Below are 57,671 nucleotides of genomic sequence, written 5' to 3'. Positions count from 1 at the left end.
TTATGCCGAGATCGTAGGTCTTATAGATCTCCACAATCTTTTGCTCTGAAAAAGGACGGTGTGTCGAGCGTAATATCTCAAGGATTTGCTTGAGGACAAAACTAGGGTAGTGAGGACTGATGTCGGTCCTGAGCTTAGAAACCTTGTCAATAAAGGCCTGCCTAGCTTGATCGAAAGTTCGCGTTTTAGCCATCTGAGCGGCCGCCAACTTTGCGTTGTGGGAGTATATGTCGTTAACAAGTTTTTTTTTGCTCTTTGCTCAAAACTCCTTACAATTTCTATTTGTTGATTGTCCATTAAATCAATGAGTTGCTTGGATACGGCTTGATTGATCACAAAGGTGCATAGCTCAATGGTTTCGACGATGCTTGTGACAGCGCACCTTTTGATACGTTTGTTGAAGGGAGCAAGGGTTGCAGCTAATGAGACAGAGCTTCCTTTTTCCCATGCCTGCCTGAGGGCGATTTCGCCTTGTTGGCGGTGTCGCTCAGCACCAGATTTTGCGATGAGGGCACGTCGAGTCGCGATTTTGGGACGAGTCTTGTCGTCAAATAGTTTGTCTTTTCTTCCCTCATAGACGCAATTCCATTCGGCGAGGGTGATTCTGGGGATTCTTGGCATGGTGTCTTCTAAAGGCTAATGCATTCTATTTCAAGATGTTGGTATCATCATCCGTTGTCATTTCGCAATAAGCCTTTGTTGTTTAAATCAATTGATCTTTGCTCGAAATGAGAGTTTTGCGGTCACAAAGTGATTTGTTTCGGGGTGTACGAAACCCATAGAGCGATATAATGACGTCTCCTTTGATATCAAGCTAAAACAAGGAGATGAGCATGAGTCACATGGAGAATGCCCTCAGGATCGTGGAGGCGCAGGCTGGGGTCAGGCCGATGACCGTCGACGAGCTGTGCGAGACCATCGAGAGGCTGGCGGAAAGGCTGAAAAGGATCGCTGATGGCGATGCTGAGCCGCCCAGGCAGGAACCGCCTTGCGATCCAAAACGGGCGATCAGGAACAAGTCCATCGTCTGCCTGGAGTGCGGACGGACCTTCAAGACCCTTTCGAAGAAGCACCTGGAGTCGCACGGGCTGACAGCTGACCAGTACCGGGAGAAGTGGGGCTACAAGAAACGGGCTCCGCTTTCCTGTCGGGAGACGGCCAAGGCACGGTCCGAGCGCATGAAGGAGATGAAGCTCTGGACGCGGACGGGAAAGAAGCCCGACGACAAGGAGAAGCCAGCCAAGGGGAAAGCCAAGGATGCTCCCAAAGATGCCTAAGCAGGAAGGCCCGGCGCGATCGCGCCGGGCCTTTTCGTTTCCTAAGGGCCGGGCAGGGACGCGGACGCTCCTCGCTCGACATGATCCAACAACTTGCGAAGCAGCCGCGCCCTGGCGGCGCGGCAGGAGCACTGCATGACGACTAAGAGCAAAGGCTTGGTGCCAAGGATGCCCAGGCTGTACGAGACCGAGGACACGCCAGCCGACGAGAAGCTGATCTGGGCGCACTTTTTTTTCGGCGACTCCCACTGGTACGCCGCCGAGTTCGACGGCAAGGACACGTTCTTCGGCTACGCGGTCCTGAACGGCGACATGATGAACTCGGAGTGGGGATACTTCTCGCTGGCCGAGCTGACCGAATTGAAGGTAGGCCCGTTCGTGGTCTGCGTCGAGGACGGCTGGAGGGTGCGGGAGTTCAAGGAGGTCATGTCGGAACGGCACGGAGGGGGATGGAATGGCTGAGGGATGGAGGAAGCACGAAGCAAAGATACCCAGGCTAGGCGAGACGGATGGCGTCCCCCTCAAGGACAAGGAGATATGGCTGCACTTCTTCCGTCTCGAATCTGACTCTCACTGGATGGCGGCAGAGTCCAATGGCAGGGGCCTGTACTCCGGCTGCGTCGTTCTGGGCGGCGACTTTGAGAACTCCGAGTGGGGATACTTCACCATTGCCGAGATGGGTATAGCTCCAGGGCTGATGGTTCTGTGCCGAAAGGCGGTGAAGCGGTTCGAGGACGTTTTCGCGGAGGTGAGGGATAGTTTAACTTTGTAACTATCCGATATGTTATTATATTTTTACCGACGATAAGCACGACGAGGATAATATAGTATTCTTCAGAATTGTGTGTTGTCGTGTTGGACAGGCTCCGGTAACGTCTTGTGAAGTTTGAATTTGGACTGATCATGGGAGTTAGCATGTTGAAAAAGATATTTCGTCAATTTGGTCAAAAGCAGAAAGAAGTTTTGGAGGATGCCGTTCGGTTAAAGGACTACATGTATGAAGGGTACACCGCGTATAATCAGGGTGACTATGAAAGAGCTGTTTCATCACTGACCGCTGCATACGAACTTGGTGATACTAACGCGGCCTACTGCCTGGGACGATTGCATGCTCATGGGAGGGGGACAAAGAAAGATGCTAAGCGGGCATTCGAGTATTATTCCATCTCAGCCGCAAATGGCGAAATGCGAGCGATATGTGAGCTGGGAGGCCTTTATTATGATGGGAGGGGCGTCGATCGAGATTTTAAAAAGGCTTACGAATGTTTTCTTAGTGCTGCTGAGATGGGGGATAGCAAGGCTCAATTTTGGGTTGCAATGATGTTTGCTAGAGGTGATGGCACTCCGAAAAATTATGCAATGGCTTTCAATTGGTATCAGCGTGCTGCAAATCAAAAAAGATCAGTCGCTTATTTCGAGTTAGGCAAAGCGTTTGAAAATGGTAGAGGGACAGAAGCTGATAATGTCCAAGCATACATGTGGTACAACTTGGGAGCTTACAAGGACGTTGATGGATCGGCTAGCGCAAGAGATCGCCTAGAGAAATATATGGATACGAACGAAGTTGAAGAAGCACAGCGCCTAACCTCAGAATGGCTCAATGAAGCAGCAAAGTCTAAGACTGACATTAAAGATAAGGACGGTTGCGATATTGAAAGTTAGTGGGCTACAGGGGCTGTAGATGCGACGATCGGAGTTGACTCCGTCCATGATTCGAGACATTTATTGACTACACCCGTGATCGTCAATTGCGTTTCGCGGGAGGAAAAGCCATGAAACAGGACAAAGAAAAAGCACTATTCATAGCAAGGAAAGTCTTCGCTGAGCTCGTGTTCGACGTGCAGAGCTTGGAGGGGATGCCTTTCACCATGCCTGAGGTTCAGACCTACCTCCAGGGTGTGACGGTAGGTGGACACAAGGTGGCAGACGTAGAGAAGCTCAAGCAGCAACAGCTTGGCTGGGAGCTGCTTATCGACATGGTAAAGCAGGATACGTTCAGTCTGACCAAGGAGACTGCCTGTGCGATACAAGGCGTCTTGGGGCTTGGCGAGGCGTTGGACCCGGGGCAATTCCGCTCAGGCCAGGTCGGCATAGCTGGCACCGAGTACAAGCCGCCCAAAGCTGGCGAGCTGGATTCTCTTTTCGCTGGCGTGGTCGAAGACATCCTGAAACTCGATGATGTGCGCGAGCAGGCTTACCGCTTGCACCTAGACTTTGCACGCAACCAGTTCTTCTGGGACGCTAACAAGCGCACCGGTCTGCTCATGCTCAACGGTCACCTGATGAGCAACGGTTACGCGCCGTTGTCGGTGCCAGCCAAACGGCTTACCGAGTACAACGCGGGGATGATCCGTTTCTACGAGTCAGGCGACTACGCCGAGATGATGACGTTCCTGCGAGAGTGTCACGAAGCCATGTACGGGCGGTTTGAGTAGCCCGGCAGTAGCTTGCGAACAACATGTTATCCATCTATCGTATTTTCCGCTTGGATCGCCTTTAAAGTCTTCCCGTTGCCATTCCTCCAGCACGTCCTACCATTCGAACTCCTTCCTAGGACAACCCCAGCAGCAGTGCTTGGTGATGAAAAAATATAATCTTCGGTGAATACGTAGTGTCCATTTTTCCCTTGAAGTACGCCTTTCTTGACAAGATCATTCCGAAGATTGGTGAGATATTGGTGGATAGATGGCACCTCTTTCGTCACCCCCTCTGAGCCTTCAAGGACCACGAAGCCTCTGCTTGTTTCGTATCCTTTAGCCTTAATCCCTTTAGCCTTGATATAGAGCAGATTTCTTTCTCCTCTGGCCTGATTCGGCTTCTCAAAGACAGAGAGCCCGACCAGAGGAAAGACCTTGAGCATGTCCTGTATGAAGCTCTCCATGTCAGCTATGTCTGCTTCGGAGAGGGTCGGCTTGGCTGAATCATTGAAGTTGTCTAGATTGCACTGCTTGGCATCCTTTGCCTGCTGGATCAGGCGACTCTCCAAATACTTCACATGCGCCTTGTTAAGGCTTTGATTGCTGGTAACGAAAAAGACTCCCCAGTTCCAAAAGTCCTTCTTGGCATAATGGCTGTCCAGACGTGGACGTACAGGATCACCTTCGCCAATGTAGACCGTCGGCAGACTGCTTTCTTCGGAGGTTCCGACAAGAACATATACGCCGGTGCGCTGAAACTCTTCACGTTTGAGAGCATCCTTGTAGCCAGAGCGTGAAAAGACCACACCCAGACCCGTCCAATTTGACTTTTCAATCAAACGCAGCCCATCTGGGTCGCCATCAGGGAGAAACATGCGTATAGAATAGGGAGTCGACATTCATTCCTCCGATCAAGGCTAAGGCAAAAGCGGCAGGCCAAGTTCCTTGAGATACTTATTGTGCTTCTTTTTGGCCTTTCCGATACTTTTTTCAAGCGTTGTCAGTTCGTTGTGTACTGCGCTAAGGTCAACCTCTTTTTCCGGTACAGCGAGGCTGACATATCGGGTGATATTTAAATTGTAGTCATGCTTTTTCTTGATATCCTCGTGGGAAACTCTTTTAGCAAAGCGCTTTTCTTCTGTGCGATTTTGATACGTGGAAATTATCTTGTCGATATGCTCCTGAGACAAGTAATTCATCTTTTTACCTTTTTCAAAGTGCTCGGCAGCGTTGATGAACAATACGTCATCAGGCTTCTTGCACTTCTTCAGCACCAGGATACACACGGGAATGCCCGTGGAATAAAACAGATTGGCGGGCAGACCGATCACTGTGTCGATATTGCCATCATTTAGAAGCTTACGGCGGATTTTAGCTTCTGCCCCGCCACGGAAAAGAACTCCGTGAGGCAAAATAACAGCCATCGTTCCTTCAGGCTTCAGATAGTGAAAACCATGTAACACAAAAGCAAAATCGGCAGATGACTTTGGAGCCAAGCCGTAATTCTTAAAACGAACGTCATCGCCCATTGATTCACTGGAATTCCACCGGTAGCTGAAAGGAGGATTGGCTACCACTGCGTCGAAGTAGGGCTTCTTTGCGGGGTTTGTTTCCTTCAGGGTGTCCCAATCATTAGTCAGTGTATCACCATGGAATATCTCAAACTCCGAATCCTTGACACCATGCAGAAGCATATTCATGCGTGCGAGGTTGTAGGTAGTGACATTCTTTTCCTGTCCGTAAATCTTGCCAATACCATGTGGCCCCATCCGTTTGCGGACATTCAGTAATAGTGACCCAGAACCACAGGCAAAATCGAATACACTCTCAAGATGCTTTTTCTGGCCGGTGGTTGGGTCTTGGCAATCCAATGTAACAATCGCAGACAGAATAGTGGAAATGAGCTGGGGCGTGTAGAACTCGCCAGCCTTCTTGCCCGACCCGGCGGCAAACTGGCCGATCAGATACTCGTAGGCATCTCCCAATGTATCGCTATCGGTTGAGAACTTCGATAGCCCTTTCACGATCTCTTTGATGATGTCGCACAGTTTCGCATTTCGGGCCTTGTAGTTCTTGCCAAGCTTTTCTGAACTCAGGTTAATTTCAGAAAACAAGCCATGAAAGGTGCTGGCAAAAGATTCTGTCTCAATGTACTCGAATCCATCATGCAACGTGCTCAACAGCTTGTCATCTTGCACACGCGCCATCTCAGCAATGTTGCCCCATAAGTATTGCGGTTTGATCACATAATGCACCTTGCGGCGCATCTGTTTTTCGAACTCTTCAACATCCTCAAGGTTCTCTTCATACCAAATTTGAAGCGGGGTCGTGCTGGGCTGATCTTGGTTGTCTGGATAATCTCGTCCAAGTTCTTTCTTGGCCGCCGCCTCATAGTTGTCGGACAGGTAACGTAAGAAAAGGAAGGACAGCATATAGTCGCGGAAGTCGTCCGCGTTCATTGCGCCGCGCAATTGGTCGGCGATGGCCCAGAGAGTACTACCAAGTAGTTTTTGATCTTGTTCGGTCATAGCTGTCTCGTTTATCTTTTCGCTTTTGCGGTAAGTTCAGGAAGTGCGAATTTATATTGATCTAAAAATGCATTAAGAATTTCTTTGAATAGGTCTTTCGTGTCTTCGACCATTTCTCTTGGCTCATAGACGGAGTACTTGCCATGACTTAGCAAGTTCAAAGCTCGGGCGTAAAGAACGTCGTCGTCAACACCGTGAACACATTCGGAAAAATCCTTAAGTCCAAAAAAAGTGGCTGTTTTCTCCATTATGCTACGCAGCATATTGAAATGATGCGTATACAGCTCGCCTTTCTCAGACGCTAATTGAAGTTCACTTAACATTGCCACATGATGAAAAAAGGGAGTCTCATCCGTTGATTGCAGGGTGTACGTTTCTGAATTGCTTGGTCGATGAAGGAAGTGCGTTTTGTATTTCATCTTTGAGCTTCTGAACTCATTCCACATCACATTAAAAAACAGACTATGGTGTGATGAGATAACAACTTTGACTTTATCTTTTCCCTTTTTCAGAAGCTGTGCCAGATCGCTGGCAACCGCAATAGCGTTGTTGTCATCCAAGGAAGAGATGGGATCATCAACGTAGATGTTTTTGACCCATGAGTATGATTCCTGGCCGTCTATCGTCAGTTCGCAAATCGCCAAAAAAATGCACCAAATAAAGATGTTCTCTTCGCCGCGCGACACCTTGATGTTTTGCTCATCTCCACGAGAGAAGTGAATTCGCCATTTTACGTAGTCTATCTTGAAATCAAAGTCCGCATAGCGATGGAGGTAGGAAAAGATTCTCTCTTCCAGCGCCAATTCTTCGAATCCAGAAAAGAATGAGGAGTCAGAGTTGATGCGCAAAAAACGCTCAACATCATTTTCCAAATCATTTTCCCAGCTAAACAGGTCTTCAGTGTACGCATTGAAATAGAGGGTGTCGGGGACCCCAGTCTTATTCTTAGCAGCACCCTTGAACGCCATGGATAGGCGTGTCTTACCTGTTCCGTTGTAGGCATAAAGCAGAACGACTTCATGATTGTTAAGATCATCACGAATCCGGGTTACCAGCCCTCGGATGGTTTTATAGGAACGGACCTTCGCTTTGTTGCTCATACCTTCACCCCGTCAAGTGACGGAAAAAGCTGCTGCATGAGCCCTTTTTTATGTTCTTTGAGTGCTTCCAACTTTTTGGTGTGGGTGTCGATAAGTTCGTCAATGGAGGAAAGACAGGCAGCTATCTTCTGCTGTTCCGGCAAGGACGGGAAATAGAATTCTTCTTTAAGCCAGGAGTCGAGCTTAAAGAGCATCTTTTCGATCACAATGCCTACACTGCAACGCAAGAATGACTCACTCGCCTTTGGCCGCTGTGAAAAATAATTAAAGAAATTGATGTCACACCCTTTTCTAGGTGTCATCACGGAATACTCGTTCGAGACGATTGCCCCTTCAAGCTCCTTTGGAACAAGCCCACAGGCATTGTGAACAATTTGCCGCTTGGAAATAAGGAAGTCGTTCTCTTTGACCAAAAACTGAGATTTGACTTTGATCGACTTCCCTTTCAGCTGTTCTCTTGGAACAACCCCACCGTATCGGCGCTTGACTGTGACGAGCGAATATTCCTTTTCGTCTTTCATCTTTATTGGGCGTGGAGTTTCGACAAGCAAATCTCCGAGCTTTTTTCCCTTCCATTGTGGACCATTTTGGAATTCTGGGAAACGCACATTTGGCATTTCAGAACCATTCATAGGAAAAAGCTGTTGCAAAAGTCCATTTTTATGGTTTTCAAGGGCAATTACTTTCTCTCTCTGGGAATCTATTTGCGCGTCAAGCAACGAAAGGAACTCAACAATCTTTTTTTGCTCTTGCTGTTTAGGGTATGCAATTGGGTATTGTTTGATTTGAGAAAGATCACCTCTTGGCATCTTTAATCCTCTAGCGCCCTTCATTACATGCCCAATAAATCTTTCATTTTTTAATAGATAGCCAAGAAAGCTATTACTTATGTCTTCGTGGGCCCGAACAACGATAACGTCATTTGAAGCACCTCCATTCATGTTGGATATCCAAACCTTCTTTAAATAAGGACGGATATTAGAAATAAGTATGTCACCCTCTAAAAAGCGAACTGCTGATTCTGCTGGTGGCAATTTTGAAGCTGGTGTAATTCCTTCGAAATTGGGTAATAGGTTGTCCGTACTCACATATTGTTCCATTGTGATTGCTTTTAACGACACCCTGTCAGTCACAAATATTGCAACTCCTTCCAGTGTGCAGGTCTTCCATGGAGCTGACTTGTAAAATGTGGAAAATCGAATTTTGGGAAAGAGACTAAACGAAATCCCTTGTGCCGACTTTTTAGGACTCAATCTATTGCTCATACACACCTAAGCCCGAAATTTCTCGCCCTTGAGCGAGCTTGTGCAGTAACGGAATCAGATCGTCCATCAAGGCCAACTCCTTTTGGGTCCGAGCCTTCCATCCCAACTCCAAAGGGGCCAGCAATTCACTAAGTTGTTCGCCATCGAAGATCATCCGTTGCATGATGCCATCGACAAACTCTTTTAAAGAAGCGGGCTCCACCCCATATTCGTTGGCAATACTGGCTAACTCTCGGGCGCTCGATTCGGACTTGAAGCGTTCGTAACCTTTACGGATGTCTTTTTCATTCATGGCTTCGCCAGCACTCAATGTGTCGATGTAGGCGGCAATATCCTTCCGATCATCCATGAATTTGGCATCAGCCTGGATTAAACCGATTAGCTGTTCACGGGTCATGTTCTGTTTGCCCGGCGTTTGCTGAGTATAGCGGGCAATCAGGGACATTATGTAGTCGTAGTCAATCACTGTGGAGGCGAACAGCACGAACTCGAAATCCAATTGTTGAACTTCCGGCGGAGCTTTATCCCCCTCTTTGTGTTGCTGGACTTTCAAGCGCTGTGCTGTTTCCAGGTAGACGCCACGGAATCCTTGCAATTGTTCTTTGGGAAGAATTTCTTCAATAGTCTCAGCACTCTCAGACGTCAGGTCGGTATACTGATCCAACTTGGTTTTGAGGCGCTGCACGTCCTTGAAGAGGTTTATGAACTGGCTGCGCGCCGCATCCCCATGAAGATTTGGGACCTCTTCGGGGGTACAAGACAACCCTTGTGACTCCATGAATTGATCCAGCTTCTTAACGGCTGCTTGCAGGCTATCGATGACCTTCGGAGCCGGATCGACCAGCCATATTTCCTTGGCTTGCTCACCCCGTTCACCCGAGAATAACGCAATGGCGTCGTTCACGGCTTTCTGCTGTTGGCGAAAATCCAAAACATTGCCATAGGGCTTAGTATCATTCAGGACGCGGTTCGTACGTGAAAGGGCTTGAATTAGGCCATGGTACTTGAGATTCTTATCTACATACAATGTGTTCAAGTACTTGGAATCAAAACCGGTGAGCAACATGTCCACGACAATAATCACGTCTATCTTCTTATTGTGCGGAAGGTCCTGATTGGGGAATTGCTGATCTTTGATACGTTTCTGAACATCCTGATAGTACAGATCAAATTCGTTAATGCTATGGTTGGTTGCGTAGCGTCCGTTGTAATCGGCAATTATAGCTTTAAGGGCTTCCTTTTTTTGTTCCGGAGCCACCGCATTGTCGGCCTTTTCTTGTGGCAGATCTTCCTGAATCTGCTGCACGTCCTTGTTGCCTTCGGCCGGAGGCGAAAACACACAAGCGATGTTCAACGGTTTGAAGCCATCATCCTCGGCCAGTTTCTCCTTCTGAACAGTCATGAACAAGTCGTGATACTCAATTGCGTCGTTGATGGAGCCGGTCGCCAATATGGCATTGAACTTCCGGCCAGCAGTGGCCGAATCATGCTTCTCCAAAATGGCTTCGACGATGGCTCGTTTGGCCAACGTTTCCCCCGGCTTGGGACTGTTGTTTCCTTCCGGCTTGTAATAATCGACATGAAAACGCAGTACGTTGCGGTCTTCAATAGCGTGGGTAATCGTGTAGGAATGAAGCTCCCGCTGGAAGATGTCCTCCGTAGTTTTGTACGAAGCTTGCTGGCCCTCAATCTGCTGGTAAGTGGCATTTTGCTCGAAGATCGGTGTACCCGTGAAGCCAAAGAGCTGGGCATTCGGGAAAAACTCTTTAATTGCCCTATGATTCTCACCAAACTGAGAACGGTGACATTCATCAAAGATGAAAACCATCCGCTTGTCGCGCAAAGACTCCAGCCGCTTCTTGAAATTTTTCTTATTGTTGCCGTCCAACGCAAGGCCAAGCTTCTGGATGGTAGTAACGATCACCTTGTCGGCATAATCATCTGAAAGAAACCTATGAACGAGGGCGGCGGTATTGGTATTCTCCTCGACACAACCTTCTTGAAACCGGTTAAATTCTTCCCTCGTCTGGCGGTCAAGGTCTTTGCGATCAACCACAAACAAGCATTTTTCAATGTCAGGATTGTCTTTAAGCAGCGTGGATGCTTTGAAGGAGGTGAGCGTTTTACCACTTCCGGTGGTGTGCCATATATAACCGTTGCCACAATTTTGATAAATGCAGTCCACAATCGCTTTAACGGCGTAAATTTGATAGGGGCGCATCATCATCAGCTTTTGTTCGCTGGCGACCAGTACCATGTAGCGGCTGATCATTTCCCCTAACGTGTATTTGGCCAGAAACGTCTCAGCAAATGTCTCCAAATGGGTTATCTTCTTATTATCATCGCTGGCGAATTGGTACAGGGGGAGAAAGCGCTCATCTGCGTCGAAGCTAAAATGTCGATTGTTATTATTGGCGAAATACCATGTGTCGCTTCGGTTACTAACTATGAACAGCTGCAGGAAGCACAACAAAGTCTTTCGGTATCCATTTCCTGGATCATTCTTGTAATCAACGATTTGCTGCATAGCCCGGCGAGGGCTGATAGTCAGGGTCTTCAATTCAATCTGCACCACAGGCACGCCGTTGATAAGCAACAAAACATCATATCGGTGATGACTATACTCTGTATTCACACGCAGTTGATTGACTACTTCGAAAGAATTTTTGCACCAATCTTTGGTATTGACCATCGTATAGAAAAGCGGCGTCCCATCTTCCCGTTCAAAGGAGTTTCGCTCACGTAGCATGCAAGCAGCTGCGTAAACGTCGGGAGTAACAATTTGTTCCTTCAGGCGCTTAAATTCATCGTCCGTCAGGTGGACTCGATTAAGCTCTTGAAACTTTTGACGAAAGTTGTCTTCCAGGGCAGCGATATCGCGAATGTCGTCGCGATATTTGTATTTGAGATCAGTCAATTTGCTGATCAAACCTTGTTCAATCTGTTGTTCTGTCATTTGAAATCCATATTGAGACTATAGCAAAAAGATCTTCTCTGGGCAGATTGAAAACTTTAAGCGTGCTTCGTAAATCCCGTCAAGCGTTAGCAAATATCCACCCATATCGAAATCAGATATTTAGGAATAGGTGTCGTCTGATATACCCCCCGGCCACCCCAGGGGCTCCCCCTGTCCCCAAATGTATACCAAGGCGTATACCAAGGCACAAAAAAAGCACTTACGATTTCTCGTAAGTGCTTGATTTCGTTGGAGCCAGAAATCGGAGTTGAACCGACGACCTACTGATTACGAATCAGTTGCTCTACCAACTGAGCTATTCTGGCGAAACGGGAGGTGCTTTTTAGCCTGGGGGAGGGGGTGGGGTCAAGTAAAAAACTTGGAGAGGGTGGATAGGGAGAAGTGCGAAATTCATGTGATAGGGGAAGTCTGATGGATTGGCCCGATCTTTGAAATATGAAAGCCTGAGGGGAGCAGAGTACGGTGGTGAAGTGGACGAGTTTGAGGGAAGTTGATGTGTAAAATTATGCATGCAGGGTGGTTACAGTCATAGAGTTCATGAGGTTGATATTCTTGTATTCCTTGTTGGGCTCGACATTATTGTCGAGTCGGGGGGGTAAGGGTGCCCAAAATTGTCAATGCGCTTGGAGGAGTCATGGTTGGACAGGCCAAGCAGGATGCTGACCAACGATGTAAGGTGTTTGTCTATGGCACCTTGAAAAGGGGATTTGCCAATCACTATTTTCTTCGTAATGCGCATTTTTTTGGCATGGCGAAGACTGTTAAAATGTATGGATTATATGTTGATGAATTTCCTTCCGTATATGCTTGGGATGCTGTTTCTCCAATTCGAGGAGAGGTTTATGATATCGATATGTTGACGCTCCGTTGTCTTGATGGAGTCGAAGGGCACCCACGATTCTCCCGGCGGGAAGAGATTGAGGTTTTGCTCGACTCGGGGCAACTTCTCTGGGTGTGGTTTTATTTTTATCCACAGCGAGGCAAACGTCTTATCTCAAATGGAGAGTTTAATTTATCAACAGGGTTGGCTCAAGAGATGGACTGAGTCTTTGACCGTGCTAATTCCAATATGATGTGCTTTCATCAATTGGGCCTGCTTTGGCAAGGTGGGGGTGAGTCATAAGGCGGGACAGCCTCCTTCTCATTTGGTAGACTTTGCCTGAACCCAAATGAATACGAGTGAGGCATCTATGCAGATAACCGTGACCTATATACATCATAATTGTTTTGTGCTGGAGACTCCAAGTCGAACATTTCTTTTTGACTATCCAGGGGATATGCATCTGCCTGAAGGAGCTGAGGCTGTGGTGCAGAATCGGGTGGCAGGTCGTAATTTAGCCGTCTTTATCTCCCATAGTCACGATGACCATCTGAATGAAGACCTTAAGACTATGGCGAGTACTGCCTCGAGTGTTCATTATATTATTTCTGATGATGTTCTTGAAATGCGTCCGGAGGTCATTCCGGCAGATTGCGAGACCCTTATCGTGGAGCCTGATGAAAGTTATACCTCTGCCGGGTTGAGTATAGAGACTCTCATGAGTAACGATTTGGGGGTGGCTTTTCTCGTGCAGGATGGCGATTTCCGGTTTTACTACGGTGGAGACCTCGCCAAGTGGATTTGGAAATCCGCTTCGGCCAGAGAAGAATCGTTTACTGCTCATTTTTTCAAACAAGCCATGATTCGTGTCCACGAATTCAAACCCCATGTGGTTTTTTCAAATGTCGATAAGCGGTTGGAAAATCTGGCAGGGGGAGCGGAAGCGTATCGAGAGACCGGTGCACGAGTCTTCATTCCTATGCATACGTTCGGCGAAACCGAATGGTTGGGAGCTTTTCGAGATTCCGTGGGGGATAAGGCAACGGAACTCTTTGTCTATGCGGACTTGGGAGACAGTATGGGGTATGAAATTTGAGCCGGGCGTTCTGCATGGCTGTGGGAGAGAGAAGATGCTTTGGATGTGGCAGATACTATTTTCCGAGAAAGGGAGGACGTATTTTGCCCGATGAATCTCAGGGGGTTGGTTGACGGCCTATTTTGATTAGGTTAGGCAATCCCAATGGGTTATACTGTGGAAATCAATCAGAACGATCTATGGCTCACCATTGTGACTCGAGGTGGTATCTCTGGGTACGACGATTTTTTGGAAAAAGCAGAGACCATTATAGACTTGGTCCGTGATGCTGGCACACGACGAATTCTTCTCGATGACAGGGACGTCCGTATAGATCTTGATGTTCTTGATATTATTCGGGTTGCCGAGCGGTTGGACGAAGCCGATTTTCCGACTTTGGGGCTTCGTATAGCGTGTCTTGTCGGTAATCAGGATCATACTGTTTTTCGGACTGTAGAGACTATTTACAGTAATAGATCCATCAATTTTCGCCTGTTCAGATGTCGTGAATCGGCCATTGAGTGGCTCACAGCCTGAGCAAGACTTTCCTTGTTCCTTTCGCCTGTTTCAGGTTAGGCTCCTCGGCGTACCAAGTGAGTAACCTCAGTCATGAATCAGGAGCCGATTTGAGCGCCAAGGACCATCTTCAAGCATTTTTCTATCCCGACACTGTCGCCGTTATCGGCGCATCAAGTACCCCCGGAAAAGTGGGGCATACAGTCGTTTCCAACATGTTACAGGCTGGCTACAAGGGAAAACTGTATCCTGTAAACCCCAACGCAAAGGTCATAGAAGGGGTCTCCGTCTTCAATGATATCGAATCCCTACCGCGTGGAGTTGATCTCGGCGTAGTGGCGGTACCGCGAGGATCGGTCATACCGTCTCTCAAGAGGTTGGTTTCCGTTGGCACCAAGTCGGTTATTGTGATTACTGCCGGCTTCAAGGAAGCGGGAAAGGACGGCTATGCTCTTGAACGAGAAATAGTCGAAGTATGCGAAGAGTCTGGAATGGCACTTCTTGGTCCAAATTGCCTTGGTATGATCAATGCTTCCGCCGGGGTGAATGCTTCTTTCGCCTCTGGGAATCCCATCCCTGGCTCCATTGCATTTTTTTCTCAATCCGGAGCACTTTGTGTCGCGATTCTTGATTGGGCTCTTGGTGAAAATATAGGGTTCTCAAAATTTGTGTCATTGGGAAACAAGGCGGTTCTCGATGAAGCGGATATGTTGGAATATCTCAATGAAGATGAAGAGACCAAAGTCATTCTTGGCTATGTGGAAAATGTTGAGCGCGGCGAGGAGTTTCTCCGTCAGGCCCGGAGAGCGAGCCTGAATAAGCCGGTGATCATGATCAAATCCGGGACGACAGCAGCGGGAGCCAAAGCGGCTTCATCGCATACAGGAGCTATCGCCGGATCGGATCAGACATATTCTGCAGCTTTCAGGCAAGCTGGTGTTATTCGGGTGGATGATGTCGCGACATTATTCAATCTCGCACAGGCTTTTTCAACGCAACCTTTACCCAAGGGGCCAAACCTTGCTGTGGTAACCAATTCGGGAGGGCCGGGCATTCTGACCGCTGATACGGCTGATCGCTCCGCACTGAGTATGGCTGCCTTATCGCAAAAGACCGTACAACGGCTTCAGGAATTTCTTCCCAGCTACGCCGCTTTTTATAATCCTGTGGATATTATTGGCGATGCCGATGCTGAACGCTACCGGCGTACTTTGGGTGTGGTAAGCGAAGATTCCATGGTTCATTCCATTCTCGTCTTATTGACTCCTACGGCTACCGTGGAAATAGAGGAGACCGCAAAGGCTGTCATTCATACAGCTCGTAAAAGTGGGAAACCTGTTTTTGCCTGTTTTATGGGGAAGACTCGTATTCGCAAGGCGCGGGCAATGCTTATGGATGCGGGGATACCCTGTTATGCTTTTCCTGAGGCAGCAGTTAAAGCCATTGAAGCCATGTATGAATTTTACCTTTGGAAGAACCGGCCGGAGCCTGTTTATAAGGAAATCGAGCGTGATAGAGCGCGGGCCATGCAAGTCATTCAGACGCATGAACAGCGCAATGTCGCGGAGATCGTGGAATTTGAAGCGCAGGAGATTGTCAAGGCGTATGGGCTGCCTACACCGAGGACCGTGTTGGTTCGCTCCAGTGAGGAGGCTCTCGTGGCTGCCGAGGAAATCGGTTATCCCGTGGTACTCAAGATTGCATCGCCGGATATCTCGCACAAGTCCGATGTGGATGGTGTGAAAGTCAATGTGAGAAATGCCAATGAGGTGATGCGGACTTTTCATGAAATTACTTCCAGGGCCCAGCGTATGCGGCAGGATGCTTATATTGCAGGATGCCTGGTACAGGAAATGGCTCCTCCCGGAGTGAAAGAGGTCATTATCGGTTTCAAGCGTGATGAACAGTTTGGTCCGATGGTGATGTTCGGATTGGGCGGTATCCATGTGGAAATCATGAAGGATATCTCATTTCGTCTGGCTCCGCTGTCCCGTCAGGATGCCTTTGAAATTGTTCGGGAAATCAAATCGTATATGCTGCTCAAAGGAATCAAGGGAGAGCAGCCTGTCAATTTTACCGCACTTGAGGATATACTTCTGACCATGTCGCAGATGGCACTTGATCTCCCTCAGGTATGGGAGGCTGAATTCAACCCTGTCCTTGTCAACCATGAAAGAGCCATGGTGGCTGACGTGCGCATGACGTTACAGCTCAAAAGATGATATGATCCGGGAAAGCCCGGTTCAGGAGTCTTGGCTATGCTGTTTGTCTTTTCGTAACAGCGTGACGGGGTCACCTCCTATCCCCCAATTATCTGTATCCACTTCATCTATGATAACAAAAGTGGTCTTGGGATTTTTTCCAAGGACATTTGCCAGCAGGTCGGTGACACCTGCTATCAACAGTTGTTTCTGATCGGCTGTCGCGCCTTCTTTGGTGATACGGATATTGACGAAAGGCAATGGACTCTCCTTGTGTTTATTCAGGGCCGAGGCGGGGCAGAGTCATGGTTATCGTGGTGCCGTTTTCCTCGGATGTATTCATGGTGATGGTTCCATTCATGATTTCGGTCATAAGCTTGGCAGAATATGTCCCGAGTCCGGTGCCCGAGGCCTTGCCTTCCGTGCTTGCCTTTGCAAAGAAACTCTGCCTGATTCCTTCCGGGACGGTTCTTTGGTTGTGAACAACGACTTGTAGTGACTCTGTATTAGTCAGGGAAACGGTGACTCGTTCTCCGGGGGAGGACGCTTCAATGCCATTTTTGATTACATTGGCAAGAATTGTATAACACAGGGTATCGTCCGCTTCCAAAGTCATGGCGTCCTTGTCCGTGGGAATGCTGCCGTTGTATGTGACGAGCATCTCCACTCCCCGTGCTTCGGCAAATCCACTGAGGTCCTTGACGACCCGGTTGGCGATCGTGAGTAAATCCATGGGACCCGGAATATATTGGTACTGGCCGGATTCCATTTTGTAGAAATCCAGGCTTCGGTTGATCATGTCCATGGAGCGGCTGGCAGCTTGCCTGATATCGGTCATGATATCCCTTTGCTCTTCTGTCATCTCCGTGAACTCGTCAAGGTAGGTTAATCCGGTCAGGATGCTGATTATGGGGGATTTGAGATCGTGTTGGACGATTCTGTCCATATCGTCCTTCAGTTGTTCGGCCCGAATGCGTTCAAGTTGGTGCGCTGCCTCCTTCTTGAGGAGAAAAAGCAGAGCGACCAGAAGTCCCGCAACCATGACCGTCATCGCCGCAGTCGAATAGAAAAGCAGTGTTTCCAGCCTGCTGATTCGTTCACTGATATCATAGTACATTTCAAAAGCGCCGAGGAATTTGTCTCCATTGAGAAATGGAACATATATTTCTATGACATCAAGAGTGACGGTTTTTCCATCCAGGTCTGTTGTGTTCTTGACAATAAGTTTGCTGTAGGTCTCGCCTTTGAGAAGGTGTTCGTGAAAGTATGGTTTATCATGGAGATGGCCGATATCCGTTGGTTCGTCTGAATAAATGACTTCGCCACTGGAGGAGAACACTCGCACTCTGAGCAGGCCGAAGCTTTGCTCGAGTTTGTATATGTCGGCAAAAAAACGGTTGGTCATTACTCCCGGTCGAAGTTCGGTATTTTTCAAGGAAGGTGGAAGGATATATTCGCCGATTCGAGTGGCATCCCGCTCGAGTCCTTGTACGAAGACTTCTGTAAAAGCGGGGTAAATGAACACAATGTTGACCAGTGGCAGAGTCAAGGCAAGAAGCGCACTGGCAACAAGGGCGAAGCAGAAAGACCGTCCTCGATGGGAAGCGAGGCAAAGGAAAAGAGGACTCCACCTTTGCAGTTTGTGCATGGAAGAGAGGCGGCATGTTTGAGGAGACATTTCCGATTTTGCATTCATGGTATGGCTGTCCGTAGGTTTGGCAAACCTTTTTTGAATATGGATGTGTCCATGTGAACACTTTTGGTGCAACCGGTAAAATTGAAATGAGCATATCTCTTTTACAAAAAAAGGGCGATGATAGTTTTCCTTCTTGACGCGGAATTGGAGATTGTCTACCAAAAAGGAGATGAATCATTTCAGACTATAAAGGTATGAAATAAAGCACTTTATGCGATAAATCTGAATGCACACACGGCCATGAAGGGTGGCTGTTTTTCAGAACACGGGAAAGGCGAAATTATTCCGGTCGGTTGTATAGAGGGCGTGTTTTTTACCGGGAATGACTTGACGATATCTTGATGGTTGTATACCAGTTCGGTATAGAATCAATCCTGCTGAATAGGCAGGGTTATTGAGCTTGGGGCAAAAATAGACGTAACACTCTGTTTTTAAGCTCAATTCGTAAAGACGATATGCACCGTGTTCCGAGGGGAAAAGGAGCGGGGGCGCAGAGCGTCGGTTGCGAACTGAAATTAGCTGAGGGGCTAATCTCAAGCAAATCTGTCTCATGGACAAAGGGTTTTTATCACCCGGTCGATTCGCGTGTTGCGTCTGTTCTACAGGTGCGTCTTGTCGAAACTTCGGTTGAATAAATGCCTGGATTGAGGGCTCGTTGCACTGGCGCCGTCCGCGCATTGCTGCAACCTGTGAGATGCCTCGGCGACCGTTTAGGCGAAGTGTTTCGCCTGTTCGGGTGTCGGTGGCGCGTACGCATCGTACAGCAAGCGCGCGGCTTTGGGGCAGTTGGTTGGAGAGGGTGCATAGTATTCCACTAACTTATTAAGGAATGCGTTATGGAGAAAGGAAGACGACTGCTATTTTGGGCTGGAATCCTTTTCGTGTTCGCTGCGACATCGATCGTCTGTCTGGAGGCCCATGGCCTGGACGCACAGGCAAAGGCCGCCTCTGAGGCGCGAGCCGACGCCGTGACTATCGATACGCTGGCAAAGTTCGAAAAGCTTGAACTGCCCGTGGTAACCTTTTATCATGACATGCACGCTGATGCCCTTGCCAAACAGGGCAAGGACTGTGCGACATGTCACGAAAAGGATTCCAAAGGAAAACTTTCCATCAAATTCAAGCGTCTGGTCGATGATGACCCAGACACCATCAAAAGCATCTATCATACCGAGTGTATTGGATGCCACAAGGACATGATCGATGCCGGTCAGAAGTCCGGTCCCCTGGACGGCCAGTGCCGTTCCTGTCACACCACCAAGCCAGCCAAGAGTGACTGGACGTCTATCACAATGGACAAGTCGCTTCACTATCGTCACATCAAGGCGACCGGTGGCGAAGAAAAGTGTGACACCTGTCACCATGTCTACGACGAAACGGCCAAAAAGCTCGTTCCTGCCAAAGGTAAGGAACAGAATTGTCGTAATTGTCATATGGCAGAGCCGACAGTGAAATCGGCTGATCTGACTGTTCCTTCATTTGATCAGGTTGCACATACTGCGTGTGTTTCCTGCCATAAGGATTTCACGGCCAAGAAGTTGGAATCCGGCCCGATCCGTTGTGAAGGGTGTCACACTGCCGCGAAGCAGGCTGATATCAAGATTGTCAACGACGTCCCCCGTCTCAAGCGTGGACAACCTGATGTCACGTTGCTGGTTGCCGTCAAGAACGGTAAGGCCATGTCGAATATTGGTCCTGTTCCTTTTGATCATGCCAAGCATGAAACGTACCTGAAGGACTGCCGTTCCTGCCATGTGGGTGAAGGCTCCATGGATGGCAAGTTCTTTGAACAAGCCGGTGACATGCATCTAAAGACAAACATGCAGGGATGTATTGGTTGCCACAAGACCAGACAGGAAGAGAAAGCAGTCTGTGCCGGGTGTCATAGCCAAATGGCTGAAAACAAGGCTCCGAACAAGGCGACCTGCGCCAAATGCCACGAAGCATCCCTTACCGGATTATATGTGGATGGCAAATTGCCCGAAAAGGATGTCGTGAAAGCCGAAGCCGCAGCCGCTCTCGCCATGCGTAATCACGATGTGGCGACCATCTCGGATGCCGATATTCCGGAAAAAGTTGTCATCGATTCCCTGTCCGACCAGTTCGGGCCGAGCACGCTCCCGCATCGCAAGATTGTCAAACGACTAATCAAGGAGATGCAGGGCGATACGATGGCTGGTTACTTCCATGGTCAGGAGACGCTTGTCTGTCAGGGATGTCATCATAACAGCCCGGCGTCCAAAACACCGCCCAAATGCTCAAGCTGCCATGGCGCTCCGTTCAATCCAGAACGGCCCGACATGCCAGGTTTGAAGGCCGCATACCACGGTCAGTGCATGGGTTGTCACGCAGCCATGAAGCTTGAGAAGCCCGTCTCCACGACGTGCGACGATGCTCAAGGCTGCCACAAGAAGAAGTAATCCGAACCCGGTGAAAATACACTAGGAGTCATCCATGAAACGAAGAAACTTCCTCGGCCTGATGGGAGCGGCGGGCATTTCCGCCGCACTCCCGACCAAGGCTCAAGCCGCTGGAAATGTACACTTTGAAGGATATCCGGGAAGCAAGGGCGTGCTCTTCGATGCCACGCGCTGCATCGGGTGTCGCAAGTGTGAAGCGGGCTGCAACGAGATCAATGGTCTGGCCAAACCGGAAAAGCCGTTTACTGATCTCTCGGTTCTCGAGACGCCTCGGCGTACCGAGAACGATGCCTATACCGTTGTCAATAAATACACAGAGCCGGATGGACAGTCCGTGTTCAGGAAGATTCAGTGCATGCATTGCCTGGAGCCATCCTGTGCATCTGCCTGCTTTGTCAAGGCGTTCAAGAAGCAACCTTCCGGGGCCGTCACATATGACGAATCCCTTTGTGTCGGCTGCCGATACTGCATGGTCGCCTGTCCTTTCGAGATACCGACTTATACCTATAACGATCCGATTACTCCCAAAGTTATCAAATGCCATCTGTGCGAACCGCACATCAAAGGCGGTAAGGTCAGCATGCCCGGATGCGTTGCCAGTTGCCCCAAAGAGGCATTGATCTATGGAGAACGTGATGAACTTATCAAGATCGCGCGTAATCGGATCGAAGCCAATCCTGAAAAATACATTGATCATCTCTATGGCGAGCATGAAGTGGGCGGCACGAGCTGGCTTTACCTCTCTGGTGTTCCCTTTGAGCAGATCGGTATGCGTGAAGATCTCGGGGTAAAATCCGGGCCGGAATTAAACTCGGGCGCTTTGTCCGTTGTTGCCATGGTTCCTGCCTTGTGGCCCCTGTTGTTGGCAGGTGTCTATGGCATCACGACGCGGACAGACAAGATCAATAAGAAGGAAAAGGCCGACGCCGTTGCCGAGGCCATTACACAGACACAGGAAAAGGCCAACGCCGATATGAAGGCCGCTATGGTGCGCGCCGCCAACGACAAGGAAGCCACTGTGAAACGTGAAGTCGCTAAAGCCGTGGAGGAAGCCTTGAAGGCTGCCGAAGAAGGCGATGGCGAAAAGGAAGAGGAGGGCGCATAAATGACGACTGAAGCCCAAACCAAACAATCACTGTTCACTCCGTTCAATGTCATTGCCGGATTGATCCTCATTCTTGGTGCCGGACTGACTGTGTGGCGCTTTGGCTGGGGAATCGGGGCCGTGACAAACCTTGATAACAATAACCCCTGGGGTATCTGGATCGGATTCGACCTGCTCTGCGGAGTCGCTCTGGCGGCAGGTGGCTATGTCACTTCTTCTGCTGTGTATCTCTTCGGCATGAAGAAACATCACGCGGCTGTGCGCCCGGCTATCCTGACCGCGTTTCTCGGGTATCTCTTTGTCGTTGTGGCATTGCAGTATGACCTGGGCCGCCCCTGGCGTTTGCCTTATCCGTTCGCGGTTTCCCGGGGCACCACATCCATGCTTTTCGAAGTCGGTTTGTGTGTTGCCTTGTATCTGACCGTCCTGTTTCTGGAGTTTTCTCCGGCCGCTCTTGAATTCTTCGGCCAGAAAAGACTCAGAAAGATGATTCACAAGTGCACCATCGCCCTGACTGTTTTCGGCGTTGTGCTCTCCACACTGCATCAGTCTTCGCTCGGCGCATTGTATATCATTGCCCCTTCGAAACTGCATCCTCTCTGGTATTCCAGCTATCTGCCGACACAGTTCTTTGTTTCGTCGGTAGCGGCGGGGCTTTCCATGGTCATGCTGGAAGGCTGGCTGTCCCATGGCTCCTCAACGTTGCATGGCAAGATGAGTGAGGAATATTTGGGGCAGCATGACGACCTGTACTATGGATTTGCCAAAGGTGCTTCCTGGGTGCTCATGGGCTACTTCTTCATCAAGGTGATCGGCATTGCCGCTGATAATGAGTGGCATCTTCTGTTCACCGGCTGGGGCGAGTGGTTCCTGTTCGAGGTGCTGGGTTTTGTCCTGTTGCCGTCCTTTCTGTACGCCATTGGCGCGCGGGAGAAGAACCTCAAGCTGATCCGGTGGACTGCGTTACTGACTGTTCTGGGCATTGTCCTCAATCGTCTCAACGTGTCACTGATAGCCTTCAATTATCGCCTGCCTTCCGAGATGCGATATGTCCCGAGCTGGCAGGAGATCTGTGTGACGCTGTTCGTCTGCACCATGCTCGTCGTAACCTTTAAGTTCATCGCCAGTAAGACGCCGATCTTTTATGATCACCCGGATTACAAGGATGAACATTAATCCTTAGGAGGACGACAAAATGGAACATGCAATTTATACCTTGCAGGATTTTTTGCTCGCCACCAAAGGGTGGGTATATATTCTAATGGGTGCGTCGCTCGTGGTCTTCGTGGCCTACTGGAAGTTCCTGTTCAGCAGGGACAAAGACTAACGGCAGCATACGAGGAGTTAAACCATGTATGAACTGTTAACGGGACCGATCCTCTGGCTGGTTTGTGCCATCGCCATTGTCGGTATGATTACCCGTACCATATTCTTCATCAAAGGCCTGAGCTGGAAGCTGGATCGTGTGGCGTATTCCGCACATCCCGCAGCCGGTGCCAAGGGAGCCATCCGCTCTATCCTGGCTTTTCTCATTCCCTTCGGCAATCATAGCTGGAGAGCAAAACCCGGATTCACGATCATGTTTTTCGTGTTCCACATCGGCCTGCTGGGTGTTCCGTTATTCCTGGCAGGGCACGCTGTCATCTTGCAGGAGCGTTTTGGCATTTCCTGGCCCACTATTTCCATGGGGGCGGCGGATTTCTGGACTGTCGCCATGTTGGTAGCGGCCGCGTGTATTGCCATACGCCGCATGATCCTGCCTGAGGTTCGCATCATTACCGATGCGAAGGATTGGTTTGTGCTCCTCGTTTCCATCGCTCCGTTTCTTTCCGGCTATCTGGTCGTGCATGAGATCGGCGATTACAACTTCTGGCTGCTTGTTCACATCGTCAGTGGTTTGGCTTGGATCGTGCTTTTGCCGTTTACCAAGCTGTTCCACGCTGTGGGCTTTTTCTGGACCCGTGCCCAGCTCGGCATGGACTTCGGCATCAAGCGCGGCGGCATGAAGTACAAGAGCTTCGACTGGTAGGTCGAGCGAACAAGGAGAAGCAAAATGCCTGAAGGAAAGCTGTGCAATAGAACCCCGATTAATACCGAAGAGTACCTTTCAGAGGTGCTTGCGGATACCGGTGGCAAGCAATATTATAAAGAAATGGAAGAACTCGACGTTGATGTCGAGAAGCTCCAGGCGTCTTTGAAAGCGACTCTCAAGTCCAGGCTCAAGACCTGGCTTGAAATGTGTGCCCATTGTGGCCTCTGCGCTGATGCCTGCTTCCTGTATGAAGTGAATGATAAAGACCCCAAGCAGGTCCCTGCCTACAAGATTCAGTCTACACTGGGCGAGATTGTTCGCAAAAATGGTAATGTGACGAACGAATTCATGCGTCATTGCATGGATGTCGCTTGGTCCCAGTGCACCTGTTGCAACCGCTGTGGGCATTATTGCCCGCACGGTATAGATATGGGGGTGATGTTCAGCTACTTGCGCGGTCTGCTCAATTCTCAGGGTTTTTTCCCATGGGAACTGAAGATCGGCGCGGGGATGCACCGCGTGTATCGCGCTCAGATGAATGTCACTGAAGAAGACTGGGTCGAGACATGCGAATGGATGGAAGAGGAGACCGAAGAGGAGTGGCCGGGCCTGAAAATTCCCATGGATGTGGAAGGCGCGGATATTATGTACACCCTCAACGCTCGCGAACCAAAGCATTATCCCGAGGATATTGCCGAGGCTGCGATTTTGTTTCATTTGACCGGAGAAAATTGGACCATGCCCAGTCAGGGATGGGAACAGACGTCTCTTTCCATGTTTGCAGGGGATTGGGAAGCCTGCACAATGCAGGTCAAGACTGTCTATGAAGCAATCGAGCGCCTCAAGCCGAAGCGAGTGGTTGGCACCGAGTGCGGACACGCCCACCGTGCCACCGTCATTGAAGGTCCGTATTGGGCCGGTCGTCCAGACGGGTTGCCGCCTCGTCCTTATATTCACTATGTGGAATGGGTCGCTGAGGTGCTTCGAACCGGTCGGCTCAAAATTGATCCGGCCAAGCGGTTGAAACGTCCTGTGACGCTCCAGGATTCCTGTAACTATGTCCGTAATCACGGTCTTGCCGATATCACTCGTGAAATCATGTCTTACATCGTTGAGCCCGAGTATTTCATTGAGATGGCTGATCGGCGTGAGCACAACTACTGCTGCGGCGGCGGCGGTGGTTTCAACGGTGTCGGTAAATACCGCCCACAACGTAATGTGGCGCTTCGTAAGAAGCGTGACCAGATTATTGAAACCGGGGCAGAACTTGTCATTGCCCCATGCCATAACTGCTGGGATGCGATTCGTGATCTTGAAGAAGAGTACGAGATTGGTATCAAGTGGTCTTTCCTCAAGCCTCTGTTGATCGAAATGGCTCTTGTGCCTGATCATTTGAAGCCCAAGGAAGAAGAGGAATAACGCTCCTCCCGATGTCATTGAACCGGCCCGGCGACTCTTCGCCGGGTCGGATATTTAACTCAGTAGATTCAGAGTCAATCCGAAAGAGCGTATGTCTTTTCGCGGTCCATGCGATGTCAAGACTGCCTTTTTCATATTTCACGGCTCGACGATTTCCACGAAGAAACCATGCGCATAACGACCAAAAGCAGATACGCCACGAGAATGGTCCTTGATATTGCCGTGCATGGGCAACACGGACCAGTGTTGAGTCGTGATATTGCTGAACGGCAGGATATTCCACTAAAATATCTTGAAAAATTGATTCGAGAATTGCGTAAAGCCGGACTCATCGTCAGTCGTCGTGGTCCACAGGGAGGGCATACTCTTGCGATTCCAGCGACTGACATCACAGTGGGAGACATTGTGCGCATCATGGAATGCCCGCCAAAGTACGATGATTGTGCATGCGCGGATAACGATTGTGAAGGGTGCCCCATGGCCGAGGGATGCTTGACTCGAAATATATGGGTTGAAACGACACGATGCATGTTCGAAAAGCTTGACTCATTTGTTATTGGCGAATTGATCAAATAATTTTATTCCTTCCTGCTGCTTCTTTATGTCCATTTCAATTTGGGGAAGGGGAGTCTCCGTCTCTCTCCAGGTTTTTTCACTCTTTTCATTGAATGCTGCATTTGAGAGTTCTCTTGTCTCATCTACTTCAAAATCGAGCTTGGCCTTTTGTGGATTGCATTCGTTTGAACAAAAGCCGTTTCACCTCTTGCTATTTGCTTTGGGCGATTTATAATTCCAGATACCATGCTACGTTGGGAAATCGGCTCCGGCCACCTCTTCATCCGACAGGACGACATCACGACTCTTGCTGTGGATGCCATAGTCAATGCAGCTAATTCGGAGTTGGCTGGTGGAGGTGGAGTTGACGGATCAATACATCATGCCGCAGGGCGGGATTTACTGCATGCTGCATGTCAGGTGATCATTGAAAGCATCGGGTCTCTCCCCGTGGGGGAGGCTCTCTTGACGCCTGGTTTCAACCTCCCGGCAAGGTATATAATTCATACCGTTGGCCCCTTTTGGCGAGGTGGAACAGCACATGAATCACACCTGCTGCGAAACGCTTATCTGAACAGTCTTCGACTGGCTCATCATCACTCAATAACGACAATCGCTTTCCCGGCCATATCCTGTGGAGTGTTCGGCTATCCTCATGAGGATGCCGCACGGTGTGCTCTTGCGACCCTTGAAGAAGGGCTTGCAGCAGGATTGGTTTCGGAGGCAGGCATGGTCCTGCATGGCGCTGACACCTACAACATATGGGCTGCCGTCGCCAAAGATCTTTTCTAATCAGGCAAGGAGAAAGAATGGAACTCAGAGGAACGACTATTATTGCGGTCAAGGACGACTTGGGAACAGCCGTGGCAGGCGATGGCCAGGTAACTTTCGGTCAGTCAATTGCCATGAAGCATACCGCCCGCAAGGTTCGGCGGATATACAAAGATAAAGTCACAGTTGGTTTTGCCGGAGCAACAGCTGATGCTTTTACCCTCTCCGAGCGGTTTGAATCCAAATTGGAGACCTATTCGGGGAATCTCATTCGGGCGGCGGTTGAGTTGGCCAAGGATTGGCGGACCGATAAATATCTGCGAAAGCTTGAAGCCATGTTGCTTGCGGCAGATGGTGAGCATATTTTGATAATTACCGGAAATGGAGATGTTATAGAGCCTGATGACGGCGTTGCCGCCATTGGATCTGGCGGAGCCTATGCCACAGCGGCAGCCCGTGCTCTTCAACGCAATACAGAGATGCCAGCCAAGGATATTGCTCGAAAGGCAATGGAAATTGCCGCTGAAATATGCGTGTATACAAATAGCAATATCATCCTTGAAACACAGGATAAGTAGTTTTTTCTGAGCATTGTTCAGGAAGTCCTCTGCTCTTCCTATCCATGCCGAATTGTCAATCAATCAATGTTTCCTCTCCCGCGTTGAGAGGATATTATTTAATAAAATATGAGGTTCTCCCCTCTCCGCTTGAGAGAGTTTTGAATCGCCGGAGGCATTTCCATGAGTAATTTGACACCACGAGAGATCGTATCCGAACTTGATAAATATATTATCGGTCAGAACGCGGCCAAACGTATGGTTGCCATAGCCATGCGTAACCGGTGGCGGCGGCAGCAGCTGGACCCTGAACTGAGAGATGAAATTGCCCCCAAGAATATCATTCTGATGGGACCGACCGGAGTTGGTAAGACCGAGATTGCACGACGTTTGGCTCGGTTGGCCAAGTGCCCTTTCTTCAAAGTCGAAGCGACCAAATTTACTGAGGTTGGGTATGTCGGTCGGGATGTTGAATCCATGATTCGTGACTTGATGGAAATCGGTGTTACCATGGTCCGCAAGGAAGAGACCGAGAAGGTGCGCATCAAGGCGGAGAAAAACGCTGAAGAGCGTTTGCTTGATCTTTTGTTGCCTCGCAACAATGCCAAATCAGCCAATCCCGCCGGATTTTTCATGGGATCACCGAACGGCGAGATTGAAGAGAAATCGGAATCTCCAAAGGATGATTCCACGCGCGAGAAATTTCGGCAGATGTTTCGAACAGGTCAGCTTGATGACCGCGAGGTTGAATTGGAGGTCACTGTTCAGTCGGGAGCGCAGGTTGAAATCATGGCTATTCCGGGCATGGAAGAGATGGGATCAAATCTGCAAAGCGCTTTTTCCAATATGTTTCCAGGAAAGCGCAAGCCCCGCAAGATGAAGATTCAGGAGGCCTATCAGGTTCTTATTGATGAAGAGGCAGACAAGCTTATTGACCCGGATGTAGTGAATGAGCTGGCGCGGGAGCGTGTGGAACAGCAGGGGATCATCTTTGTTGATGAGATGGATAAGATCGCCTCTCGTCAGGATGCCGGGGGGAATGCCGACGTGTCCCGCGAGGGTGTTCAGCGTGATCTGCTCCCTATTGTTGAAGGGAGCGTTGTCAATACGAAATATGGCATGGTCAAGACTGATCATATCCTGTTTATTGCGGCAGGTGCCTTTCACTTTGCCAAACCGTCTGATCTTATTCCCGAGCTACAGGGACGTTTTCCCCTTCGTGAGGAACTGGCGTCTCTGCACAAGGAGGAATTCTACCGTATCCTGACCGAGCCTAAAAATGCGTTGACTGTGCAGTACAAAGCTCTGCTTGAGACAGAAGGTGTGAGCGTGGATTTCTCCAAGGAAGCATTGGAAGAGATTGCGGGTAATGCCGAAAAAATCAATGAAGAGACCGAGAATATCGGCGCTCGGAGATTGTATACTATTATGGAAAAGATATTGGCCAATCTGTCTTTTGAAGCTCCTGATAAATCGGGACAACAGATTGTGATCGACCGCGAGTACGTCAAGGAACAAATTGACGACGTCATTGAAGATCGCGATTTGTCTCGATATATTCTCTAAAGGTCAGAGTGAATCAATAAAAAAGTCCCCGTTGAACTTGGTGTTCGACGGGGACTTTTTGTTACTAGTATCAGTCTAGAGAGCAGCTGACCCTTCAGGTGGTATGGCCGTTTCCTCGCTGTCCTCACCTTTTACCTCGGCAATGGCCTCGGCATAGGCTTGGAAGACATCATCCCGATTGATGAGGCCGATAATGTCGCTGGTATCTGTCTGTGAAACAACCGGAATCTGTGCATAATCCGTATTTACGAAGCGGAGAAGGGCCTGGTAAAGGTCATAGTCTGGACGAACGTAAACGGGTCTGGACATGAGATCCCGTACAACGATAAGATCGTGTAATCCTTCCTCAAACATCCAATTGCGGACATTGTTGATGGAAATCATTCCCGCATACCAACCATCAGCCCGTTTGACAGGGAAGTTGAGTTGGTCTGAACTGGCGATGACGTTCGTCAGTTCCTTGAGCGTCGTGGATTCCTGAAGCACGACCACTTCTCCTGGGTTGTAAAAATCGGTCACATGCATTTGTTCGAGCACGTTAATCGTTGCATCTTCAGCATGAGCCGGGGAGTCGAATTTGTTCTCCACCTGATGTTCATAGAGAGAGAAGTTGCGGCCAAGGACCAGGCATAGGGCTGATGCGAGCATCAGCGGAGCCAGGAGTCCATAGCCCTGGGTCAACTCCGTGACCATGATGAGTGGGCCGATGGGAGCATTCGCCACACCTGCGAAAAACGCAGCCATGCCCACAAGGATGTAGGCACCCGGTTGCGTCACAATGTCCGGGAAAAAGTGATTGCCCATTTTGCCGACAAGCCCGCCGGACAAACCACCAACAAACAAGGCCGGGGCAAACATGCCGCCTGACATCCCGGAACCGATGGTAATGGATGTCGCCACGGTCTTGCCGACTATCATGTAGCACATGGCAAGGGCTGGTATTTGACCGAGGATGGCGAGTTCAAGCCAACCGTATCCACCGGAGAGCAGACCGCCTGTGATGAATCCGTCTGAGGCGGTATAGGGGTAGAGAATACCAAGCAATCCCATGGCAAGTCCGCCTATACCCATTGACCAGATAATACCGAGCTTTTCCCTCAGCGGGTAGAATATATTGTATTTTATGATGGTAAAAGTACGAATATACATCCAGCCTGCTGCGGCACAAACAAAAGCGAGCAGGGTGTAGAAGATCAACTCTCGTGGATCACTGAAGGAAAAACGTGGGATACTGAAAATGGGCTCGGTTCCATAGAAGAATGTGAAGATGGAGTAGGAAACGACCGAACTCATGACCGACGGCAGAATCGCTTCAGCTTCGAAATCCTCACGGTAAATAACCTCGACGGCTGTCAGGGCACCACCGAGCGGTGCACGAAATATGGCCCCCAGACCTCCTGCTGCTCCAGAGAGCAGAAGCAGTCGCCTTTCCTTGGCAGAGAAAGCAAATTTAGTGGCTAACCATGTGCCGACTCCGGCACCCATCTGGGTAATGGGACCTTCTCGTCCGGCACTGCCTCCCGAAGCAATGGTCAGGATTGAAGTCAGGCCGCGAATGATTGCAACGCGGGCACGGACAATACCTCCCTGGTTATGGAATGCGTTGATAGTGGCGTCTGTGCCATCTGTTCCACCGGTAATAGCCTCCGGGATATATTTATTAATGAGCCAGCCCGTGAGAAGGCCGGTTCCGGTCGTGAAAACCGGAATCAGCCATGGGCGAAATTCACCTGCCGGGCCGTGGAAAATTCCTTCACCAGCGGGTTCCGGCGAAACAATACCTGCGAGATGATGCTGGAGGATAAATTTTCCAGCTTCCACCAACCAGAAAAAACCGACGGCCACAAGACCGGAAAGGGTGCCCACCAATACGCCGATGACTAACCAGCGGAAGGGGGCTACAGTGCTGTACGATTTGGCAAAATCGCGCCAATAATTGAAGAATTGATTGATAAGGCCCATGATGCTCTTTTGGTGCTTTGGGTTCCGTCTAGTCCTGCCGGTTCTGTGTCGAACCGTTTTCGAAGGCGGGCCTGGTCAGTTGAATTTCGGCTTCGGGTTGGCTGAGAATCTGTCTGCCGAGTTCGATGTCTTTGCCGATCCGATCTTTGAGTTCATCAATACCGGAAAATTTTTTTTCATCTCTTATACGTTGAACAAAATGAACGCGAATATCGCGCCCATACAAGTCCCCTTTAAAATCAAGGAGGTGGGCTTCAACAGACAGGGCGTCATTGCCGAAAGTCGGATTTCTGCCAATGTTCGCCACTCCCATGTGGACTCTACCGTCAACTTCGACCCAGTTTGCGTAGACTCCAGGTTTGGGAAACAGTTCATCCATGAGTTTGAGGTTTGCAGTCGGAAATCCGAGGAGGCGTCCGCCCCGGTTCATGCCGTGAACAACTTCTCCCTTGACCTGATAAAACCGGCCGAGGAGGGGGCGTACGGCCCAGACATGGCCTGCATGAACAAGATCGCGGATACGGGTGGAACTGACCACGGCATCTTCAATGGTGACGGGATCGAGGCGGTCGACTGTAAATCCGTTTTCTTTGCCCAATCGGGTCAGGGTGGCGAAATCACCGGTGCGCCCTTTCCCAAGATGGTAGTCGTACCCAATGATCAACTCCTTCATGTTGACGCCGTCCAGCAGATATTTCCGAACAAATTCTTCAGGTGTCAATTTTGCCATTTCCATGGTGAAATGGAGCAGCAGACACACTTGTGGGCCATGCTGTGAAAGGAGTTCCAGTTTTTGCTCCGTGAGTGTGATGAAGGGCGGGTTCCGATCACTGCTCAGAACTTTGAGCGGGTGTGGGTCGAAAGTGACCACAACGCTGACCAATCCTCGTGCCTCTGCCCTGGAGCAGGTTCGATGAATCAGTTTCTGATGCCCTTTATGGACGCCGTCAAAGTTGCCAATGGTCACACATGACCCGGCTATGACGTCCTTGATATCTTCTATGTTCCTGACGGTGATCATGTGTTTCTTTTTTTCTTAAGGCTATTGTTCACTGGGAAGGAGAGCAAACTACGTGAAAACCGTTCAGTGTTCAAGGAGCGCCTAGTTGTCTTTCTTTGTCCGTTCGTTAATCACTGACTCAAGGTCTTTGAGTTGCTGTTCCTGCGCGTCGGTTTTGGCTTCAGTTTTGGCTTGTTTTGCGTGGTAACGGCCTTTTGCGATATCTCCAGAGTATATGGCGGCGTAGGCAAGGTGCAGGTTCCCGCTGAAAGCATCGCCGGATTCTCCGAGAATCATGCCGAGGTGATGGTGGACTTCCGGGTCTTCCGGGACCAGCTCGAGGACTTTGCGCATGTTGGATGCGGCCCGGTCATACTGATCGGCTTCGGCTTGCATTCGAGCCAGGTAAAAGAGTGCCAGGGCATCATGTTTGTTTTTGATGACTGCCAGCTGAAGGTATCTGAAGGCCTCAGCCTTTCTATCTGCTTTGAAATAGAAAATCCCTGCTTCGCGTGCGATCAGTGGGTCCTGATGTTCCATGGCCAAGGCCTTGCTGAAAGCAACGGCGGCCTGATCCATATTTTTGAGCCGGGCCTGGACATTGCCAAGTGCCATGTAATCCAGCGCTGTATATTTGGAAGGTGCTATATTTTGATAATAAGCAAGGGCAGTTGTTTCAGGTGACATTTTGGAACGAACCAGAGCCTGGACTTTGACCAGGGTCGTGTTGTCGTCCTTTCGATCCAAAAAGGACTCGGGCATGCGCTTAATGCGTCCGTTGAGATAGTCTATACGCTCTGCAAGACCGGGGTGAGTCGAAAGATAGGCGGGCATTTCAGAGCTTGAACTGGTGAACCAGCGATTTTTGAGCATCAACTCAAAAGTCTGTGGCATACCTTCTGGATTGAAACCAGCCTTGACCAGTGAGTTCATGCCGACATGGTCGGCCTCATTTTCATCTTCCTGAGAGTATTGCAACATGGCAGCAGTGCCCATTCCCTGGGAACCGAGTATGATGGCTTGAGCTGCTTTGCCTGAGCCAGATCCACCGGCAATGCCAAGAAAGGCACCGGCCAGAACTCCGGCGATCGTGAGCATGCCGACCTTGCCCTGTTTTTCTATCCGGCTCGCCATGTGGCGCTGGGAGACGTGCCCAAGTTCGTGAGCTATGACTCCAGCCAGTTGAGATTCGTTTTCCACGGCTTGGATCAACCCGGTGAAAACATAGATGAATCCACCAGGAGTTGCGAAGGCATTGAGTGCGGAATTGGCAATCACTGCGCTTTTGACATGAAAAGGCATGGGGCGTTTTGCCGCAACAATGCGTTGGACAAGTCCTTCAATATAGTCGGTGATGAGAGTGTCGCCGACCATGGGCATCTGAAGACGAATAAGCTTGTCGAATTTTCGACCCATTTCGTTTTCATCGCGAATGGTCACCTGCTTTTCCGGGAGGATTCCGGCATGCGCCATGGTAGCCGGTGTCAAAACCAGTGTCATGCAGATGATGAAAATTGTCAGAATGATGGGGAGCCGCTTCACGTGCTTACCTCGGTTAGAATGAAACTGAGTTCATAGTAACCATTTGGCGTCTCATGGCAACCTTGACCGTGTGATTGCACAAAAAACGAAGCGGCCTTGAAAGGCCGCTTCGAGTCATTTTCATTGGGTTGCTATTTGCTCATTGATTCGAAGAATTGTCTGTTGTTCTTCGTCCCTTTCATCTTGCCGCGCAGGAACTCCATGGAGTCTATAGAACTCATGGGCGAGAGGAGCTTGCGCAAAATCCAGACGCGGTTGAGAACGTCTTCTTCCAGAAGCAGTTCTTCCTTGCGGGTACCAGAGCGGTTGATGTCAATAGCCGGGTAGACTCGTTTCTCCGAGAGATGGCGGTCAAGATAGAGTTCCATGTTGCCGGTTCCCTTGAATTCCTCGAAGATGACTTCGTCCATGCGAGACCCTGTATCGATGAGTGCGGTTGAAATAATCGTCAGTGAACCGCCTTCTTCAATATTGCGTGCTGCACCGAAGAATCGCTTGGGACGCTGGAGGGCGTTGGCATCGATGCCACCGGATAAAACTCGTCCGGACGACGGAGTCACCGCATTATAAGCACGGCCCAGGCGTGTGATGGAGTCAAGTAGGATAACAACATCCCGCTTGCGCTCAACAAGGCGTTTGGCTTTTTCGATGACCATATCGGCCACCTGAACGTGACGCTGCGGTGGTTCATCAAAGGTGGAGCTGACCACTTCGGCCTTGACCGTGCGTTGCATGTCCGTCACTTCCTCAGGCCGTTCATCAATGAGCAGGACAATGAGGTCCACCTCTGGATGGTTGGCATTGATGGAGTTGGCAATGGTTTGCAACATGATGGTCTTACCGGTGCGGGGCGGGGCCACAATAACACCGCGCTGCCCCTTGCCGATGGGAGCAAGCAGATCAATTATGCGTGAAGAATAATTCTTGTCACCATTTTCAAGCTTGAGTTGCTCTTCGGGATACAGAGGCGTCAAGTTGTCAAAAAGGACGAGATTCTTGGAGTGCTCAGGCTTCTCGTAGCCAATTTCACTGACACGGAGGAGAGCAAAATACCGTTCACCCTCTTTGGGGGGGCGGATCTGCCCCGAAACAACATCACCCTTGCGAAGTCCGAAACGACGGATTTGCGAGGGTGATACATAGATGTCATCAGGACCAGGCATGTAGCTGTACATCGGGGAACGGAGGAAACCAAAGCCGTCAGGCAGGATTTCAAGGACACCGTCACCAAAGATTTGTCCATTCTGTGAAGCACATTGTTGCAAAAGCTCGAAAATGAGCTCCTGTTTGCGCAACCCGCTCGGGTTCTCAACCTCCAACTGGACAGCGAGGTCCGTGAGGTCCTGCATGGATTTGAGCTTGAGTTCAGCCAGATTCAGCCTGTCGACACCATTCCCGTTCGGGGTAGCGACAGTTTTCTTCTTGCCTCGGGCGGCGGGCTTGCCTTTGCCTCTCGGGGTTTCTTTTGCAGTCTTTTTCTCGGCCATAGGTTTGAAATTTCGATGTTTAGAGGTTTTGGTAGAAAGGCGTTGAGAGTCTTGGTTACTGAGGGACTGTCAACGTATTTCCTAGGGAGCGAAATATATCGGGGATGGAAATGGACCGATCAAAACGTCGTCCAAGGCGGTAAAAGAATTACCTCTTGTCTGATTCAGTGACGACTTTCGCGTCTCAATTAACGATTGTAGTGGGATATATGAATCAAGCCGCAGAGGCGGCAACAGTTTCGGAGTACCCTAAACCGGACGTGTTGACAAGTCCCTTATGATTTTTCTTCCTGTGCAGCAATAACATCAGCAAACATTTCGTTAATATCTTCTTTAATCAATTCCTGGTCTCGATCGACAGAATAGGCGAGTTCCATGGAAACAAGTCCCATGGCCTGCTCGAGAAGTCTGCGCTCTCCGAATGAAAGCTCCTTGTCCTTGCCGATGAGGAAAAGTTCCTTGAGGACATAGGCAACATCAGAAAGATCACCACTCTTGAGCTTTTCGGAGTACTCGCGGTAGCGTCGGTTCCAATTCTGACCAGTATAGCCGGTAAATTCCGATCGATCATTAAGAGATTCAAAGATTTCCTGTCCGATTCTTTTACTGCACACGGAGCGCAGGCCGACATTTTCGGCATTGGCAACAGGGACCATCAGGGTCACATTGTTACTCAGAATGCGAACAATATAGAAATCAGCCTTGACACCGCCGATTTCCTGGGATTCGATACGTTCGACACGACCGACTCCCTGGGAAGGATAGACAACTAACTCATTAACCTTGAACACTGGCGACAAAGCTCCTTGCTTCTGCTAATTCACATGCGCAGAAAGTCAGCATACCGAAAATGCGGGAAAGAGTCCATGACAACAAAATTTAGGAGTCTGTTTGCCTGTCGGCATTATCGTCCTCGATTTGTTCCGCATTCTCTTTTTCCGGCTCTGCTATGGAAAAACCGTTGATGTGCTGGGTAGCGAACCCGACCCCCCGGCGATAAAAAATATCCAGCCCCTTGCAGGCATGCTCGATAATCTCCGGAATGTGTATGGCGTTCTCTGGCATAAATGGTTCGAGAACCCACTCGCTTATTGGTTTGAATTGATCATTCGGGCGTCCGACACCAAGTCGGAGTCTGTAAAAATTGGGAGTATTAAGGCTGTTTTGGATTGACTCCAATCCATTATGTCCGTTGTTTCCCCCACCTTTCTTCAGTTTCATTCGCCCAACAGGAAGGTCCAGTTCGTCATGAATAATCATGACCTGATCCACGCTGAGGGTATGGCGACCGCATATTTTTGAAACAGCTTTGCCACTGAGATTCATGTAAGTCATTGGCTTGGCTAAGAGCCTGTAAGCTCCGGCAAATTTGACTTTCCAGAGTTCATAGTCACCGGATTCATTTATTTGCTCAAGGTGCATATTTTTGCGGCCTTGAGCCATGGCAATAATCCTGTCCACAAGCATGAACCCTATATTATGACGGGTTGTCTCGTATTGTGAACCGGGGTTGCCCAATCCGATGATGACGCCTTTGAAATCCATGTATGCTCTGCCTCTCGCGTGATGATCGCCGACCTAGGGCGGAGTATATCAGCCTCTCTTCAATGAAGCAAAAACCTCCCGGAGTGCGGAAATCCGCACCCCGGGAGGTGATAGTATTACAATGTGGGGTGTTATTCGGAAGCTGTGCTTTCTTCCTCACCTTCATCTTCGCTTTCTCCGTCATCCTCGACCCGCTTGGCGGTGATAGTGAGGACTGCGAAGTTTTCATCGAAGATCGGTGTGACGCCCTCTGGGAAAACAACATCCTCAATACGGATGGAGTCCAAGAGATTCATCGAGGAAATGTCGAGAACAATGCTCTCGGGAATGTCCATAGGTTTACAGACGACTTCCACGACTTCGCGATACAGTTCCATGCGGCCGCCCAGCTTGACGCCCGGGGAGGAACCTGTGATCTCGAAGTGGACGGGAATCTTGATTTCCTTGTCGAGGTCAACCCCGTAAAAATCAACATGCTCGGGGTGGCCTGTCACAGGCTCATTGCGAACACGCCACATCAGGGCTGGCTTGGTCTCGGTCTTACCATCCTTTTCCAGGACCAACTCGAAAACCTGTGCATTACCCACTTTGGCGTAAGCTTGCTGCAGGGGAACCATGTCCATTTTCACCATGATGTTGGTGCCGTGAGCATCGTAGTAGATGCCGGGAACTTTTCCGGTGGCGCGCATACGGCGGTTAGGGCCTTTGCCCACTTCGGTGCGCTCCTGAACATTCAGTTTCAGCAGTTCTGCCATGATGTTTTCTCCTTTTACGCCCTGGCCGTTCACCATGAACGGACGCTCGCGCTTCAAATGGTTTATGGTGACGCTAACTTGTCTGAAAGAATTCAACGTATGATAAGAAGAACTCATTCATGCAATTGTTTTCAGCGAACATGTCAGCGCATGACAACTTATATAAACAGGACAGACACGGAAGATTCCGTGTGAACATTATTGATGGCTTTTGCGAGCAGGGAGGCTACAGAACGCTGTTTGATTTTTTTGCAGCATCCTTTTTCGTCATTGAGTGGGATCGTGTCAGTGACTATGACTTCGGAAAATGCGGATTCTTCCAAACGATGAATAGCTGGCCCAGACAGGACTGCGTGAGTTGCGCAGGCCATGACATCCTTTGCTCCGTTATCCATGATCACATTTGCGGCGGCACACATGGTCCCGGCGGTATCTATCATGTCGTCGATGACAACGGCAACTTTGTCTTTTACATCACCAATGATGTGCATGGCTTTTGCCTGGTTGGGAGCATCACGGCGCTTATCTACAATAGCCAGAGAAGCTCCCAGGCGCTTTGCATACGCGCGAGCACGTTCCACACCGCCTGCGTCAGGCGAAATGATGACAAAATCATCATCCCGGTCACGCAGGTGTTCGAGCAGTACCGGAGCGGCAAAGAGATTGTCCACCGGACAATCGAAGAAGCCCTGAATCTGACCTGCGTGCAGGTCGCAGGTTACAAGACGCTGCATACCGGCTGCTGACATTATATCAGCGACCAGTTTGGCAGATATAGGTGCTCTTGGAACAACCTTGCGGTCTTGGCGAGCGTAGCCGAAGTAAGGGACAACTGCCGTCACGCGGGATGCGCTGGCTCGCTTGAGCGCGTCCAGCATAAGACAGAGTTCCATAAGGTGGTAGTTGACTGGAGAGCAGGTCGGCTGGACAACAAAGACATCGTCACCGCGGACGTTTTCACCGATCTCAATTCGAATTTCTCCATCGGAGAAACGTTCGCGGAGCACTGGAGAGGGCTTGGTGCCCAAATGCTCGCAAATGGCCTCGGCCAGCTTTGGGCTGGCGGAACCGCTGATGATCTTCAACTCACCGTGCATGTGGAAACCCCGTTATGCAGTTTGTCTGAAAATTGGCTGGGGCGGAAGGATTTGAACCCTCGAATGCATGGACCAAAACCATGTGTCTTACCGCTTGACGACGCCCCAGCATATTTCCCCATGGTATGGGGACAGATCGTATCAAGTCCGGTCTTCAAAGTATTCGGAGTGTAATCCCGATATTTGAAATGAATGAGACCGGTCTGTCAACTGATGGTTGTCAAGGACAACACATCGTAAAAATTTCAATCTCGTTTCCTTTAAGAGCAACGGCAGCTTGTTCTGCTGCAACTCTGCTGCGGAACAGGGCGAATATAGATGCCCCTGAACCACTCATGGCAGCGCTGATTGCTCCAACATTGATAAGCTTCTCTTTTATTTCGCGAAGCACCGGGTGCTTTGCGAAGACAGTTGGCTCAAAGTCGTTTTTCACAACCAGTTCCGAAACGGGAGATGGATTCTTAGTATCGTTATGAGGGGTTGTCAAGAGTTTGCTGACAGAAGAAAATGGATTGTTGTTATCCCACGCTTGAAAAGCCCATGAAGTCTCAACATGGATGTTCGGAAGAGCAAGAAGCAGTGTCATGCCTGAAAGAGATATCTCCGATGGAACGAGTTTTTCTCCTATGCCCTCGGCCCAGGCTGGTCCATCCAAGAGGAAAAAAGGAACATCAGCTCCCAGTTGTGCTGCAAGCGAGCGAAGCTCGGCAGTACCGAGCGCTTTGCTGCCTGCATTGTCATTGAGCCAGCGAAGCATCGTTGCGCCATTGGAACTCCCGCCGCCAAGCCCTCCTCCCAGGGGGATATTCTTATCAAGAGTGATAAAAAGGCCGGGTTGGAATCCTGTGGCTTCCCCATAAGTTTTCCATGCCTTGTAGATGAGATTGGAGGTTGATTCCAATTCCGGTCTTTTGGGGCATCGCATAAACATGTTTTCATCATGGCCAGGTTCTATTCGAATCGTATCGTACAACTCGGTGACCGGATAAAAGAGTGTGACCAATTCATGGTACCCATCTTTTCGTAGGCCGAGGATGCTCAGATGAAGATTGATTTTGGCCGGAGAGGCCACAATAGTTTCAGTAAGGGACGAATGGGTGTTCATTGGGTATAAAAAGGGGCTCCCGGAGGAGCCCCAGGTTGTAATCTATTTTGTCTCAAGCGGAAGGGCCACAAAGATATTTTGCCCTTGGCGTTTGATGAGGAGCATGACCGCTCCACGTTTCTTGTCGCGTTCGATCACGCTCTTGAGTCCTGCAGTGGAGGTTACATCCTGCTGATTAGCCTGGATGATCACGTCGCCTTGGCGGATTCCTTCATCTGCAGCGGGGGATGTTTCATCAACCTGGATGACAAGCAGTCCCTGTGGTCGTTCCAGTCCCAGGGCATTTGCCTCTTTTTCGGTGATTGTCTTGAGTGACATACCAAGCACCAGGGCTTCCTGATCGGGGTGTTGCGGGCGCATGGCTGCCATGGTCTTTTCCCCTCGTTCGCCCAAGGTGACCGTCTTGGCTATTTGTTTGCCGTTGCGCCACAAAGTGAGCTTGGCTTTGTCGCCGGGTTTGAGGCTGGCTATTTGTCTCAGCAATTCGTTGTTGTCGGTTGTTTTGACTCCATTGACCTCAAGAACAACGTCACCTTGGAGGACTCCGGCCTTGTCAGCTGGTTGATCCTCGGCAACTGAAGCGATCAATGCCCCTGTCGGCTCAGCAAGGCCCAGTGCTTTGGCCTGATTTTCTCCAACGCTTTGGATGGTGACTCCGAGCCAGCCACGTTTGACGGTCTTGCCTTCGCGGAGTTGATTGATAATTTTTTCGGCCTGGGTGGAAGGAATAGCGAAGCCTATATTTTCGGCAGCAGCATTAATGGCTGTATTGATCCCGATAACTTCGCCCTGCATATTCAGCAGTGGCCCACCGGAGTTGCCTGGGTTGATGGAAGCGTCTGTTTGCAGAAAATTGTCAAACGGTCCAGCTCCGATAATTCTGTGCTTGGCCGAGATGATTCCTGCTGTGACGGTGTTGTCCAAGCCATAAGGGTTGCCGATAGCAAGAACCCATTCACCTACCTGAATGGCTTCAGAATCACCCATTTTCAAAACAGGAAGTTGTCTGTCTATGTCGATCTTGATGACTGCGAGGTCTGTCTCTCTGTCACTGGCGATCACTCGAGCGACGTATTCCGTATTATCGTCCTGGAATCGAACGGTAACCTTGTCCGCTCCATCTATGACGTGATTGTTCGTGACAATCTGGCCATCTGGAGTGATGACGAACCCTGACCCTTGCGCACGTTGTTTTCGTGGTTGGCGTTGTTGTTGTCCAAAAAATTGGTCGAAGTGTTCAAAAAAATCTCTGAAGCGTTGCCCCTGGGGTATTTGCTGTCTGAATTGTTGCACATGCGGGTTGCTTTTTGTCGTTGTTTCCGTAGAAATAAAAACAACTGATTTGCCCGCTTTTGCGGCGAGTTCCGTAAAGACCGGAAGGCCGTTGGCATACGCAAGAGCCGGCAATGCCAGCACAAGAGTCAGTGCCAGAGTGTATTGAGAAAGTCGACGGATCATAAAAGCCTCCTAAAACAGATGCGGAAAACAGGATTGCGGTATTGCCGCGTTTTCGAAGTATAGGACTTTTTTCTGTCGTGTAAATAGTGTGAATGGTTTTGCACCAAAAAAGAGTCTTTTGTCACCGAGTCGAAAAGTGTTAGCCAGCTTTGGCTGCCAGTTCTTCAAGCCGTTGTGCGAGGTTGGTGAGTCCGCGAATAGCTTCGGTTGATTCACGCATTCCATCGGCGGTCTGGTCCGAGATGATGCTGACTTCGCTCACTGAACTCATAACCATTTCGCTGCTCGTTGACTGATCTTCCGAAGCCTGGGCGATGGATTGGACTTGTCGGGTAGTCCCCTCGACAAGTTCGACAATTGCTCCCAAGGCCCGTCCTGATTTTCCTGCCAGGTCTGTGGCTGAACCGACGGATTTGGATGCGTTTTCCATGTCTTCAATATTTTTTCGGGCAACTTGTTGTATGGATTCGATAGCTTTGGCGACGTTTTTTGTGGCATCCATCGTCTTTTCTGCCAATTTCCGTACTTCGTCGGCGACAACGGCAAATCCTCGACCCGCTTCTCCTGCGCGGGCTGCTTCAATCGCTGCATTAAGGGCCAGAAGATTTGTCTGGTCTGCTATGTCGTTAATCACACCAATGATGGCCCCGATGGATTCCGTATGATTGCCCAGGACGTCCATGCTTTGCTTGAGAGAATCTGCCTGCCTGTTGACCTGGGATATGGAGTTGATGGATTCTTCCACCACCTCTGCGCCTTCCACGGCTTTTGCGCGCGCCTGCTCTGCCTGCTCGGCAGCACCGGAAGCATTCCGGGCAACGTCCAGAACCGTTTCATTCATCTTTGCCATGGCAGCAGCTGCCTCGCCGGAAATTTCGCGTTGGGCATGGGCTCCGTCTGAGATGGATTCGATCCGAGCAGACAGCGCACCTGTAGAGCTGACCAGTTCCTGGGCGGCATTGTTGATTTCAGCACTTACTTCCTTGATCATGGTCAGGTTCGCTTCTGATTCCGCCTCTCTGCGGACCAGCAGGGTGACATCGCGTGCCACAACAAGAGAACCGAGCGTCTGCCCGCTTTTATCGGAAACTTCGGTTGTCATCTCGTCGAGGATAACCTCTTCTCCGTCTTTAAGGCAGGTTACATAGTGGCCGCGCTCTTTTGCGTGTTCTGCTCTGACGAGTACTCTCGAGGCATCAGTCCCCGGAAAATCTTTGACATGAACACCCGCGTAGCCTGCGGCAACAGTATTGCCGAAAACGACCTTGCCATTCTTGCCCAGGAATATGGGGTCGGGAACCGCGTCGAGCACGGCTCGGTTCAAAGCAAGCATGGATTCGATATTGGCAAGAAGTTTGTCAAAAGTCTGAGTCAGTTGTCCGACTTCGTCTGTGCGCCCATCATGAATGCGCTTGGAAAAATTCTTACTCGCTTCAATGTCTGTCATTGTTCTGGACATCGAGATAATGGTGCCGGTCTGACTGCGTTGAATGATGACGGCCACAATGATGACAGCTGCCAGGGCAATGAATGCTATGATAAGAAAAACAAGCTGAAGTTGCGACGCTGTGGAGAGCTCGGAGTGGGCGCTGTCGCCCAAGGCGGAAACATGTTCTCTCAGGGTTTTGAATCCCTTAAAGGCCGGGGTGTCATTGATCTTGACGGCTTTGTCTATTTCGGATGGCGTGGCACCATTTTCAAACATGTTCTTCACCATGGAAGTATTGCTTGTATACAATCCCATGACGGATTCTATGACATCAAGAGCCTTGCTTTCTTCTTTTGATATTGAAAATTGTCTATAACTGTTGATATCCTTAAGGATTTGAGATCTGTTTTTCGCGATGGCCCCAAGGTATTTAGTATTTCCTCGCAGAACGAAATTTTTGAAATTATGGATAATTCCACCGTAACCGAATTGGTTTTCAATATCCGAGACAAGTCTTTCCCTGACTTCTGCCTCGTTTTTGTAGTTTGTCCAAGCCGTATTGATCCTGTCTATAGTCCAGAATTGGGCTATGCCGGAAAAAAGAATGGCGATAACGCCAGCAGCCGTGACAAGAAGAGTCTTTTGTTTGAGAGTCATGGAGTCGCCCTGGTTGTCCGAGGATGTCGAGTTTTCTGAATAATGGGTATGGGTAGTTTTTAAGCCTACAACAGAGCGTGTCAATCAATCAATGTATAACTGTGTTTTTGAACGATTTTTAAATTGATGGAACGCTTGTTATCAGGAAAATCGCATGATTGAATAGATGAAAAGCTTGCCTTTTTATGCCTGCTCAGCTAGGGACATTTCCCTGCGTTCGGTATTTCCGGATGTTTGTGTGCCCCCATAGCTCAGGTGGATAGAGCACAGGATTCCTAATCCTGGTGCCGCGTGTTCGAATCGCGCTGGGGGCACCAATTTTTTCAGGGGTTTACGCTGCGTGTCAGCGTAAACCCCTTTTCTTTTTTCTAACGTATTTCTCCCTGTGCGGCAGGAGCATGCCACTCTTCGCCGCTTGCCATCTTTTGTCCTTTTGAAAATGAGCTTTTCGTTGGAGAGGTCGCATCAAAAGAATATCTTGGCTTTTTTCTCCATGGAAAGAGGTCTCAACCTCTGAAAGTGAAAAAAAACAGTGCTTTTCTCCCTAGCCCTTTTGATTTTTACTAAACCTCTATTGGGGGCGGATTATTTTTCCCCTCCCTTAAAAAAATAAGAGGGTGTGGAGACAACCCTTTTTATCTATGCTATCGGTTGTATTTATAGACAGGTGTAATTTTCTCTCGGTTTGAAGATAACACACTGCTGAAAGGAATGGAGAATGCTTTTCAAACTGATCCATGGTTCTCTCCGGAAGAAAATTATATATATCGTTGTTTGGGCCACTTTTCCGGTCTTCTTGGTTCTCCTTTTACTTGAGTTCAATCATCGTGATGAAGCGGTCCGGATTGCGGAGCGGGATACCACGCTCTTTCTCCATGGCTTCAGTGAAGTGCAGCGTCGAATCACGAATTCAACGAGAACATTACTTCGAACTGTCTCGGAATTACCCGCCATCAAGCAGAGGGATATACCTGGGAGTACTCGGATTCTTGAGACATTGCTCAAGGCCAATCCTATTTATACGAATGCTATTTTGCTTGATGAGCACGGTGATGTCTTGGCTATCGGTAAAGGGGAGAATCAGGGATTCAATTTTGCCGATCGCAAACAGTTTAGGGATGCGGTGGAACAAAAGGAGTTTTCTTTTGGCGAATATGTGATTGGAAAGACGAGTAAAAAGTCCATTTTCCCATTTGGAATGCCGGTTCTTGATGAATCCGGTCGTTCTCTCGGTGCTCTTATTATCGGTGTTGATTTGAATCATTATACAGAGTTGTTTGATAATTCAGCTTTTCCAAAGGGAGCCTTTTTCGGATTGTGTGACAGGAATGGACTTCGGCTATTCCGTCGTCCTGCCCCTGACGGAGCAAAGGCGGGCGGTCGGATCAAGAAGGAAGTTTTTGATATCGTACGGAATGCAACCAAGCCTGGGATCATTCATACACAAGGGTCAGATCAGTTGCAGCGAATAATGGCCTATGAGCCCCTTCGTCTTGCACCGCATGCCCCTCCCTATATGTACATGTTCATGGGCCTTGATCGAGGCAGGGTTCTGGAAACAACCAATATGGCGATGGTGCAGGGCATATTGGCCAGTTTCTTTTCTCTATGCGTTGCTGTGCTGCTGGCGTGGCTACTCGCCTGGAAAAGCATCGGAATAAGAATGAACAAGCTTATCTGGGCGACGCGGCGCTTGGGGCAGGATGGAGATTTTCAGGGAAGCGGGGTCCCTTATACTGATGGTGAGATCGGTGAATTGGCGGAAGCCTTTGATACCATGTCAGCAACGTTGAAGAGGCGTGAGGAGGATCTTTTGGCGGCACGGATCAGTGCCGAGGCTGCCAACCGGGCCAAAGATGAATTTTTGGCCAATATCAGTCACGAGGTCAGAACACCGCTCAATGGTGTCATGGGGATGCTCCAACTTCTCAATGATACACAACTTGACAAGGAGCAGCTTTCTTTTTTGTCTACCGCACTTCAGTCGTCAAAAAATTTGATGCGAGTCCTCAATGATCTCCTTGATTTCATCAAGATAGGCGCAGGGAAGCTGGAGTTGCTGGAAGAGGTTTTTGACCTGGAGGATTTGATCACGCAAAGCATCAATCTCTTTCAGCTCCAGGCCAAGGAAAAAGGGCTTTCCATGACTTATCACATCGATACAAATGTCTTGGGAACCTATACCGGCGATGTGGGGCGTCTGCGACAGGTCATATTCAACCTGCTTGGTAATGCGATCAAATTTACACCATCAGGGAGCATCAAAATAGAGGTGTATGGTCTGCAATCGAAAGAGGAAGAGAAGGCCCGGTTGTTTTTTGCCATAGAAGATACCGGAGTCGGAATTCCTGATGATAAAATCGAGTATATTTTTGATGCCTTCACTCAGGTGGATGGCTCTCTTTCCCGAGAATATCAGGGGACTGGTCTCGGATTGCCAATTGTCCAGAAACTCGTCAACTTGATGGAGGGGACGTGCGTTCTTGAAAGTGAAGTCGGTGTTGGCACCACGCTTCTTTTCTGTGTACAGCTTAAAAGAGGAGGGACACTTCTCCCTCTCTATACTGTGAAAAAACACCAGTCCGTCTCAGCTTCTTTGCGTATTCTTCTTGTGGAAGATGAGAAGGTGAATAGGCTCATGGCGCACCGTATTCTCGAGAAAATGGGACATTCGGTTGAGTGTGCCGAGAATGGATTTCAATGCCTGGAGAAGCTTTCCGAGAGTGCTTTCGATGTCGTCCTGATGGATATCCAAATGCCTGGGCTTGATGGGCTTGGTGCCACTCGAGCGATCCGTACCGATCCGAATTACGCGCATTGCAATACAATTCCGATTATCGCTCTTTCCGCCCATGCGGCAGAGAACGACCGTCAGACTGCTCTTCGCGCCGGAGTGGATGTTTATCTTGTCAAACCCTTTGACAAGGATGAATTGGAAGAAGTGCTTGCGGGGTTCGCGAATTAATTGGGGGGATCTGCTGCGAGGAGATATGGCAAGAGTGCCTTTGCTCTCATAGGCAGGATGTTTCAGTGCCGGAAATTGTCGGTATGGTAAAATGGAAATGGCTTCCTTTACCTGGAATTGATTCTACCCAAATCTTCCCCTTGTAATGGGTCACGATTTCTCGGCAGATGGCCAATCCCAATCCAGTGCCCTTATCCTTGATGCTGATGGTGTCACCGGCCCGGGATTTATGGAACTTTTCAAAGATGTGCTTTTGTTCATCTTCCGGGATACCTATTCCGGTATCACTTACAGAGATAAGCAGGTGATCCGTTTTTTCCAAGAGCGAAACAGTCACAGTTCCTTCGAGTGTGAATTTGCAGGCATTGTTGAGAAGGTTTATGATAACCTGCTGGATTTTATCGGGGTCTGCATTGATTGGAGAAACCTTGGTGGGCATGTTGGTGAAGAGGGCGACTTCCGGCTTGGCGGCAAAAGCTCCGACCAGGGCGCTGGATGCATTGCGTATGACTTCACACGGATTGAGGAGTGTATCATTCCAGATAACCTTACCGGATTCGATACGATTAATGTCCAGGAAATCATTGATGAGGCGTGTGAGTCGAACGCCTTCACTTTCAATGATTTCGAGATTCTTGACTATCCTTTCCCCTTTTTCCTTGAGAAGTTGAGAATGAGAGAGTGGCGTGAAGAACTTGACGAAATCCTTTCCGGTCAGTTTGGCAAAACCTCGAATGGATGTCAGTGGAGTTCGCAGTTCGTGGGAAACAGATGAAACCAGCGCGGACTTGATCTCATCAAGCTCGGTCAATCGACGGTTGGCTGCTTCAAGCTGTGCCGTGTTTTCCAGAAGTTCCGCAGTGCGCATTTCAACTTTGCTTTCCAGCTCTTCGTTCAGTCGGGTTAAAGCCTCTTCGTTGGCTTTCCGTTCAATAACGATGGCGACCTGTTCGGCGGCAGCTTTCATGAGGGAAACATCGGCATCGGAGTAGTGATATGGGTCGCTGTAGTGTTGTACTGCCATGGCTCCGACAACTTTATCTTTGAGTCGAAGCGGGACGCCAAGCCAGACCGCTGCCGGTGTGCCTATCGTGTCTGCCTGCAACTCCGGACGGGCCGTTTCAGGGCTGGCATTTGAGAAGAATATGGGTTCGCCGGATCGAAGGACATGGCCTATGAGACTTTTTGTTTTGGGATTGCTGACATTCTCTATATCTCTGTATTCGTCTTTTTCGTCTTTGAAGTAGGGAAAAGTGATCCGGTCGTTCTTTTCATCGAGAAGCGCTATGAAGAAATTACCGGCGTGAATGAGTCGATCAAGCACTCCGTGAATTTCAGCATAGAGGTGATGCATGGCTTCGGATGTCTCAATGGCCTTGGCAATGGCGTATCTTGCATTAGTAGTCCTTTCCTGGAGTTTGCGTGCGGTGATATCGGTATGTGTGCCTGCCAAACGGTATATATCGCCTTGTTCATTGCGTGTGCTTGTACCCCGACCGTGAATCCATCGGTAGGTTCCATCCTTGTGACGCATCCTGTATTCCACTTCGAATTTGTCTTTTTTCCCTTCAATGCATTCTTTATTGGCGGCGATGGTATGCGCAAGGTCATCCGGGTGGACATGGTCGGTCCAGGATTCGGCTGTATTGGAAAATTCGTGATCCTCATAACCGAGAATCGCTTTATAGCGGGGTGAGTAATACACGTAGTTGCTTTCGAGATTCCAGTCCCATATGCCGTCGTTGGCACCTTGGACAACAAGCTGGTAACGCTCTTCACTTTTACGGAGTGCCTGCTCTATCTGTTTTCTGTCAGTGATATCGATGAGAGAACAGGCACGATCACTGCTCTCGGGGATGTATTGGATGAAGACATGGACGATTTTTTCCTTATTGTCCGGAGTGAGAAAATTGAATTCGTAATCTTGAGGGGTGTATCGATTTTCAGACGGCCTTCTCTCATGATACATCATCATCCGGTCAAGGTCTTCGGGTGAAACAAAATCCCAGAGCAGCATTTTCCCGATGATTTCAGTTGAGGGACATCCTGCCAGCTTTTCAAAGTGGGCGTTGCAGCTTTGAATAATGCCATTCTCGCCAAATATGATCATGGCCGTTCCCGTGTTGCCGAAGAGGGTCCGGTAGTATGCTTCACTTTTTTTCAGGGCTTCTTCCGCCCGAACCACTTCGGTGACATCAATGAGAGAGCATACCCTGTTACGGGTTTCCGGGATAAGCTGCATGAAAACCTGGATCAGTTTTTCTTCCCCTGTTCGGGGTATGAAGGTGCATCTGTAGGTGTGCGGTTTTTCGGAAATCTGCCCTCGTGTGGATTCGTGTTTCCTGTGAACATGGTCGATTTCATCGGCGCGGACAAATTGTGTCCACATCATTTTCTTTTCTACATCCGCCACGGCAAAGCCGGAGAGGCGGGCGAATTGAGAATTGCAGCTCAAGATGACGGAATCTTCACCGAATATGGCCATGGCCGTACCGGTGTTTTCAAAAAGGGTCCGGTAGTATGTCTCACTTTTTTTGAGGGCTTTTTCCGCCTGTCTCACCTCTGAAAGGTCGAGAACTGTCCCTCGGATGCCAACAGGAGCACCTGCTTTATTGTAAACGGTTTGTGAGTAAACCTTGAGTGGAAAGCGCGAGCCATCCTTTCGGATGCCCGTATACTCTTCGCCCTGATAGCCATTGCCGCTTAGGGCCTTTTCCATGTTGTCTTTTGCTCGTTCAAGGTCCTTTGGATCAACTATCTGGGCCAGATTGACGCCATTGAGGAAATCTTTGTGAGAATAGTTGAAAGAGCGGAGGGCTTCTGTGTTGGCATAGATGAACTGACCGTTTTCATCCATTTCATAGACCATTTGTGGCAGTGCATCGAGAACTTGTTTATATGTTTCATCGGAGGGATGAAGTTGTGCAGGCATGCTCTGGGGAAGCTCCAGGCAGGCGCGTAATGAGGCAAGCTCTATGGCGAGTTCTTCTTTGCTTCTATCGTGGTCACTCATTGGGGCTCCGTGATGCATTGACAAATTGTCCGATCAAACAAACTATACCGGTCTTATGACACCGTCAATTATTGATATTATGCGATATTTATAATTGATAGTGATGAACTTTACTCAATATGCTAAGTCGAAAATGTTTTTTTACACTGGAGAATTTCATGCTTCGCAAGATATCTATCAAAGTCAGGATGATCATATTGATGGGAGTCGTGGTTCTTTTTACCATAGGCATTCTCGTCGCTTTTTTTAACGGAATAAATCATATCAAGGCGTTGGGAATAGAAAGTTCCACGGCTGCAATGCTTGAGGGGGAACGCCAGAAACTTTCGGTTTCCACCCAATCCATGGCGACCAGTATTGGGGATGCAATTAAGGAAATACCTGATCTTGAAGAAAAAAAAGCTATTATCCGAAAATTGGTAGCAGGCGTCCGATTTGAAGAAGATAGTTCCGGGTACTTCTTTGTTTACAGGCAGACCATCAACGTCGCTCTTCCCACCAATACATCGCTTCAAGGCAAAGATCTTGGCGATCTTCAAGACAAGAACGGCATCATGTTGGTGCAGGAATTGAATAAGAAAGCCCATGGAGGAGGCGGGTTTGTAACATATATCTGGCCCAAACCCAATAAGGGAGACCAGCCCAAGCTTTCCTATGCTGTCATGATCCCCGGAACCGACATGTGGATCGGCACAGGGGTCTATATTGATAATGTTCACGAGAAGGAAATGACTATTTCCGAATCCATGGATGCCCTTGTCAATGCATATGCCATGTGGAGCGGAGGGGCGGTTCTTGCTGTCTTTGTCTTTGTGGTGCTCCCCTTATGTCTCTTGATTATTCGTTCCATCATCAGTCCTATTCGCGATGCTGTGGAATTGGCTGACAGGGTTGCAGGTGGAGACCTTACCCGTGATGTCCCTAATGAGTTTGATGACGAACTGGGCAAATTGACAACTGCGCTTGGGACCATGGTGATCCGGTTGCGCGGCATAGCTACCAGGGCGAAGTCAGGTGCAGATGAAGTCGCTTCGGGAAGCACGGAAGTCACCAGTTCGGCCCAGTCTCTGGCAGATGGTGCTTCTCGGCAGGCTGCGGCTGTGGAGGAAGTTTCCTCTGCCATGGAAGAGATGATATCTCAGATCAGTCGAAATACTGACAATGCTCAACAGACGGAAAAAATTGCGACCCAGACAGCAGAGGATGCCCAGAAAGGCGGTGAGACTGTTTTAAAGGCCGTGGAATCAATCAAGAACATTGCTGAAAAAATATCCATTATCGAGGAAATCGCCAGGCAAACCAACCTCCTTGCCCTGAATGCCGCTATCGAGGCTGCTCGGGCCGGGGAAGCTGGGAAGGGGTTCGCGGTTGTGGCGAGTGAAGTACGAAAACTCGCGGAACGCAGTGGAACTGCTGCTGCCGAGATAGGGGATTTATCAACGTCAACTTTATCCCAGGCCGATGCTGCCGGGAACATGTTGACGAAGATGGTGCCGGATATTCGCCAGACTGCCGAATTGGTACAGGAGATATCTTCAGCCAGTAATGAGCAGAATATCGGTGCTCAGGAAATCAATAATGCCATTCAGGATCTGGATCAGGTTATTCAGCAGAATGCAGCCGCCTCCGAGGAACTTGCTGCATCCGCTGAGGAATTCACAGGACATGCCACGGAGTTGCAGCAGTCCATGCAATTCTTCAATACCGGTCAGAGCCAGACTCGTTTGGCTTCCACGTCTGCGGTGCGAACAAGTGTAAAGCCTCAGGTAAGAAAACCCGCCCCCAGGCCAACAGCCCCGCTCCAGACAAAGAAGGTCGTGACTGTTTCGCGCCGTTCAGCACCGGCGGTGTCATCTGCGGCACCAAAGAAAAGCCGTCATCTCATCACTTGGGATGATTCCTTTTCCGTGGGTATTGATGCCATTGATGAAGAGCATAAAGTTATCGTCGATATTGTGAATCGGTTGAATAATGCCATGGCTGAGGGCAAAGGGACTGAAGCCATGGAAACTATTTTCAAGGAATTGAAGACCTATGTGGTGAAGCATTTTGAAAACGAAGAGCGTCTTTTCGATGCTCACGGCTATCCGCAAACCAGGGAACACAAGAAACTTCATGCCGAACTGATTGAGAAAGCCACCCAACTCGAAAAGGATTTCAAGTCCGGCAAGATAACCATCTCCAGTGAGGTCATGCGCTTTCTCAAGGATTGGCTGACTTCTCACATTAAAGGGGAGGATATGAAATACCGAAGCGCTCTTCAGAGCGGGCAGAAGAAAGCCGGGAGCAAGAGTGTTGGCGGAAGCGGATTTGATATGGATATGGGAGATGATGATTTCGAAAAATTCTAATATTCAAGAGTGTAATGAAAGATCAGTTCCGTTGATCTTCGCTCAAGTCGATTCGTTCATATAAGAGACTCCCCCCATGCATCTACTATGCATGGGGGGCTTTTGCTTCGAGGAAAACTCGGGATGAGAAGGAGTCTTGAGTCATTCTTCGCAAGAGTGAGCCTCCCTTTGCAATTTTGGGTGATAGAGGTATCCTTAAGGTATGGAATATTCTAACACCAAGGAGTGAACATGAAAGATATCCTGTTTCTTTTGCGAGGTGATTTCACCAAAGATACCATTGGTCCATTCTACTGCCCGGATTGTATCGCTCTGGAAGGCATTTTGAGTTATTTCCCGGAGCTGCGCGAAAAGATCAATGTTGTTTATGTCGATTACGATCAGCCAAGAAAGGCCCTTGTAGATGTGCTTGGTGAGGAAAATCAGTCCTGTCCTGCCCTGGTTCTTGCTAATCCTGCTCAAGCCGGGGGACTGGGGATAACTGTCAAAAAAAGTCAGTTCAGGAGTTTTCTGGACGATCAAAAGGATATTTTGCACTACCTGCATCAAATTCACGGAACGAGTCGGGCAGCAAGCTAAAAAGTTACTTGATAAAGTTGATCGGTCTGGACGCAGGAGTTTCTGTTTTCAGGCTGATCAATTTTGAGGGATGCATAACTCTGGTTTCCGAGATTCCTTTTATAAAAAACAGCAAGTTGTTGCCGCTATAGGGCATCTTTGAGTATGGGCAATGAGAGGTACCAGCGGGTGACCATGTCAAGGATGTGCTCAAGGAGATATCTATGGAAACACAGTTTGTCGAACGACTGACTGCACGAGAAATTCAGGAGTTGATGGTGGGGAAAGAGTGTGTCCTTGTGGATACATTGCCGCCAGAACATTTTGAGAGTCGACATATTCCCGGAGCAGTCAATGCTTGCGTGTATGAAGTCGCATTTCTCTCTTTGATGGAAGCTCTGGTGCCGGATAAGGAGACGTCCTTGGTCCTCTATGGGGCTGGTGAAAAGTCGCAGGACTGTGTCGTGGCGGCTGATAAATTGGGCCGCGCCGGATATCACTGTGTTTCAATTTTTCCGGGTGGGTTAGGAGAATGGCGTGAGGAAAATCGTCCTTTGGCAGGGAGTGCTCCTGATACGGTCGAGGCTGCTCATCCTCCTCTTCTGCTGGCTTCACGGCTGTATTCACTTATTCCAGAAGAATCGGAAATTCAATGGACTGGGCGTAATGCCAACAGCTCTCATACAGGGAGTCTCGCGTTGTCTCGGGGAACTCTTGATGCCAGGGGGGAACTGGCCGGGAAATTTGTCATTGATATGAACAGCCTCAGGAATTTCGATCTTCAGGGAGATGCTTTGCATTCGGTTCTTGAGGGGCATCTTCATTCTGATGATTTCTTTTTTACGACGTTGTTTCCCGAGGCACGTTTTGAGACTTCTCTGATTCGAATCGTCGAAAAAGGGGAAGTGTCGCGGCCGAATGCAATGATGCAAGGGGCGCTCTCCTTGCGCGGCATCAGCAATGAGATAGCTTTTCCCGTTCATATCAGAAACCTTGATGAAAAGAGAATTGTTATTGTTGGCAATCTGGACTTTGATCGAACCCAATGGGGAATTATTTACGGGGCTTCCCGATTTTTCCAATATCTTGGGTATCATACCGTCTTTGATTTCATTTCAGTTGATTTCAGGCTGGTCCTTGCGGAGGTGTTTTCTTCGTAAAAAAAGTCCCCGTGAATATCAGATTCACGGGGACTTTTTTTTAATCTTTTTTCGGTTTGTACGGTTTTTTGAAGGGCCGTTTACCGTATCTTGGACCGCCTGTCTTTTTAAAATCCCGACGGGAGGGTGGTCTTGAATTGTTTTCCCCACGGGTAATCAATTGGCGACCATCTCTCGAATTAATGAGGTCAATAACCTTGTTGGCTTCATTTCCAGGTACAGTAAAGGTGGTCCGATTCCCTTGTACCCGAACGTGCTGAATTGACCATTGCTTGATATTGGCAGTTTTGGAGATGAAATCGACAAACTCCTTGGGGTTCATGCCATGAGAGCGACCAAGAGCACAGATCAGATCTGCTCTGCCCCGATTCCCCTGAGTGATCGTGTCGATTTCTTTGTAGCTGGATTCCACCAATTCATCCCCGAAGGTATGACGAAGAAGGGCGGCAATAATTTCAGCAGGGTCCTGTTCGCTCATCAATTCTTTCGCCATGGGCTGGTAGGCACTATGATCGTCTTCAGCCATGATTGATTCGAGCTTGGTAACCATCCGGCTCTTCTTGGAATAGATGACATCCTGAATTCGGGGCAATTTTTCCTTGGATATCTCGATGCCGGAGCTTTTGGTGATATACATCAGTCTACGGAATTCATTGGGTGTGATCAGTGTGATGGCTATGCCTTCTTTGCCTGCACGGCCAGTACGGCCTGTACGGTGAACAAAGGTCGGCGGGTCCTGCGGCAGGGCAAAGTTCACCACATGAGTGAGGTCCGGCACATCAATACCTCGCGCAGCCACATCTGTAGCGACCAGGATTGTGGCCCGGCGTCTGCGGAATCGATTGAGAATATCTTCCCGTCGATTCTGAGAGATCTCGCCATGGATCGGTTCAGCAGGATAGCCGCGTTCGTTGAGCCGTTCTGCGACGGTATCCGCATCAGCTCGGGTTCGAGTGAAGACTAGACCATAGAATTCGGGCTGAGCATCAATGACACGGCAAAGGGCTTCAAAGCGATCGGAGTCTGCCATTTCGTGAAAGATATGGCGAATCAGCGGGGAGTCATTCTTTGTTGTTTTGACGGTGACAGTCTCGTAGTCACGCATGAACTCGGTTGCGATACGCATGACCTCTCTGGGCATGGTCGCAGAGAAGAGCAGGGTGCGCCTATCTGTGTTTGCAGATGCGAGGATTTCGCGAACATCATCCACAAAGCCCATGTTGCACATCTCGTCAGCTTCATCGAGAACAAAGAAGTCAAGCTGGTCGAGCTTGAGCGTGCCTCGTTTCATGTGGTCCATGATTCGGCCTGGAGTACCGACAATCACATCAACACCACGTTTGAGCGCCTTGAATTGCATGTGGATAGCCTGGCCGCCGTAGACGGGGATGATCCTGATGCGTTTGTTCCCTTTGAGTGAATTGATTTCATCAGCCACCTGAATGGCCAACTCGCGGGTGGGGGTGAGGATGAGAGCCTGCACTCGGCCGCCCTTTTCCTGTACTGTCTCAATGATGGGCAGACCGAAGGCTGCGGTCTTGCCTGTCCCTGTCTGGGCCTGGCCCACGATATCGATATTTCCCTGGAGCAACAACGGAATGGTGCGCTCCTGAATGGGGGTGGGGCTCTCAAACCCCTTGGATTCCAAGGCCTCGAGAGTCCCTGCGGACAGGCCTAGTTCCTGGAAAGTAGTCATAGTATCCTTGTCGTGTGACATGTAAAAAAAATGAGAGCGCGCAAGCCTAAAACGATCAATCCCCTGCGCAGGCAATCCGCGCAGCGGCATTGATCGTCTCATCTTACGCCAAGCTTGCGGTCGTGGCAAACGACCTTAAAAGAAATTTAGCGTGGGCGGAAGGTGATGCGACCGCGTGTCAGATCGTAGGGGGAGAGTTCGACGGTAACAGTGTCGCCGGGCATAACACGAATACGAAATTTGCGCATTTTTCCGGAAATATGTGCGAGCACGGAATGTCCGTTTTCAAGTTCCACACGGAACATTGCATTGGGCAACGCTTCTTCGACGGTGCCCTGGACTGTGATTCCTTCTTCTTTTGCCATAAATTATATATCCTCTTATTAATGAGACGTGAAAAGCCCGCCCTTGCGTGGGCGGGCTTGGTTTACCTAGCCACTTGGCTGTCGTCTGTCTACCAGCGCGGGCGTTCTGGACGCGGACGAGCTTCGTTGACCTTCAAATTGCGGCCCCCGAAGTCCTTGCCGTCCAGGTTCTCGATGGCTTCGAGAGCACCCTGGTCTTCCATTTCGACGAATCCGAAGCCGCGAGGGCGGCCTGTTTCGCGATCGTTAATCAGTTTTACCGAGTAAACTTCGCCGTAGGCTTCAAATGTAGCGCGTACGTCCTCTTCCGTGGAACTCCAGGGCAAATTGCCCACATAGATGTTCTTAGCCATTCGAAAAAACTCCAAAAAAAGTAAAGAAATAAAACTATTGGCGTTTTACGCCTGGTGATACAAAGCGGAGAAAATTCGTGTTTCAGAATCCTGCCACAACCCTTTTTTGGCTCACCAATCGCCAGTGCTGCCCGGTGGTTACCGACTGCGTCCCCATGGACGCCACCGACTACTGTAGTAGATGGCCTTACTCTGAGAAGTCTATGCCGTCAAGGGAAAAGTGCGTATGAGCGATGTCGGTGATTAAATAATTTCTTCCATCTGGGAGAATAATTTGTCTGGTTCATAAAGCTTGGGGTGCTCTTTTTTGAAATGCTCCATAGCTTCAAAGTAGGCATCCCACCCAATAAATTCCAATGATTTCTTCTTATCCACAAATACTTTGAAAATAGTCCCTCTGGAGCATTTTGTCATATTAAGCTCCAGAACGCCTTTGTCTGTCATTTCCATCCAATAGGCCGACCAGGAACTTCGGTCCCCTTCGGTCTTTTTGTATTTTTCGAAGTAGGCTTCGAATATACGCTTGATCTCCTCCTGAACCATGGTGACCTCATCTGTATTTTCATGAGTATACGCCAAATACAGGGCAAGTCCAGTGTGTGGAGGGTGTTCGGCTCTTGAAAGTCTTTCGTTGAACGGATACAGTCTCACCGATTGAATCCAGCCGAGGGGTAGAAAGTGAGCAATGACTACGAAGTGATGGGAGTTTATTCCCACAGTACCAAATATCAGTACAAGCTCGGGGAGCGAGGTTCTCGCTATCGGCATGGGACATTCTGGTTTGTCCGCAAACGTAGTGAAGAGCTATACGAGGTCCGTCCCCTCAATGCAAACCATATCCCCACTGGGGTTTGCAAGTTGGTTTCTAAGGAAGACTTTCTTCTCTACTATACACCGGAGCTTTCCTACTATCAGGATAACACGTTGCCCTGCCTTGAGACATTGCAGAAAAAAGTTCGCATGGGGCGACGTTATTTCAATCTTGGACAACTGGACCGCGCGGAAGAAGTTTTCTGTGGCGCAGTCCTTCTTCAAGATGATAATGTGGAGGGAAACTTAGGGCTGTCCCAAGTGTATGCCGAGCAACAGGAGTATACCAAGCTGCGTCGAATGCTCGATAAACTTTTGAATATTGATGAAGTCTTTCGTGAAGAGCAGCGGCACCGTTTTAATGAGTTTGGCATTAATTTGCGCAAGAAAAAACTCTTTGATGACGCCATTCGATTTTACACAAAAGCCCTTGAAGTTCATGAAGAAGATGAGAATTTGCATTTCAATATTGCCCGCGCCTATCATTGCAAGGGACTCGGGCGGCCGTGTTGCGATCATCTCAACCGAGCGTTGGAGTTGAATCCGGGGATGCCGGAAGCGCAGAGTTTTCTCAAATTGATACAAACGGAGACCGAAAACACGCAGAAGTTGCTGGAGAGTGTTGAAAAGAGGGCACATGCTCAGGCCAAGGACGATGATATGACAGAGGATAAACGATCCAGATCATCTCGTCCGATCAAACTGGAGTTCTGATTCGTCCGGTTTTATTCTATTCCGAAATCTTTAAGAGAGAAATATGTTCCTTGAATATGGGCCGAGAACAATGGCTCATATTCGTCATCCGTCCCACCACCATGATGGTAGACTCCATAAAATGTCCCATCATCCAGCATGGCCCAGCCTGAATACCCAAAATCCGGGGCCGCAGCATGCCGATCGTTTTTCAGTTCCAGTATGGCATCAAGCGCCCACTGGTCTGGGAATCCGTCGCTTTGTGCCTGCCATTGCCATGAGTAGTCCCGACCTCGGCATGGCTCCCTGATTGTCAAGCTGACACTTTCCCATATACAGGAGACGGCGTTGTCTTCAAAAGGGTAGGGTGCGCCGAAAAGGATGGGGCGTGTGTTGGCGTGGTCTCTGTTGACGGTGATTTGTGTCTGAAAAGTGTCATTGACGAAAAGTGAAACTGTGCCGTCTGCATATTCCAACCGGATTGTATTGAATTGATCTGGGGGGATTGCCATGGGTGCCTGATCTTCTCCTTCCGGGAGGATATGATCCGGGAAGAGATACCACCAGATACCGAGGCGGAGGCCACAGCCGTTCGGTCCGGCTGTGTCTACACGTACTCTGGCTTCAAGGGTTGCCCGAGCGGAGCGGGGATCAGTCATTGGGCGAAGGGCGTATCGGACAACGGATTCGCTTCCTTCATCATTGACGACCTTTAATCCCTCATTGCTCAATTTCGGGTTGGTCTGATCTTCATGACGTCCCTGCACAGCGAAGTCACTCATTAATTCTTCGAGGCTTCCGGTCCATGCACAGGTTCCGGGGTCGGGTGCGACATTGCGGTAGGTGACCAGGAGCCTGGAGTCGTCCACCAGGCCCAAAGTCGGACGGTGACCAATGAGGGGGGTCGGTGTCGGATCGGTCCATGTGTCCCCATCATCGTCACTTAAGCATGCATACATCGGTTCATAGACAAAGCTGTTCTCACGCATTAGGGCGAGAATTCGCTTGTCAGGCAGGCGAACCATAGAAGCTTCGCACAGGACGAGATTCCGTTCGCGGGCAAGAGCGGATATTGGCTGCCAGTTGGCTCCTCGATCTTCGGAACGATATGCCATTTGTTCCGCAGGAGCTTGCCGTATGGCCGGTTGCGGATATGTGCCGCGATGCATGTGTCCAGTTGTCAGGAGCAGGTCGTCACCAAGGTCAATCACCTTGTCTATCATATCATGGGCCAGTGCATTTGCTCTTTGACTCTCCCACGTTCGGCCGTTATCCTTGCTGAAGTGGAATAATCCATTGCTGTCTGAAAGCAGCACCATGTCATCGTCCATCTGGACAAGTCTGGGGCAATGAGAGACAGCATCCCCTATGCG

48 protein-coding genes and 3 tRNA genes (1 of these 51 running past the window's edge) are annotated in these 57,671 nt (G+C 49.4%); 25 read left to right on the top strand and 26 right to left on the bottom strand.

From position 1 onward, the window contains the following. Positions 1–833: 833 nt before the first annotated feature. The 5 genes from BN4_RS05615 to BN4_RS05595 all read left to right on the top strand — a co-directional run bounded on the left by BN4_RS05615 (position 834) and on the right by BN4_RS05595 (position 3,712). On the top strand, positions 834–1,277 hold the full coding sequence (locus tag BN4_RS05615) for a MucR family transcriptional regulator (RefSeq protein WP_015414397.1): 444 nt from the start codon (positions 834–836) through the stop codon (positions 1,275–1,277). Positions 1,278–1,412: 135 nt separating this feature from the next. After that, entirely contained in the window at positions 1,413–1,739 is a 327-nt protein-coding gene (locus BN4_RS05610; protein ID WP_015414396.1) for a DUF2958 domain-containing protein, read from the top strand. Next, positions 1,732–2,049 carry a hypothetical protein gene (locus tag BN4_RS05605; RefSeq protein WP_015414395.1) on the top strand — a complete coding sequence of 106 codons (318 nt, stop codon included), beginning with the start codon at positions 1,732–1,734 and terminating at the stop codon, positions 2,047–2,049. Before BN4_RS05610 ends, BN4_RS05605 begins: the two co-directional genes overlap by 8 nt. Before the next feature lie 143 nt (positions 2,050–2,192). Next, positions 2,193–2,939: a tetratricopeptide repeat protein gene (locus BN4_RS05600; protein ID WP_015414394.1), complete on the top strand. Its 747-nt coding sequence runs from the start codon at positions 2,193–2,195 to the stop codon at positions 2,937–2,939. Between the two features lie 110 nt (positions 2,940–3,049). After that, positions 3,050–3,712 carry a Fic family protein gene (locus BN4_RS05595; protein WP_015414393.1) on the top strand — a complete coding sequence of 221 codons (663 nt, stop codon included), beginning with the start codon at positions 3,050–3,052 and terminating at the stop codon, positions 3,710–3,712. Positions 3,713–3,738: 26 nt separating this feature from the next. Here the strand turns inward: BN4_RS05595 and BN4_RS05590 are convergent, their stop codons facing one another. The 6 genes from BN4_RS05590 to BN4_RS05560 all read right to left on the bottom strand — a co-directional run bounded on the left by BN4_RS05590 (position 3,739) and on the right by BN4_RS05560 (position 11,869). Then, complete coding sequence (locus tag BN4_RS05590) at positions 3,739–4,593, bottom strand: GIY-YIG nuclease family protein (RefSeq protein ID WP_015414392.1); 855 nt, start codon at positions 4,591–4,593, stop codon at positions 3,739–3,741. An 18-nt stretch (positions 4,594–4,611) separates the two neighbouring features. After that, on the bottom strand, positions 4,612–6,222 hold the full coding sequence (locus tag BN4_RS05585; protein ID WP_015414391.1) for a type I restriction-modification system subunit M: 1,611 nt from the start codon (positions 6,220–6,222) through the stop codon (positions 4,612–4,614). A gap of 11 nt (positions 6,223–6,233) precedes the next feature. Beyond that, positions 6,234–7,322: an AAA family ATPase gene (locus tag BN4_RS05580; protein ID WP_015414390.1), complete on the bottom strand. Its 1,089-nt coding sequence runs from the start codon at positions 7,320–7,322 to the stop codon at positions 6,234–6,236. Then, positions 7,319–8,587 carry a restriction endonuclease subunit S gene (locus BN4_RS17055; RefSeq protein ID WP_015414389.1) on the bottom strand — a complete coding sequence of 423 codons (1,269 nt, stop codon included), beginning with the start codon at positions 8,585–8,587 and terminating at the stop codon, positions 7,319–7,321. The genes BN4_RS05580 and BN4_RS17055 overlap by 4 nt, the downstream gene beginning before the upstream one ends. Then, on the bottom strand, positions 8,577–11,543 hold the full coding sequence (locus BN4_RS05565; protein WP_015414388.1) for a type I restriction endonuclease subunit R: 2,967 nt from the start codon (positions 11,541–11,543) through the stop codon (positions 8,577–8,579). Before BN4_RS05565 ends, BN4_RS17055 begins: the two co-directional genes overlap by 11 nt. Before the next feature lie 250 nt (positions 11,544–11,793). Beyond that, positions 11,794–11,869 (bottom strand) — tRNA-Thr (locus tag BN4_RS05560). Positions 11,870–12,165: 296 nt separating this feature from the next. Here BN4_RS05560 and BN4_RS05555 point away from each other — a divergent pair. The 4 genes from BN4_RS05555 (at position 12,166) to acs (ending at position 16,197) form a co-directional block, all read left to right on the top strand. Next, positions 12,166–12,609 (top strand): gamma-glutamylcyclotransferase family protein, encoded by a 444-nt coding sequence (locus BN4_RS05555; RefSeq protein WP_015414387.1) that lies wholly within the window; start codon positions 12,166–12,168, stop codon positions 12,607–12,609. Between the two features lie 145 nt (positions 12,610–12,754). Further along, on the top strand, positions 12,755–13,480 hold the full coding sequence (locus BN4_RS05550) for an MBL fold metallo-hydrolase (protein WP_015414386.1): 726 nt from the start codon (positions 12,755–12,757) through the stop codon (positions 13,478–13,480). A 144-nt stretch (positions 13,481–13,624) separates the two neighbouring features. Then, positions 13,625–13,996: a hypothetical protein gene (locus tag BN4_RS05545; protein ID WP_015414385.1), complete on the top strand. Its 372-nt coding sequence runs from the start codon at positions 13,625–13,627 to the stop codon at positions 13,994–13,996. Between the two features lie 89 nt (positions 13,997–14,085). Then, the gene (acs, locus tag BN4_RS05540) at positions 14,086–16,197 is read left to right on the top strand and encodes an acetate--CoA ligase alpha subunit (RefSeq protein ID WP_015414384.1); all 2,112 of its coding nucleotides are present in this window, start codon (positions 14,086–14,088) and stop codon (positions 16,195–16,197) included. Between the two features lie 21 nt (positions 16,198–16,218). Here the strand turns inward: acs and BN4_RS05535 are convergent, their stop codons facing one another. Together BN4_RS05535 and BN4_RS17050 are read right to left on the bottom strand one after the other, a co-directional pair. After that, positions 16,219–16,437: a 2-hydroxymuconate tautomerase family protein gene (locus BN4_RS05535; RefSeq protein WP_015414383.1), complete on the bottom strand. Its 219-nt coding sequence runs from the start codon at positions 16,435–16,437 to the stop codon at positions 16,219–16,221. A 16-nt stretch (positions 16,438–16,453) separates the two neighbouring features. Then, positions 16,454–17,872, bottom strand: a complete 1,419-nt coding sequence (locus BN4_RS17050; RefSeq protein ID WP_015414382.1) for a sensor histidine kinase — start codon at positions 17,870–17,872, stop codon at positions 16,454–16,456. Between the two features lie 836 nt (positions 17,873–18,708). Between BN4_RS17050 and hmcA the strand changes: the two genes are divergently transcribed. The 10 genes from hmcA (at position 18,709) to hslU (ending at position 28,297) form a co-directional block, all read left to right on the top strand. Beyond that, complete coding sequence (gene hmcA / locus BN4_RS05525) at positions 18,709–20,292, top strand: sulfate respiration complex hexadecaheme cytochrome HmcA (RefSeq protein WP_015414380.1); 1,584 nt, start codon at positions 18,709–18,711, stop codon at positions 20,290–20,292. A 34-nt stretch (positions 20,293–20,326) separates the two neighbouring features. Then, on the top strand, positions 20,327–21,397 hold the full coding sequence (gene hmcB / locus BN4_RS05520) for a sulfate respiration complex iron-sulfur protein HmcB (protein WP_015414379.1): 1,071 nt from the start codon (positions 20,327–20,329) through the stop codon (positions 21,395–21,397). Then, positions 21,398–22,573 (top strand): sulfate respiration complex protein HmcC, encoded by a 1,176-nt coding sequence (gene hmcC / locus BN4_RS05515; protein ID WP_015414378.1) that lies wholly within the window; start codon positions 21,398–21,400, stop codon positions 22,571–22,573. A gap of 19 nt (positions 22,574–22,592) precedes the next feature. Then, positions 22,593–22,724, top strand: coding sequence for a sulfate respiration complex protein HmcD (gene hmcD, locus BN4_RS05510; protein WP_041720141.1), 132 nt, complete (start codon positions 22,593–22,595; stop codon positions 22,722–22,724). A 24-nt stretch (positions 22,725–22,748) separates the two neighbouring features. Further along, a complete protein-coding gene (gene hmcE / locus BN4_RS05505; protein ID WP_015414377.1) occupies positions 22,749–23,426 on the top strand; it encodes a sulfate respiration complex protein HmcE in 678 nt (225 codons plus the stop codon). Between the two features lie 24 nt (positions 23,427–23,450). Continuing rightward, positions 23,451–24,848, top strand: coding sequence for a sulfate respiration complex iron-sulfur protein HmcF (hmcF, locus tag BN4_RS05500; protein ID WP_015414376.1), 1,398 nt, complete (start codon positions 23,451–23,453; stop codon positions 24,846–24,848). A gap of 168 nt (positions 24,849–25,016) precedes the next feature. Further along, on the top strand, positions 25,017–25,424 hold the full coding sequence (locus BN4_RS05495) for an RrF2 family transcriptional regulator (RefSeq protein ID WP_041720684.1): 408 nt from the start codon (positions 25,017–25,019) through the stop codon (positions 25,422–25,424). Positions 25,425–25,649: 225 nt separating this feature from the next. After that, positions 25,650–26,195 carry a macro domain-containing protein gene (locus BN4_RS05490; protein WP_015414374.1) on the top strand — a complete coding sequence of 182 codons (546 nt, stop codon included), beginning with the start codon at positions 25,650–25,652 and terminating at the stop codon, positions 26,193–26,195. 17 nt (positions 26,196–26,212) lie between these two features. Further along, positions 26,213–26,752: an ATP-dependent protease subunit HslV gene (gene hslV / locus BN4_RS05485; protein ID WP_015414373.1), complete on the top strand. Its 540-nt coding sequence runs from the start codon at positions 26,213–26,215 to the stop codon at positions 26,750–26,752. A gap of 162 nt (positions 26,753–26,914) precedes the next feature. Further along, on the top strand, positions 26,915–28,297 hold the full coding sequence (gene hslU / locus BN4_RS05480; protein WP_015414372.1) for an ATP-dependent protease ATPase subunit HslU: 1,383 nt from the start codon (positions 26,915–26,917) through the stop codon (positions 28,295–28,297). Positions 28,298–28,372: 75 nt separating this feature from the next. Here hslU and BN4_RS05475 read toward each other — a convergent pair whose 3' ends face one another. The 12 genes from BN4_RS05475 to BN4_RS05420 form a co-directional block, all read right to left on the bottom strand. Further along, entirely contained in the window at positions 28,373–30,259 is a 1,887-nt protein-coding gene (locus BN4_RS05475; protein ID WP_015414371.1) for a chloride channel protein, read from the bottom strand. A gap of 28 nt (positions 30,260–30,287) precedes the next feature. Continuing rightward, on the bottom strand, positions 30,288–31,280 hold the full coding sequence (locus BN4_RS05470) for a bifunctional riboflavin kinase/FAD synthetase (protein ID WP_015414370.1): 993 nt from the start codon (positions 31,278–31,280) through the stop codon (positions 30,288–30,290). 81 nt (positions 31,281–31,361) lie between these two features. Then, positions 31,362–32,801 (bottom strand): beta-barrel assembly-enhancing protease, encoded by a 1,440-nt coding sequence (locus tag BN4_RS05465; protein WP_015414369.1) that lies wholly within the window; start codon positions 32,799–32,801, stop codon positions 31,362–31,364. 131 nt (positions 32,802–32,932) lie between these two features. Beyond that, positions 32,933–34,288: a transcription termination factor Rho gene (gene rho / locus BN4_RS05460; protein WP_015414368.1), complete on the bottom strand. Its 1,356-nt coding sequence runs from the start codon at positions 34,286–34,288 to the stop codon at positions 32,933–32,935. Between the two features lie 275 nt (positions 34,289–34,563). After that, entirely contained in the window at positions 34,564–35,079 is a 516-nt protein-coding gene (locus tag BN4_RS05455) for a CarD family transcriptional regulator (protein ID WP_015414367.1), read from the bottom strand. A gap of 88 nt (positions 35,080–35,167) precedes the next feature. Beyond that, complete coding sequence (gene pth, locus BN4_RS05450; RefSeq protein ID WP_015414366.1) at positions 35,168–35,833, bottom strand: aminoacyl-tRNA hydrolase; 666 nt, start codon at positions 35,831–35,833, stop codon at positions 35,168–35,170. Positions 35,834–35,964: 131 nt separating this feature from the next. Continuing rightward, the gene (locus BN4_RS05445) at positions 35,965–36,588 is read right to left on the bottom strand and encodes a 50S ribosomal protein L25 (RefSeq protein WP_015414365.1); all 624 of its coding nucleotides are present in this window, start codon (positions 36,586–36,588) and stop codon (positions 35,965–35,967) included. Positions 36,589–36,746: 158 nt separating this feature from the next. Further along, complete coding sequence (locus BN4_RS05440) at positions 36,747–37,685, bottom strand: ribose-phosphate diphosphokinase (protein ID WP_015414364.1); 939 nt, start codon at positions 37,683–37,685, stop codon at positions 36,747–36,749. A 33-nt stretch (positions 37,686–37,718) separates the two neighbouring features. After that, a tRNA-Gln gene (locus tag BN4_RS05435) sits at positions 37,719–37,793 on the bottom strand. 112 nt (positions 37,794–37,905) lie between these two features. Beyond that, positions 37,906–38,790, bottom strand: coding sequence for a 4-(cytidine 5'-diphospho)-2-C-methyl-D-erythritol kinase (ispE, locus tag BN4_RS05430; RefSeq protein ID WP_015414363.1), 885 nt, complete (start codon positions 38,788–38,790; stop codon positions 37,906–37,908). Between the two features lie 42 nt (positions 38,791–38,832). Then, a complete protein-coding gene (locus BN4_RS05425; RefSeq protein WP_015414362.1) occupies positions 38,833–40,248 on the bottom strand; it encodes a Do family serine endopeptidase in 1,416 nt (471 codons plus the stop codon). A 139-nt stretch (positions 40,249–40,387) separates the two neighbouring features. Further along, positions 40,388–42,334, bottom strand: a complete 1,947-nt coding sequence (locus tag BN4_RS05420; RefSeq protein ID WP_015414361.1) for a methyl-accepting chemotaxis protein — start codon at positions 42,332–42,334, stop codon at positions 40,388–40,390. Positions 42,335–42,574: 240 nt separating this feature from the next. Between BN4_RS05420 and BN4_RS05415 the strand changes: the two genes are divergently transcribed. Both BN4_RS05415 and BN4_RS17045 read left to right on the top strand, forming a co-directional pair. After that, positions 42,575–42,651: transfer RNA gene (locus BN4_RS05415), tRNA-Arg, on the top strand. 401 nt (positions 42,652–43,052) lie between these two features. After that, a complete protein-coding gene (locus tag BN4_RS17045; RefSeq protein WP_015414359.1) occupies positions 43,053–45,299 on the top strand; it encodes a response regulator in 2,247 nt (748 codons plus the stop codon). A 46-nt stretch (positions 45,300–45,345) separates the two neighbouring features. Here the strand turns inward: BN4_RS17045 and BN4_RS17040 are convergent, their stop codons facing one another. Further along, positions 45,346–48,312, bottom strand: coding sequence for a PAS domain S-box protein (locus BN4_RS17040; RefSeq protein WP_015414358.1), 2,967 nt, complete (start codon positions 48,310–48,312; stop codon positions 45,346–45,348). A gap of 158 nt (positions 48,313–48,470) precedes the next feature. Between BN4_RS17040 and BN4_RS05400 the strand changes: the two genes are divergently transcribed. The 3 genes from BN4_RS05400 to BN4_RS05390 all read left to right on the top strand — a co-directional run bounded on the left by BN4_RS05400 (position 48,471) and on the right by BN4_RS05390 (position 52,381). Then, positions 48,471–50,663 carry a bacteriohemerythrin gene (locus BN4_RS05400; RefSeq protein ID WP_015414357.1) on the top strand — a complete coding sequence of 731 codons (2,193 nt, stop codon included), beginning with the start codon at positions 48,471–48,473 and terminating at the stop codon, positions 50,661–50,663. A gap of 231 nt (positions 50,664–50,894) precedes the next feature. Next, entirely contained in the window at positions 50,895–51,242 is a 348-nt protein-coding gene (locus tag BN4_RS05395) for a DUF3088 domain-containing protein (protein ID WP_015414356.1), read from the top strand. 203 nt (positions 51,243–51,445) lie between these two features. After that, the gene (locus BN4_RS05390; protein ID WP_015414355.1) at positions 51,446–52,381 is read left to right on the top strand and encodes a YceI family protein; all 936 of its coding nucleotides are present in this window, start codon (positions 51,446–51,448) and stop codon (positions 52,379–52,381) included. A gap of 40 nt (positions 52,382–52,421) precedes the next feature. Here BN4_RS05390 and BN4_RS05385 read toward each other — a convergent pair whose 3' ends face one another. From BN4_RS05385 to BN4_RS05370, 4 genes are all read right to left on the bottom strand, one after another. Beyond that, complete coding sequence (locus BN4_RS05385) at positions 52,422–54,077, bottom strand: DEAD/DEAH box helicase (protein WP_041720675.1); 1,656 nt, start codon at positions 54,075–54,077, stop codon at positions 52,422–52,424. Positions 54,078–54,223: 146 nt separating this feature from the next. Beyond that, a complete protein-coding gene (infA, locus tag BN4_RS05380; protein WP_013513878.1) occupies positions 54,224–54,442 on the bottom strand; it encodes a translation initiation factor IF-1 in 219 nt (72 codons plus the stop codon). Positions 54,443–54,531: 89 nt separating this feature from the next. After that, positions 54,532–54,795, bottom strand: a complete 264-nt coding sequence (locus BN4_RS05375; RefSeq protein ID WP_015414353.1) for an RNA recognition motif domain-containing protein — start codon at positions 54,793–54,795, stop codon at positions 54,532–54,534. Positions 54,796–55,038: 243 nt separating this feature from the next. Beyond that, the gene (locus BN4_RS05370) at positions 55,039–55,338 is read right to left on the bottom strand and encodes a hypothetical protein (RefSeq protein ID WP_015414352.1); all 300 of its coding nucleotides are present in this window, start codon (positions 55,336–55,338) and stop codon (positions 55,039–55,041) included. Between the two features lie 135 nt (positions 55,339–55,473). Here BN4_RS05370 and BN4_RS05365 point away from each other — a divergent pair, with 135 nt between their 5' ends. Next, positions 55,474–56,319: a tetratricopeptide repeat protein gene (locus BN4_RS05365; protein WP_015414351.1), complete on the top strand. Its 846-nt coding sequence runs from the start codon at positions 55,474–55,476 to the stop codon at positions 56,317–56,319. An 11-nt stretch (positions 56,320–56,330) separates the two neighbouring features. Here the strand turns inward: BN4_RS05365 and BN4_RS05360 are convergent, their stop codons facing one another. Beyond that, a protein-coding gene (locus BN4_RS05360) for a sialidase family protein (protein WP_015414349.1) crosses the window boundary here: on the bottom strand, positions 56,331–57,671 show its 3' portion. It continues 207 nt past the right edge of the window; only the last 1,341 of its 1,548 coding nucleotides appear in the window; the start codon falls outside the window, past its right edge — the gene reads right to left on this strand; its stop codon occupies positions 56,331–56,333.

This window comes from Pseudodesulfovibrio piezophilus C1TLV30, assembly GCF_000341895.1.
Lineage (GTDB): Bacteria > Desulfobacterota > Desulfovibrionia > Desulfovibrionales > Desulfovibrionaceae > Pseudodesulfovibrio > Pseudodesulfovibrio piezophilus.
Note: the sequence above shows the minus strand (reverse complement) of the source record. Positions and strands in the feature narration are given on the sequence as shown.

Coding starts and splice junctions, on each gene's coding strand:
- BN4_RS05615 (WP_015414397.1), top strand. CDS start 834: ATGAGTCACATGGAGAATGCCCTCAGGATCGTGGAGGCGCAGGCTGGG.
- BN4_RS05610 (WP_015414396.1), top strand. CDS start 1,413: ATGACGACTAAGAGCAAAGGCTTGGTGCCAAGGATGCCCAGGCTGTAC.
- BN4_RS05605 (WP_015414395.1), top strand. CDS start 1,732: ATGGCTGAGGGATGGAGGAAGCACGAAGCAAAGATACCCAGGCTAGGC.
- BN4_RS05600 (WP_015414394.1), top strand. CDS start 2,193: ATGTTGAAAAAGATATTTCGTCAATTTGGTCAAAAGCAGAAAGAAGTT.
- BN4_RS05595 (WP_015414393.1), top strand. CDS start 3,050: ATGAAACAGGACAAAGAAAAAGCACTATTCATAGCAAGGAAAGTCTTC.
- BN4_RS05590 (WP_015414392.1), bottom strand. CDS start 4,593: ATGTCGACTCCCTATTCTATACGCATGTTTCTCCCTGATGGCGACCCA.
- BN4_RS05585 (WP_015414391.1), bottom strand. CDS start 6,222: ATGACCGAACAAGATCAAAAACTACTTGGTAGTACTCTCTGGGCCATC.
- BN4_RS05580 (WP_015414390.1), bottom strand. CDS start 7,322: ATGAGCAACAAAGCGAAGGTCCGTTCCTATAAAACCATCCGAGGGCTG.
- BN4_RS17055 (WP_015414389.1), bottom strand. CDS start 8,587: ATGAGCAATAGATTGAGTCCTAAAAAGTCGGCACAAGGGATTTCGTTT.
- BN4_RS05565 (WP_015414388.1), bottom strand. CDS start 11,543: ATGACAGAACAACAGATTGAACAAGGTTTGATCAGCAAATTGACTGAT.
- BN4_RS05550 (WP_015414386.1), top strand. CDS start 12,755: ATGCAGATAACCGTGACCTATATACATCATAATTGTTTTGTGCTGGAG.
- BN4_RS05545 (WP_015414385.1), top strand. CDS start 13,625: ATGGGTTATACTGTGGAAATCAATCAGAACGATCTATGGCTCACCATT.
- BN4_RS17050 (WP_015414382.1), bottom strand. CDS start 17,872: ATGAATGCAAAATCGGAAATGTCTCCTCAAACATGCCGCCTCTCTTCC.
- hmcA (WP_015414380.1), top strand. CDS start 18,709: ATGGAGAAAGGAAGACGACTGCTATTTTGGGCTGGAATCCTTTTCGTG.
- hmcB (WP_015414379.1), top strand. CDS start 20,327: ATGAAACGAAGAAACTTCCTCGGCCTGATGGGAGCGGCGGGCATTTCC.
- hmcC (WP_015414378.1), top strand. CDS start 21,398: ATGACGACTGAAGCCCAAACCAAACAATCACTGTTCACTCCGTTCAAT.
- hmcD (WP_041720141.1), top strand. CDS start 22,593: ATGGAACATGCAATTTATACCTTGCAGGATTTTTTGCTCGCCACCAAA.
- hmcE (WP_015414377.1), top strand. CDS start 22,749: ATGTATGAACTGTTAACGGGACCGATCCTCTGGCTGGTTTGTGCCATC.
- hmcF (WP_015414376.1), top strand. CDS start 23,451: ATGCCTGAAGGAAAGCTGTGCAATAGAACCCCGATTAATACCGAAGAG.
- BN4_RS05495 (WP_041720684.1), top strand. CDS start 25,017: ATGCGCATAACGACCAAAAGCAGATACGCCACGAGAATGGTCCTTGAT.
- BN4_RS05490 (WP_015414374.1), top strand. CDS start 25,650: ATGCTACGTTGGGAAATCGGCTCCGGCCACCTCTTCATCCGACAGGAC.
- hslV (WP_015414373.1), top strand. CDS start 26,213: ATGGAACTCAGAGGAACGACTATTATTGCGGTCAAGGACGACTTGGGA.
- hslU (WP_015414372.1), top strand. CDS start 26,915: ATGAGTAATTTGACACCACGAGAGATCGTATCCGAACTTGATAAATAT.
- BN4_RS05475 (WP_015414371.1), bottom strand. CDS start 30,259: ATGGGCCTTATCAATCAATTCTTCAATTATTGGCGCGATTTTGCCAAA.
- BN4_RS05470 (WP_015414370.1), bottom strand. CDS start 31,280: ATGATCACCGTCAGGAACATAGAAGATATCAAGGACGTCATAGCCGGG.
- rho (WP_015414368.1), bottom strand. CDS start 34,288: ATGGCCGAGAAAAAGACTGCAAAAGAAACCCCGAGAGGCAAAGGCAAG.
- pth (WP_015414366.1), bottom strand. CDS start 35,833: ATGGATTTCAAAGGCGTCATCATCGGATTGGGCAACCCCGGTTCACAA.
- BN4_RS05445 (WP_015414365.1), bottom strand. CDS start 36,588: ATGGCAGAACTGCTGAAACTGAATGTTCAGGAGCGCACCGAAGTGGGC.
- BN4_RS05440 (WP_015414364.1), bottom strand. CDS start 37,685: ATGCACGGTGAGTTGAAGATCATCAGCGGTTCCGCCAGCCCAAAGCTG.
- ispE (WP_015414363.1), bottom strand. CDS start 38,790: ATGAACACCCATTCGTCCCTTACTGAAACTATTGTGGCCTCTCCGGCC.
- BN4_RS05425 (WP_015414362.1), bottom strand. CDS start 40,248: ATGATCCGTCGACTTTCTCAATACACTCTGGCACTGACTCTTGTGCTG.
- BN4_RS05420 (WP_015414361.1), bottom strand. CDS start 42,334: ATGACTCTCAAACAAAAGACTCTTCTTGTCACGGCTGCTGGCGTTATC.
- BN4_RS17045 (WP_015414359.1), top strand. CDS start 43,053: ATGCTTTTCAAACTGATCCATGGTTCTCTCCGGAAGAAAATTATATAT.
- BN4_RS17040 (WP_015414358.1), bottom strand. CDS start 48,312: ATGAGTGACCACGATAGAAGCAAAGAAGAACTCGCCATAGAGCTTGCC.
- BN4_RS05400 (WP_015414357.1), top strand. CDS start 48,471: ATGCTTCGCAAGATATCTATCAAAGTCAGGATGATCATATTGATGGGA.
- BN4_RS05395 (WP_015414356.1), top strand. CDS start 50,895: ATGAAAGATATCCTGTTTCTTTTGCGAGGTGATTTCACCAAAGATACC.
- BN4_RS05390 (WP_015414355.1), top strand. CDS start 51,446: ATGGAAACACAGTTTGTCGAACGACTGACTGCACGAGAAATTCAGGAG.
- BN4_RS05385 (WP_041720675.1), bottom strand. CDS start 54,077: ATGACTACTTTCCAGGAACTAGGCCTGTCCGCAGGGACTCTCGAGGCC.
- infA (WP_013513878.1), bottom strand. CDS start 54,442: ATGGCAAAAGAAGAAGGAATCACAGTCCAGGGCACCGTCGAAGAAGCG.
- BN4_RS05375 (WP_015414353.1), bottom strand. CDS start 54,795: ATGGCTAAGAACATCTATGTGGGCAATTTGCCCTGGAGTTCCACGGAA.
- BN4_RS05370 (WP_015414352.1), bottom strand. CDS start 55,338: ATGGTTCAGGAGGAGATCAAGCGTATATTCGAAGCCTACTTCGAAAAA.